Annotated in this window: 37 protein-coding genes (2 of these 37 cut by a window edge); 22 read left to right on the forward strand and 15 right to left on the reverse strand. The window is 60.4% G+C overall.

From position 1 onward, the window contains the following. Both ftrA and QQJ86_RS01925 read left to right on the forward strand, forming a co-directional pair. On the forward strand, window positions 1-378 hold the end of the coding sequence (gene ftrA / locus QQJ86_RS01920; RefSeq protein WP_284319206.1) for a transcriptional regulator FtrA. It extends 612 nt beyond the left edge of the window; the window shows 378 of its 990 coding nt (coding positions 613-990); its start codon lies beyond the left edge, outside the window; the stop codon is at window positions 376-378. An 85-nt stretch (window positions 379-463) separates the two neighbouring features. Beyond that, a complete protein-coding gene (locus QQJ86_RS01925; protein WP_284319207.1) occupies window positions 464-2,047 on the forward strand; it encodes a S10 family peptidase in 1,584 nt (527 codons plus the stop codon). 62 nt (window positions 2,048-2,109) lie between these two features. Here QQJ86_RS01925 and QQJ86_RS01930 read toward each other — a convergent pair whose 3' ends face one another. Then, window positions 2,110-2,631 carry a dihydrofolate reductase family protein gene (locus tag QQJ86_RS01930; RefSeq protein WP_284319208.1) on the reverse strand — a complete coding sequence of 174 codons (522 nt, stop codon included), beginning with the start codon at window positions 2,629-2,631 and terminating at the stop codon, window positions 2,110-2,112. A 100-nt stretch (window positions 2,632-2,731) separates the two neighbouring features. Between QQJ86_RS01930 and QQJ86_RS01935 the strand changes: the two genes are divergently transcribed. After that, window positions 2,732-3,103 carry a nuclear transport factor 2 family protein gene (locus tag QQJ86_RS01935; RefSeq protein ID WP_284319209.1) on the forward strand — a complete coding sequence of 124 codons (372 nt, stop codon included), beginning with the start codon at window positions 2,732-2,734 and terminating at the stop codon, window positions 3,101-3,103. Between the two features lie 156 nt (window positions 3,104-3,259). On the opposite strand, the gene QQJ86_RS01940 is transcribed toward QQJ86_RS01935, so the two are convergent. From QQJ86_RS01940 to QQJ86_RS01955, 4 genes are all read right to left on the reverse strand, one after another. Next, on the reverse strand, window positions 3,260-3,709 hold the full coding sequence (locus QQJ86_RS01940) for an RDD family protein (protein WP_284319210.1): 450 nt from the start codon (window positions 3,707-3,709) through the stop codon (window positions 3,260-3,262). A gap of 92 nt (window positions 3,710-3,801) precedes the next feature. Next, window positions 3,802-4,149, reverse strand: a complete 348-nt coding sequence (locus QQJ86_RS01945) for a terminase (RefSeq protein WP_284319211.1) — start codon at window positions 4,147-4,149, stop codon at window positions 3,802-3,804. A 57-nt stretch (window positions 4,150-4,206) separates the two neighbouring features. Then, a complete protein-coding gene (locus QQJ86_RS01950) occupies window positions 4,207-8,850 on the reverse strand; it encodes a DEAD/DEAH box helicase (protein WP_284319212.1) in 4,644 nt (1,547 codons plus the stop codon). Between the two features lie 147 nt (window positions 8,851-8,997). Next, window positions 8,998-9,810 (reverse strand): AraC family transcriptional regulator, encoded by an 813-nt coding sequence (locus QQJ86_RS01955; protein WP_284319213.1) that lies wholly within the window; start codon window positions 9,808-9,810, stop codon window positions 8,998-9,000. Between the two features lie 329 nt (window positions 9,811-10,139). Here QQJ86_RS01955 and QQJ86_RS01960 point away from each other — a divergent pair, with 329 nt between their 5' ends. The 5 genes from QQJ86_RS01960 (at window position 10,140) to QQJ86_RS01980 (ending at window position 15,472) form a co-directional block, all read left to right on the forward strand. Continuing rightward, complete coding sequence (locus tag QQJ86_RS01960) at window positions 10,140-10,394, forward strand: hypothetical protein (RefSeq protein WP_284319214.1); 255 nt, start codon at window positions 10,140-10,142, stop codon at window positions 10,392-10,394. A gap of 87 nt (window positions 10,395-10,481) precedes the next feature. Then, window positions 10,482-11,012 carry a MarR family winged helix-turn-helix transcriptional regulator gene (locus tag QQJ86_RS01965; protein ID WP_284319215.1) on the forward strand — a complete coding sequence of 177 codons (531 nt, stop codon included), beginning with the start codon at window positions 10,482-10,484 and terminating at the stop codon, window positions 11,010-11,012. A 99-nt stretch (window positions 11,013-11,111) separates the two neighbouring features. Next, window positions 11,112-12,551 carry an efflux transporter outer membrane subunit gene (locus QQJ86_RS01970; RefSeq protein ID WP_284319216.1) on the forward strand — a complete coding sequence of 480 codons (1,440 nt, stop codon included), beginning with the start codon at window positions 11,112-11,114 and terminating at the stop codon, window positions 12,549-12,551. Window positions 12,552-12,578: 27 nt separating this feature from the next. Further along, a complete protein-coding gene (locus tag QQJ86_RS01975) occupies window positions 12,579-13,769 on the forward strand; it encodes an HlyD/EmrA/EmrK family protein (protein ID WP_284319217.1) in 1,191 nt (396 codons plus the stop codon). 179 nt (window positions 13,770-13,948) lie between these two features. Beyond that, entirely contained in the window at window positions 13,949-15,472 is a 1,524-nt protein-coding gene (locus QQJ86_RS01980; protein ID WP_284319218.1) for a DHA2 family efflux MFS transporter permease subunit, read from the forward strand. A gap of 76 nt (window positions 15,473-15,548) precedes the next feature. Here QQJ86_RS01980 and QQJ86_RS01985 read toward each other — a convergent pair whose 3' ends face one another. Together QQJ86_RS01985 and QQJ86_RS01990 are read right to left on the reverse strand one after the other, a co-directional pair. Further along, window positions 15,549-16,070: an acyloxyacyl hydrolase gene (locus tag QQJ86_RS01985; protein ID WP_284319219.1), complete on the reverse strand. Its 522-nt coding sequence runs from the start codon at window positions 16,068-16,070 to the stop codon at window positions 15,549-15,551. Window positions 16,071-16,333: 263 nt separating this feature from the next. Beyond that, window positions 16,334-17,257, reverse strand: a complete 924-nt coding sequence (locus QQJ86_RS01990) for a LysR substrate-binding domain-containing protein (protein ID WP_284319220.1) — start codon at window positions 17,255-17,257, stop codon at window positions 16,334-16,336. A gap of 312 nt (window positions 17,258-17,569) precedes the next feature. Between QQJ86_RS01990 and QQJ86_RS01995 the strand changes: the two genes are divergently transcribed. The 4 genes from QQJ86_RS01995 (at window position 17,570) to QQJ86_RS02010 (ending at window position 23,731) form a co-directional block, all read left to right on the forward strand. Beyond that, window positions 17,570-20,767: an efflux RND transporter permease subunit gene (locus tag QQJ86_RS01995; RefSeq protein WP_284319221.1), complete on the forward strand. Its 3,198-nt coding sequence runs from the start codon at window positions 17,570-17,572 to the stop codon at window positions 20,765-20,767. Next, complete coding sequence (locus tag QQJ86_RS02000) at window positions 20,757-21,947, forward strand: efflux RND transporter periplasmic adaptor subunit (protein WP_284319222.1); 1,191 nt, start codon at window positions 20,757-20,759, stop codon at window positions 21,945-21,947. The genes QQJ86_RS01995 and QQJ86_RS02000 overlap by 11 nt, the downstream gene beginning before the upstream one ends. Beyond that, the gene (locus QQJ86_RS02005) at window positions 21,934-23,361 is read left to right on the forward strand and encodes an efflux transporter outer membrane subunit (RefSeq protein ID WP_284319223.1); all 1,428 of its coding nucleotides are present in this window, start codon (window positions 21,934-21,936) and stop codon (window positions 23,359-23,361) included. Before QQJ86_RS02000 ends, QQJ86_RS02005 begins: the two co-directional genes overlap by 14 nt. 190 nt (window positions 23,362-23,551) lie before the next feature. Continuing rightward, window positions 23,552-23,731: a hypothetical protein gene (locus QQJ86_RS02010; protein WP_284319224.1), complete on the forward strand. Its 180-nt coding sequence runs from the start codon at window positions 23,552-23,554 to the stop codon at window positions 23,729-23,731. On the opposite strand, the gene QQJ86_RS02015 is transcribed toward QQJ86_RS02010, so the two are convergent. The 3 genes from QQJ86_RS02015 to QQJ86_RS02025 form a co-directional block, all read right to left on the reverse strand. Next, on the reverse strand, window positions 23,732-24,502 hold the full coding sequence (locus QQJ86_RS02015; protein WP_284319225.1) for a polysaccharide deacetylase family protein: 771 nt from the start codon (window positions 24,500-24,502) through the stop codon (window positions 23,732-23,734). A 316-nt stretch (window positions 24,503-24,818) separates the two neighbouring features. Next, window positions 24,819-27,896 (reverse strand): TonB-dependent receptor, encoded by a 3,078-nt coding sequence (locus QQJ86_RS02020; protein WP_284319226.1) that lies wholly within the window; start codon window positions 27,894-27,896, stop codon window positions 24,819-24,821. 260 nt (window positions 27,897-28,156) lie between these two features. After that, on the reverse strand, window positions 28,157-30,643 hold the full coding sequence (locus QQJ86_RS02025; RefSeq protein ID WP_284319227.1) for a protease pro-enzyme activation domain-containing protein: 2,487 nt from the start codon (window positions 30,641-30,643) through the stop codon (window positions 28,157-28,159). Between the two features lie 971 nt (window positions 30,644-31,614). On the opposite strand from QQJ86_RS02025, the gene QQJ86_RS02030 reads away from it, so the two are divergent. Then, entirely contained in the window at window positions 31,615-32,679 is a 1,065-nt protein-coding gene (locus QQJ86_RS02030) for an IS30 family transposase (protein ID WP_284319228.1), read from the forward strand. 249 nt (window positions 32,680-32,928) lie between these two features. Here QQJ86_RS02030 and QQJ86_RS02035 read toward each other — a convergent pair whose 3' ends face one another. From QQJ86_RS02035 to QQJ86_RS02055, 5 genes are all read right to left on the reverse strand, one after another. Beyond that, window positions 32,929-33,930 carry a FecR family protein gene (locus QQJ86_RS02035; RefSeq protein ID WP_284319229.1) on the reverse strand — a complete coding sequence of 334 codons (1,002 nt, stop codon included), beginning with the start codon at window positions 33,928-33,930 and terminating at the stop codon, window positions 32,929-32,931. A 5-nt stretch (window positions 33,931-33,935) separates the two neighbouring features. Continuing rightward, window positions 33,936-34,517 carry an RNA polymerase sigma factor gene (locus QQJ86_RS02040; RefSeq protein ID WP_284319230.1) on the reverse strand — a complete coding sequence of 194 codons (582 nt, stop codon included), beginning with the start codon at window positions 34,515-34,517 and terminating at the stop codon, window positions 33,936-33,938. Between the two features lie 544 nt (window positions 34,518-35,061). Beyond that, on the reverse strand, window positions 35,062-36,054 hold the full coding sequence (locus tag QQJ86_RS02045) for a FecR family protein (RefSeq protein ID WP_284319231.1): 993 nt from the start codon (window positions 36,052-36,054) through the stop codon (window positions 35,062-35,064). A gap of 5 nt (window positions 36,055-36,059) precedes the next feature. Continuing rightward, window positions 36,060-36,605 (reverse strand): RNA polymerase sigma factor, encoded by a 546-nt coding sequence (locus QQJ86_RS02050; protein ID WP_284319232.1) that lies wholly within the window; start codon window positions 36,603-36,605, stop codon window positions 36,060-36,062. Window positions 36,606-36,615: 10 nt separating this feature from the next. Then, window positions 36,616-37,320 carry an STN domain-containing protein gene (locus tag QQJ86_RS02055; RefSeq protein ID WP_284319233.1) on the reverse strand — a complete coding sequence of 235 codons (705 nt, stop codon included), beginning with the start codon at window positions 37,318-37,320 and terminating at the stop codon, window positions 36,616-36,618. Window positions 37,321-38,044: 724 nt separating this feature from the next. Between QQJ86_RS02055 and QQJ86_RS02060 the strand changes: the two genes are divergently transcribed. The 9 genes from QQJ86_RS02060 to QQJ86_RS02100 all read left to right on the forward strand — a co-directional run. Beyond that, complete coding sequence (locus tag QQJ86_RS02060; protein ID WP_284319234.1) at window positions 38,045-39,664, forward strand: ShlB/FhaC/HecB family hemolysin secretion/activation protein; 1,620 nt, start codon at window positions 38,045-38,047, stop codon at window positions 39,662-39,664. Between the two features lie 103 nt (window positions 39,665-39,767). Next, complete coding sequence (locus QQJ86_RS02065) at window positions 39,768-41,525, forward strand: DUF2341 domain-containing protein (protein WP_284319235.1); 1,758 nt, start codon at window positions 39,768-39,770, stop codon at window positions 41,523-41,525. Window positions 41,526-41,535: 10 nt separating this feature from the next. Continuing rightward, the gene (locus QQJ86_RS02070) at window positions 41,536-41,940 is read left to right on the forward strand and encodes an ExbD/TolR family protein (protein ID WP_284319236.1); all 405 of its coding nucleotides are present in this window, start codon (window positions 41,536-41,538) and stop codon (window positions 41,938-41,940) included. A 10-nt stretch (window positions 41,941-41,950) separates the two neighbouring features. Further along, window positions 41,951-42,625: an energy transducer TonB family protein gene (locus QQJ86_RS02075; RefSeq protein ID WP_284319237.1), complete on the forward strand. Its 675-nt coding sequence runs from the start codon at window positions 41,951-41,953 to the stop codon at window positions 42,623-42,625. Window positions 42,626-42,857: 232 nt separating this feature from the next. Next, window positions 42,858-44,564, forward strand: a complete 1,707-nt coding sequence (locus QQJ86_RS02080) for a putative porin (RefSeq protein WP_284319238.1) — start codon at window positions 42,858-42,860, stop codon at window positions 44,562-44,564. An 8-nt stretch (window positions 44,565-44,572) separates the two neighbouring features. Next, complete coding sequence (locus tag QQJ86_RS02085) at window positions 44,573-45,193, forward strand: hypothetical protein (RefSeq protein ID WP_284319239.1); 621 nt, start codon at window positions 44,573-44,575, stop codon at window positions 45,191-45,193. A 233-nt stretch (window positions 45,194-45,426) separates the two neighbouring features. Beyond that, the gene (locus QQJ86_RS02090) at window positions 45,427-46,047 is read left to right on the forward strand and encodes an OmpH/Skp family outer membrane protein (RefSeq protein ID WP_284319240.1); all 621 of its coding nucleotides are present in this window, start codon (window positions 45,427-45,429) and stop codon (window positions 46,045-46,047) included. Window positions 46,048-46,062: 15 nt separating this feature from the next. Beyond that, window positions 46,063-46,431 (forward strand): hypothetical protein, encoded by a 369-nt coding sequence (locus tag QQJ86_RS02095; RefSeq protein ID WP_284319241.1) that lies wholly within the window; start codon window positions 46,063-46,065, stop codon window positions 46,429-46,431. Window positions 46,432-46,678: 247 nt separating this feature from the next. Continuing rightward, a protein-coding gene (locus QQJ86_RS02100) for a filamentous haemagglutinin family protein (protein WP_284319242.1) crosses the window boundary here: on the forward strand, window positions 46,679-57,671 show its 5' portion. The gene runs 1,562 nt beyond the window's last position; only the first 10,993 of its 12,555 coding nucleotides appear in the window; it begins with the start codon at window positions 46,679-46,681; its stop codon lies off the right edge, out of view.

Consider the following 57,671-nt stretch of genomic DNA (forward strand, 5'->3'; position numbering starts at 1 on the left):
CATCGCGATGGCGGGCAGGCGCAATTCATCCCGGCGCCGCTGCCGGAACAGGGTGCTGCGCTGGGCAAATTGCTGGAATGGATGCGTGGCCATCTGGATCAACCGCTGCAGTTGAACGAGCTGGCTGAGCGCGCACGCATGAGCGAGCGCACGTTTCTGCGGCGCTTCGAGGAAGCCACCGGTTGCTCGCCCAAGCAATGGTTGATCCAGGAGCGCCTGGGTCGCGCACGCGAATTGCTTGAAGGAAGCCAGTGGCCGGTCGAGCGGATCGCCGATGCCTGCGGTTTCGGCAGCGCCGATACCATGCGCCACCACTTTCGACGGACGTTGAAGGTGAGTCCCGCCCGCTACCGGGAACGCTTCGCGCATGCGGCATAGTGACTTCTGGCGTATGAAACTCGGCATGCGCAATGCCTAAGCTGGGAATCCCGGTGCATGAACGCGCCAGCCCCAAGGATTCCTCATGCGCAAGCTTCCGCTCGCTCTCGCCCTGACCGCGCTCCTGCTCGGCAGTGCCCATGCTGCCGATAAAAAGGACAAGACACCGTCGGACGAAGCGAAGCCCGAAGCTGCCTTGGTGCATCCGCAGGCATCGACCACCGAAGGCTCGGTGACCGTGGAAGGCAAGCACATTGCCTACAAGGCGGTTGCGGGCACCATCGTGCTGCACGGAAAGGGCGACAAGGAGAACGACCCGACCGTCAGCATGTTCTACGTGGCCTACATCAAGAAAGGCGAAGACGCTGCCAAGCGCCCGGTCACCTTTATTTACAACGGCGGACCGGGCTCCGCGACGGTGTGGTTGCATATGGGCGCATTCGGTCCGCGCCGTGTTGTGACCAGGGACGATAGCCACACGCCGGCTGCGCCGTATCAGCTGGTAAATAACGACTACAGCTTGCTCGATGCCTCCGACCTGGTCTTCATCGATGCTCCCGGTGCTGGTTTCAGTCGATTGATTGCCAACGATCCCGATGCGTCCAAGCGCGATGAGCAGATGAAGGATCGGCGCAAGGACATCTACAGCGTCGACGGCGACGGCCATGCCTTTGCACAGTTCATCACCCAGTTCCTGACGCGTTACGGCCGCTGGAATTCGCCGAAATATCTATTCGGCGAAAGCTACGGCACCACGCGTTCGGCGGTGCTGGCCAACGATCTGGAAAACGAAGAAAGCGTCGATCTCAACGGCGTGATCCTGCTCTCGCAGATTCTCAATTTCGACACCAGCATCGATGGCGCCGACCAGAATCCTGGCGTCGACCTGCCTTACGAACTGGCGTTGCCCACGTTTGCCGCCACTGCGTACTACCACCACAAGCTGCCGCAGCAGCCGGCGGCGCTGGAACCGTTCCTGCAGGACGCGGAGCAGTTTGCGATCGGTGACTATGCGCAGGCGCTGATGCAAGGTTCCAACCTGGACGATGCACGCAAACAGGCCGTTGCCGAAAAACTGCATCAGTACACCGGTCTTCCCGTGACCTACTTGCTCAAAGCCAATCTGCGCGTCACCGGCGGGATGTTCGAGCACGAACTCCTGGGCGACAGCGGCGATACCACTGGCCGTTTGGACTCGCGTTTCGCCGGACCGTCGCTCGATCCGCTGAGCAAAGAGGCCGAATACGACCCGCAGTCTTCCGCCATCAGCGCGGCCTATATCGCCGCCTTCAACGACTACGCGCGCAAAGATTTGAAGTACGGCGCAGATCAGGTCTATCACGAATTTGCTGACGTCAACGACTGGATCTTCAAGCACAACGGTCACGACGGTGCCGTCAACGTGATGCCGGATCTGGCCAAAGCGATGAAGACCAATCCTGATCTGAAAGTTTTCCTCAACGGTGGTTACTACGATCTGGCCACACCGTTCTACGCGGCCGACTACGAAATGCATCACGTGCCCATCCAGCCTGCGCTGATGAGCAATATCCGCTACGCGTGGTATCCATCCGGGCACATGGTCTACGCGCACGAGGAATCGCTGAAGCTGCTGCACGACAACGTGGCGCAGTTCATCACGCAGACCAATAACGTCAAAGCGCACTAGCATCGGCTCACCGCGTCGCGCTCCCTCCCCGGCATGCAGGGGAGGAAGCACATCGCCAACTATCATGCGAGAACTTCGTATTCGCTTTGCACCAACCCGCTTGCGTATTGGCGTGTTGCGATGTGCTTGAGCCGAATGTCCTGTGCGACCGCACCGAACAACGGAACGCCGTTGCCGATCAATACCGGCACACGTGTAATGATCAATCGTTGAATGAGTCCGGCGCGTAGAAATCCCTGAATCGTCAGGCCGCCATCCACATAGATATGGTTGATGCCGAGCTTGCCAAGTTTGGCAACGATTTCCTCGGGTTCACCGACCACGCGCTGCACGAGAGCGCCGGCAGGCGATGGTGCAAGTTCGCGAGTGCTCAATACGAAAACAGGCTTTTTGCCGTACGCCCATGAGCCGAAGCCGAGCACCGTCTCATAGGTTTTTCGCCCTATGACGAGTGCGTCCACGGTGCTCATGAATTCGTCGTAGCCGTGCGGCTCCCCACCGCCTTCCGGCAGAAAGTCGAGCTCGCCATCGGTCCTGGCCATAAAGCCGTCGACGCTGACGCCCACAAAGACAGAAGCTTTCATCGCAGTCCCTCCCGAGGATGACGACGATGCGTTATAGGCTCCACCTTGGCGGCAAACCACGCAAGTCCGGTATGCTGGTTTCACTCCAGGGAGAAACGCCATGCGTGCGCTCATCGACCGCTACCTCGACGCCTACAACCACATCGACGTCGATGCCATGCTTGCCACCATGCATAGCGAAGTAATTTTCGAGAACTACACGGCTGGCGTGCTCAGTGTGCGCACCGTGGGCGCGTATGAACTGCGTCATCTGGCGGAGAGTTCGCGCTACCTGTTCTCCGCGCGCCATCAGACCATCACCCGCTATAGCGAAGTCGACGGCGTAGCGCATGCGCAAATCCATTTCCAGGGCACCTTCGCCGTCGACCTGCCCAATGGCATACGGGCAGGCCAAAGCATTGCCCTGGATGGGCGCAGCGAATACCGCGAGCGTGATGGTCTGTTGATCTACATTGCTGACTACAGCGACTAATCAGTGGTCACAGCAGTGAATCGTAGGTTGGGGTGCAAACCCCAACGTCGCGATGTGTGAAGATGGCGATGTTGGGGCTTGCACCCCAACCTACGAACTGCTGCCGTCATGCGATGCATTTGCATTCGCCGCCCCGACACCTGCGGCAGGATCGGATCAGCGCTTCTGCACCATGACCACCTTGGTCTTTGGAATCGAGTCGTGCCAGCCTTCGCGCCCGAAGAACGAGAAGGGTTCGAAAGGAATGAAACGGCAAAGCGTGCGTCCAAGAATCTGCCCGAAACTCGGTTTTTCCCCTGTAGCGTTGACGACCACCGTGCCCAGGATGAATTTGCCCGGCGTGCGCTGCCAGACGCCTTCGAAGATCAGGTAGTAACCGATAAGCACCGTGAAACCTATCAGTTGCCAAGGCATTCCCGCCGCACCTTGGCCTCCACGCGTTATGCCGACAGCGAAGCCGATAACAAAGATGATGAGATAGAAGAACACGTAATCGATCAGCAGCGTGCCGAAACGGCGTCCCTTGCTTGCCAACTCATGCTGAATGTCATCGCGTTCCCCAACGACGCTGGTGGGCGGCGAATAAGGGTTGTATTCGGTGTTCATAGGTCTCCTCCTTGGTTGATACCTGCAAATCGAATGGCGTTAGCTGCATGCAGCCGATGGATGGGTACTGCTTGTCATTGCCTTGCGGTGGATCACGGATGGCGCATCGCTTTCAGCCAGCCGCCCGAAAGAACGAACCGCGGAAACGTAATCCACTGTTCGAGAAAGATGCGCGAGACGGCGTTGATCGGGCTGGTGAAGGGTTCGGGTAGTACAGCTTCTTGTCGGTGCCCGCGACCCTGCAATGCAACGGACAGCACCATCGCCGCCAACCCGGCAAACCCGATGATCCAGAAACCTTTGATAATCGCGACGACCAGCGCGACATTGCCGGCGAGGAATACCGGCACGACGAAAATGTGCAGCAGCAGATTGATTCGCGACTGGTGGTAGCGCGAATAGCCATTCCATTGCCAGCCTAGCAATTGTGCGATCCCCACAAGCGCCCCCTGATGTTCCGCGCGACAGGCTTAACTTAGCGGAGAAAGCATGCGATGTCAGCGATGCACGTACGTTACATCGCTGGTGCCATCCGGCTCCGGCCGCCGTAATAACGCGTTATACCAGCGGCGCTGCTGCACGAGATCGCCTTCGATTAGCCATTGCGGTTTGCTGGCGACCAAGGCGGCCACCGGTATGCCGTCTTCGTATAGCACGCGCGTACCGGCCAGCGCAGGCAGGCGGTCGCCGGCAAGGACGGTGCCGACCAAGTTGAGGGGATCGCTGCCGCTTAAGGTGACGCGTTGCTGTTCCAGCGGACGCAAGCGGATGCTGCGCAGATGCGCAATGGCTTCGGGCAGCGCGAACTGTTCGCCGACCAGACCTTCCACGAAGCGGCCACCACGAATTTCGCCGCGCGCTTCCAGTCGATGGTAGACACGAAGCAGTTCGCGCCAGGAAGGAAGCCACGCGGCTTCGCGTTCGAGCAGTTTCCAGAAGACGACGCCGTAGCGGCGCAGCAGCACGCGGGCGATGTGTTCGGTGGTTTCGTCTTGCGAAATTTCTCGCGAGGTTGGCCCCTCACCCCGGCCCTCTCCCCGGAGGGGAGAGGGAGATATACGGCGGACCACCGACCAGCGTCCTGCATCTTCGATTTCACTCAGCGTATGTCGCCGCACGCGGCGATGTCTGGGCGATTCGCGTTTGGCAGCAGGTGTGAGCAGCGCACGCAGGCCGGCGAAGCTGTCGGAAGTGACGCGGCCGGCGGAAACCAGTTCACCCAGCGCGTCTTCCAATTCGGTACGCAGCAGGTGCGCGGCATCGATCAGTTCGTCGAAGAACAGCGCGCCGTGGGCTGCCAGCGCATCGGCGACAGCTTGGGCACGGGAAGACAGCAATGTTTCCTGTTCCTGATTGCGATCGGCCAGCGACGTCCAGATCGGCAGCTGCCGACGCGGCAGCAGCACAATGGGCGTGGCACGTACGGGCCCGCCGCTGCCGCCGCCACTACGCAGGCGGTTCCAACCGATTCGACCGGCGCGGCACAACTCGTCCAGCCAGCGGCTGGAGTAATCCTCGATACGCGAGGCAAGCAATTCGCTTTCCCATGCACCTGCAGCAGCTTCGTAACCTTCCATTTGATGGAGCACGGCGCTAAGCGCATCGGGCCCGCTGAGTTTCGTGCCGGCGGTGGCGTGCTGCCATTCGAGCAGGAAGCGCATCAGGTCGCGGCGACTGACGGGTTCGATCTCCCGACGCAGGCGGCCGATGGTGTAGCGGTGGATGCGTGCGAGCAGATGGCGTTCGCACCATTCGGTCTCGGTCGCATCCGGCGTGAAGCGGCCCTGCATGACGTAGCCTTCGGATTGCAGGCGGATCAGGGCGAGTTCGATGTCGCCTGGATCGACTCGCATCGACATCGCGAGCGATGCAACGGTGCTGGGACCGAGACCGGTAAGACGGCCGCGTATGAGTTCGAGCAGTGCGTCTTCGCGGGTCCAGGTTTGTGCGGCGTATTCGGCGGGAGCAGTGATCGACGGATTCAGTGCGGCATGTCTATGTACTGCTCGCCACAGAGGAAGTTTTTCAGCGCAGATCCACATGCTCTTTCCCTTCTCCCCTCCGGGGAGAAGGTGGCCCGAAGGGTCGGATGAGGGGCCACGGCTTGCGTGATTGTTGGAAAGTGCGATCGCGCTGTTGGAAGTGTTTGGCGAGGTTTGCCCCTCACCCCCGCCCTCTCCCCGAAGGGGAGAGGGCGTAAGAAGTGTGGCGCGATGAACGTTGGCGAGCTTGTGCAACGAGTCAAGCCATCCATCATTCGTTCGAATATCTTCGTCAGTCACGAAACCCAGCACATTGAGCGCCTCGTGCATCTCATCCGCGCTGCGCACTTCCGGCCACGCCTCGCTGCGCACCGCGGCGATCGCCTCCGGATCAAGCTTGGCCAGATCGTCCGTATCTTCGATACCGTTCCAGTGACGTGTTTGCACGGCGCGCGTACGACGCTCTTCCAGCGGCGCATCGTCAAGGAATGCATAAGGTGCTGCGTTGAGCACTTCGCTGGCCAGTGGGCTGGGTGCGGTGAGGTCGCGCGCGACGACCGTGATCGCGCCGGATTCCATCTGCTTGAGAACATCCAGCAACCCGTCCACGTCCATCGCTTCGCGCAAGCAATCGTGCAACGTCTGGTTGACCAGCGGGTGATCGGGAATTTGCCGTTCACCTACGATGTTTTCCAGGCACGCCACTTGATCGGGAAAGACGCTGGCAAGCAAATCTTCGCTCTTCATGCGTTGCAGCGGAGCAGGTACTTTCTTGCCGCCGGCATAACGCGGCAAAGCAAGCGCTGTAACCGCATTCCAGCGCCAACGCACCGGAAACAGCGGTGCATCCAGCAGCGCCTGCACCAGCACGTGCTCAGCAGTGTTGCTGTGCAGATAGCGCGCGACTTCGATCAACGGAAAGCTGTGGCTGGTGGACAGCGACAGTACGATCGCGTTCTCGGTGGCGGCGGCCTGCAATTCGAAATTGAACTGGCGACAGAAACGTTTGCGCAGGGCCAAACCCCATGCTTTGTTGATGCGGCTGCCCCACGGTGTATGGATCACCAATTGCGTGCCGCCGGATTCGTCGAAGAAGCGCTCGAAAACCAGTGTCGACTTCGTGGGCATGACGCCGAGCGCTGCTTTGGCCTTGGCCAGGTATTCCACGATCTGCTGCGCGGCGGATTCGTTCAGACCCAGCGTTTCGCGCAGCCAGTCGAAGGCGACCTGCACACCATCGGCATCGATGCGCGTCGATAGTTCTTCGCGCAGGCGCGACACGCCTTCCGACAATTCATTGCTGCGGCCCGGCGCTTCACCCAGCCAGAACGGAAGGCTCGGCGGTGCGCCTTGCGCATCTTCCACCCGCACGCGATCGCGCTCCACGCGCTGGATGCGATAGCTGGTGTTGCCGAGCTGGAAGATGTCGCCGGCCATGCTCTCGATGGCGAAGTCTTCGTTGATGGTGCCGACGATAGTGGCTTGCGGCTCCAGCACGACCAGGTAATCGGCGGTGTCGGGAATGGTGCCGCCTGATGTAACCGCGGTGAGTCGCGCACCGCGCCGTGCGCGCAACTCGTGATGCACGGCGTCGCGATGGATGTAGGCAGCACGCGCACCGCGCCGTGTGCTGAAACCTTCGGCCAGCATGCGTACCACAGCGTTGAAGGTTTCGCGCGGCAGCGTGCGATACGGATACGCGCGGCGCACCAGATCGAACAGCGCGTCTTCATTCCATTCCGCACACGCGATTTCGGCCACGATTTGCTGGGCCAGCACGTCGATCGGTTGCGGCGGCTGTACCAGCGTATCGAGCTCGCCGCGGCGCACGCAGTCGAGCAAGGCGGCGCATTCGATCAAATCGTCGCGGCTGCTTGGGAACAAGCGTGCTTTCGGCGTGCCGTTCACGGCGTGGCCAGAACGGCCGGCGCGCTGCAAAAACGCGGCAATGGAGCGCGGCGAGGAAAGCTGACATACGAGATCGACGTCGCCGATGTCGATACCCAACTCCAGCGATGCGGTAGCTACCAGCACTTTCAGCTCGCCGCGCTTCAAGCGTTGCTCGGCATCCAGGCGATGCTCTTTGGCGAGGCTGCCATGATGGGCCGCAACGGCTTCATGTCCGATGCGCTCGGACAAATGTCGCGCCAGGCGTTCAGCCATGCGTCGCGTATTGACGAACACCAGCGTGGTGCGGTGCTGCTCGACCAGTTGCGCGAGCTGGTTGTAGACCAGCTCCCACATGTCGTTGGACATCACCGCTTCCAGCGGTACGGGCGGCACTTCGATAGCGAGATCGCGTGCGCGGGTGTGGCCGACGTCGATGATGGTGCAGTGGATGCTTTTCTCCCTCACCCCTCCGGGGAGAGGGTTGGGGTGAGGGGTCGCTCTTGCGAAGAGGTCTGTAATGATGGGTTGGGGCTTTTCTGGAGTTTCTCGCGAGGTTGACCCCTCACCCCAGCCCTCTCCCCGGAGGGGAGAGGGGGCAAGGCCGGTGCCCTGCCCTACCAAAAACTTCGCCACGTCCTCGATCGGCTTCTGCGTCGCCGACAAACCAATTCGTTGCAACGGCCGCTGGCACAACGCTTCCAATCGCTCCAGCGTCAGTGCCAGATGCGCACCGCGCTTGCTCGTCGCGACAGCATGGATTTCGTCCACGATCACGCTGCGCACACTCTTGAGCATCTCGCGACCGGACAGCGAACCCATCAGCACGTACAGCGATTCCGGTGTCGTCACCAGAATGTGCGGCGGTGCTTTGCGCATCAGGCTGCGTTCGGCTTGCGGCGTATCGCCGGTGCGCACAGCGGTGCGGATGGGTGCGCCGGGCAGGCCGAGTTTTTCCAGCTCGATGCCGATGCCTTCCAGCGGCGCTTCGAGGTTGATGTGGATGTCATTCGACAACGCTTTCAGCGGCGATACGTACACCACGCGCGTCTCGTCCGGCAGCGTGCCACCGCGCGCGACACCTTCTTGCACCAGTTGATCGATCGCGGCGAGAAACGCAGTGAGCGTTTTACCCGAACCGGTGGGCGCGGCCACCAGCGTGTGCTGCCCTGCCCGGATCGCCGGCCATGCCGCGGCCTGCGCAGAAGTTGGCGCAGGAAACGTGGCTTCGAACCACGCGGAAACGGCGGGATGGAAATTCTGCAAAGGCATGGTCGATAACCCGCGATCGCACGGCGCGCAGGTGGCCGTGGATCATGACATAGGGGTGATTCCGTCGCTTAAAACTCCCCTTGCTCCCTGGGCGCGCATTGGGAAATCCTTGCCGCTCGCCGTCGCAAGGAATGAGACAACGCCCCCTTACGCCACCGCCCGTTGGCCGAAGTATCGCGCCGGCGGATGCCCGAAGCAGCGGCGGAACATGGCAATGAATGCGCTGGGGCTCGCATAGCCGAGCCCGTCCGCTACGGCAGCCACTGGCAGACCCTCTGCCAACTGCTCCAGCCCCTTGGTTAGCCGTGCCTGCTGGCGCCATTGGGCAAAACTCAAGGCGGTTTCGGCGCGAAACAAGCGGCTGAGCGTGCGTGCGGAAAGGCCGGCCCATGCAGCCCATTCCTCCAGGCTGCGGTTGTCATGCGGCTGCTCCAGCACGGCATGGGCAATGCGCAGCAGGCGGCGATCCATTGGCATCGGCAGATGCAACGGTTCGCGCGGGGCGTGGCGGATCTCATCCAGCAGCACCGTCATCACCCGTTCCTGCCGTTCATTGAGTTCGGGATTCCAGGTCCAGGAGCTGGCGCGATGGACCAGTTCGCGCATCAGTGCATTCACGCCGATCACGCCGGGCTGGTCGGGCAGGCAATGGCTGAGGTTGGGATGGAGAAAGACGCCCCATCCGGTGAGCGGGCCGTTGATGCTTACCTTGTGCAGCTCGCCCGGTGGCATCCAGCCGGCGCGATGCGGCGGCAGCAGCCATGAGCCATGTGCGGTGTGCATGTGCACCAGACCGCTCTCCACGCAAAAGAACTGCCCACGCGCGTGGCTGTGCCAGTCGTATTGCTTGGTCTCCTGCTTGTACTCGCTGAAGGCTTCACCGTCGTCCCAATAGGCGATGAGGGCAGGGCCGTCCAGGCGTTCGATCAACTGGTAGAGCTCTTCCTTGGTCCGTTGCATGGCCGAATCTCGACATTTTTTGGCCAAATAACGTTATCAGCTTGTCATCCGCTTTGCCTAAGCTGTGCCAATCGACCGGTGCGACGCGCCGGTTCCTCTCTCACGCCGCTGCCGCCGCTCGCGGCTTTTCGATGAAATCCCCAGGGGATGCCGAGACTTGCGCAAACGCGCAGGCCCATGTGCTGGGCGCGCTTATGTCGGTCACGGCAGATCTCGTTCGTCCGTCTTATAGGAGAGCCTGTTCAACACCTCCACGCGGCCCGCATACCTCCTGAGTGGAGGTATCGAACAGGTTCTGAGCGATCCGCTGCACGAAGAAAGGAAAGGCCATGTCCCTGATCCAACTGGTTTCTGTGAAGTCCGAAATATCCAAATCCCCGCTGGAGACGTTTGTCGTCTGTGCCCATCAGATGCTCGACCCCGTTACGCCCGAAGCGGTGAGGCGGGCCATGGAACCACGCTTGCTGGCGCAGCTGCCGGCGTTGCGGGCGTTGGGGGTGTTCGAGCTGTTCGACCTGCGTGACCCGGCCCTCAAGGCTTGGCTCGACGACGAGTTGGCCGAGCTGGCAGCGGGGCGGCAATAGTTCACTTCTGTCCATTTGCTGAAACAATAGGTGCGTAACATATATTTGCCTTGACAAATATTTCGGGAGCAATAAAATGCTGCTCCCATGAACACCGGTCCGCTCATTACCCCCACCAGCCAGGAGAGCCTCGGCGTGCTGATCGGCCTCGTCCGCACCGAGCTGGTGCGCAGCATCGAGGCGGAAATCGCGGACAGAGGCCTGGGTCTTCGGTTCACCCAATTCCTGATCCTCAAGCGCTTGGCCGATCTGGGGGCGATGACGGCCACCGAGCTGGCCCGCGCGGTGGAATTGGACGGTGGCGCCATGACGCGCCAGCTCGACCAACTGGAAGGAAAGGGCTATTTGCGCCGTAGCCCGCACGAACAGGATCGGCGCGCCCTGCGCATCGAACTCACGGAAGAGGGGAATGCGCTATGGCGGCAACTCAGCGGTTGCAAAGAACACGTGCTGGAAGCGGCGCAGCGTTCGCTGAGCGAAGAGGAGCGACGGCGCTTGCACGATTACCTCAGCCGCCTGCTGCTCGCGCTGCGTGACAAAAACAATAGCGTTGAACAAGAACAAGCGGGTCTCGGACGACCTGCCGCGCAGCGGGCACGAAAGCACCCGCCGCGCTGACGCCAGCCGGCGCGTGCCGGTTTCGGCGAGCCGGGAAAGCGTCAGGAGAGGCTTCCCGGTGCACTGCTTCATTCACTTCAAACTTCGAGATTGAAAGCCATGCGTCTGCAAACACTTGCGGCTGCTGTCGGACTGACGTTCGCCCTGGCCGGCTGCGTAACCAGCGGCGGCCTGCACCCGAACGGCGCGCTGACCGATGCTTCCTCGCTGAAGGCCGAGCGCAGCCTGTCGAACGTGCAGGTTTCCGAAGCGGCTTGGCCGAAGGACGATTGGTGGACCGGCCTGGGCGATCCCCAGCTCACGGCGTTGATCACGGAAGCGTTGCGCGATAACCCGAGTTTGGCCGTCGCTGACGCACGCGCCCGCCAGGCGCAGGCGGCAGCCGGTGCGGCCGATGCCGCGCGCCAGCCAACGGCCGGCGTGGGTGGCAGCTTCGCCGAAGCGCGCATTCCCACTTCCATTCCCGTGCTCGGCACCGGCCACACCGGCGCGGCCAAGTACGTGTACGGCAGCTTCAAATGGGATCTTGATCTGTGGGGCGGCCAACGCGCCACGTGGGAAGCGGCACTGGGCCAACAGCGCGCAGCGGAAATCGACGCACAGGCCGCGCGCATCGAAGTGTCGACCAACGTTGCGCGTGCCTATGTGCAACTGGGCTATGCCTACACACAGCAAGACGTCGCTGCCGCCGAACTGAAACGCGCTGGCGATGCGCGCGATCTGACACGTCAGCGTGTCGCTGCAGGCATCGACAATCAGATGCAGCTCAAGCAGAGCGATTCGGAAGTCGCCAGCGCCGAAGGGCAGAAGGCGCAAGCCGATCGCTCAGTGGATGCGGCGCACACCGCGTTGTCGGTGCTGCTTGGCAAAGGTCCCGATCGTGGCCTCGACATCACGCGTCCGCAATTGCTGCCGCCGGCAGCGCTGAGCGTACCGGCGAATCTGCCGGTGGAATTGGTTGGTCATCGCGCCGATCTGGTCGCAGCACGTTGGCACGTGGAAGCGGCCAGCAAGGACATCAAATCCGCCAAGACCGAGTTCCTGCCGAACGTGAACATCGGCGCGATGGCGGGTCTGATCAATCTCGGCGGCGGCAATCTGTTCTCGATGCAGAACCGCTTCTATGAAGCAGCGCCGGCTATCAGCCTGCCGATCTTCGACGGCGGCCGTCGCCGCGCCAACTTGAACAGCAAGGATGCGCAGTACGACCTCGCCGTTGCGCAGTACAACAAGACACTGGTGTCTGCCGTCAACGAAGTCGCCGACGACTACGACGCCATCGCTTCGATGCAACAACAGATCGCCGCGCAACAGCGTGCGCTCGATGCAGCAAACGATGCATGGAAGCTCGCCGAGCAGCGTTACAAGGCTGGCATAGGCAGTTATCTGGAAGCACTCAGCGTGCGCCAGGAGCTGCTTGCCGCCGAACAACGCATGGCCGCACTCCATGCACAGCAGTCCGATCTCAACGTGCAACTGATCCAGGCGCTCGGCGGCGGCTTCCGTCCGCAGGCCGACGCTGAACTTTCCTCCAAATAATTTTCTTGCGTATCTGAGGCAGCCCCCATGTCCAGTCCCAATCCCAATACCGCCGACACGTCCGCCGTGCAGGCACCGCCGGCCAACAACCGGCGCGGCATCCTGCTGCGACTGCTGATGGCGCTGCTGGTGCTCGCCGCTATTGCATGGACGATCTGGTATTTCATCGTAGGACGCTGGTACGAAAGCACCGATGACGCCTACATCAACGGCAACATCGTACAGATCACGCCGCGCATCGCCGGCACCGTCACCAGCATCGGTGCGGACGATGGTGATCTCGTGAAACAAGGCCAGGTGCTGGTGACGCTCGACAAGTCCGATTCGGACGTTGGACTGCAGCGCGCCTCTGCGAACCTCGCCAACACTGTGCGCCGCGTGCGTGGTTTGTACAGCACCGTGTCCGGTGCACAGGCGCAGGTGGCGGTAGAGAAAGTGGCGTTGCAGAAGGCGCAGGCCGACTACGACCGCCGCCGTGATCTGGCCAAGACCGGTGCGATCTCTGCCGAAGAATTGGCTCATGCCCGCGATGCGCTTACCGCGGCGTTGAGTGCGTTGACCACGTCCCAGCAGCAGTTGGCGACCAACCAGGTGCTGGTGGATGACACCGTCGTCGCTTCGCATCCGGATGTGAAGGCCGCCGCTGCGCAATATCGCGCCGCGTATCTCGATGACGTGCGTACGGTGATGGTGGCGCCAGTGACCGGCTACGTCGCCAAGCGCACCGTGCAGGTCGGTCAGCGCGTGCAGCCGGGTGCGGCCTTGATGGCGGTGGTGCCGCTGCATGAAGTGTGGGTGGATGCGAACTTCAAGGAAACGCAGCTCACGCATATGCGCATCGGCCAGCCGGTGGAAATCACCTCCGACGTGTACGGCGGTTCGGTGAAGTACAAGGGCACGGTGGAAAGCCTCGGCGTGGGTACGGGCAGTGCGTTCTCGCTACTGCCGGCGCAGAACGCTACCGGCAACTGGATCAAGATCGTGCAGCGCATTCCGGTGCGCGTGGTGTTCGCCGATCCGTCGCAGCTCGACCAGCATCCGCTACGCATCGGCATGTCGCTGGACACCGAAGTGAACCTGCACGACCAGAACGGCCCGACGCTGGCGCAGAGCGCGCGCAGCGAACCGCGCTTCAGCACGGACGTGTACCAAAACCAGCTCGCTGCGGCGAATGCGCAGATCGAGCAGATCATTCACGCGAATATGGGCGGGCGTTGAGTTTACTTTTTGCTCCCCTCTCCCCTTGGGAGAGGGGCTGGGGGTGAGGGTACGGGCGAAGCGCGATGCTTACTTTTTCTGCACGTTTTGATGTGCGCGCGCTGATCGCACCCTCACCCCAAACCCCTCTCCCGAAGGGAGAGGGGCTTACAAGGCGCACCGCTAGCTAGGTGACATCGATGAACACCCACTTCCGTCCACCCAACCTGGTCCTCGCGACAATCGGTTTGTCGCTGGCCACGTTCATGCAGGTGCTGGACACCACCATCGCCAACGTGTCGCTGCCAACCATCGCCGGCAATCTCGGCGTGAGTTCGGACCAGAGCACTTGGGTGATCACATCCTTCGCGGTGAGCAATGCCATTGCGCTGCCACTCACCGGCTTCCTCACCCGCCGTTTCGGTGAAGTGAAGCTGTTCGTGTGGGCGACGCTGTTGTTCTCGCTCGCCTCGTTCCTGTGCGGCATTGCGCAGAGCATGGGCATGCTGATCGGGTTCCGCACCCTTCAAGGTGCGGTGGCCGGTCCGATGTATCCGATCACGCAGGCACTGCTCATTTCGATTTATCCACCCGCGAAACGAGGCATGGCGCTGGCGCTGCTGGCGATGGTGACGGTGGTAGCGCCGATCGCCGGCCCGATCCTGGGCGGCTGGATCACTGACAACTATTCCTGGCCGTGGATTTTCTTCATCAACGTGCCGATCGGCATTTTCGCCAGCAGCGTGGTGGCCAATCAGATGCGCCTGCGTGCCGTGGTCACGCAGCGGCCGAAGATCGACTACGTGGGTCTGATCACATTGGTGATCGGTGTGGGTGCGTTGCAGGTGGTGTTGGACAAGGGCAGCGACGAAGACTGGTTCAATTCCAACTTCATCGTGATCACCTCGATCATTTCGGCCATCGCCATCGTGGTGTTTCTGATCTGGGAATTGACCGACAAGGAACCCATTGTCGATCTCAAGCTTTTCCGTCACCGCAATTTCCGCATGGGCACGATCTCGCTGGTGCTGGCGTACGCGGCGTTCTTCGCGATCGGCCTGCTGGTACCGCAGTGGTTACAGATCAATCTGGGCTACACCGCCACGTGGGCGGGCTTCGCTACCGCACCGCTGGGTGTGTTGCCCGTGCTGCTCACCTTCATCGTGGGCAAATACGCCACGCGCTTCGACTTGCGGTTGCTCACCAGCGGCGCCTTCCTGGTGATGGGCATGACATGCTTTATGCGTTCGAACTTCTACATCGGTGTCGACTTCGAGCACGTGGCGCTGGTGCAGTTGTTTCAGGGCCTTGGCGTGGCGCTTTTCTTCATGCCGGTGACCACTATCCTGCTTTCGGATCTGCAGCCGCATGAAATCGCCTCGGGCGGTGGTCTCGCCACCTTCCTGCGCACGATGGGTGCCAGTTTCGCGGCGTCACTCACCACTTTTATGTGGCAACGGCGCGGAGTGTTGCATCACTCTCAGCTTGCCGAACAGATCACGCCATACAACCCGACCGTACAGCAGGCGGTGAGTCAGACCAGCGATACGCAAACGGCGGTGGCGGTGCTGAACCAGTCGATCACGCTGCAAGGGCTGCAGATTTCCTTCAACGAGATCTTCCACGTACTGGGTTGGATCTTCCTGTCACTGATCGTGGTGATCTGGATGGCCAGGCCGCCGTTTGCGGCGAAGGCTGGCGGAGCAAGTAGCGGCGGGCACTGAGCGTGTGGGGTTTGCGCTCCAACTACAAAAACGGCCCCGCGGAGGGGCCGTTTTTATGTGTGAAATGCGCGCGGAATTAGAACGCGATACCCACGAACGCAATCGTCTCGCCACGGTTCGGCTCATGGATGCCGGCGTTGGAGATATGGCGAACGCCCACGCTCCAATGATCGCCCTGATAACCCACCGTGGTCATAAATTCAAAAGCGCTGCTCAGCGCCAACGTGCGGCCGGTATGCACCGTGGGTTGTTCGCTGATGAACAAGCGCCGGTACCACGCATTGGCGGGACCGTAGTGAATACGCACGCCAGCGCCCACCAGCCCGATATCGTCACGGGTGGTGTAACGGCTGTTGTCGTAGCGCTTGAGGTCACGACCGCTGATCCAGCCGCCAGTGATGTCAGGTGACCAGCTGAAGTTGCTGCTGCCGAACTGGTGTTCGTCGAAGATCACTTCGCCGAACGCGGCGGGTGTGCTGTAGCTGTCCATGTAGCTGACGCCGCCTTGCAATTCGAAGCGGGCCGCCATCGCGGGCAGGGCTGGTAGAGCAAACATCAATACGGCAGCCAAGCCGCGAGTGAGGGGATGCATGCGCATGCGAATACCTATGTGGGGATAGGAATGTTGGTTTGTGTACTTAAAAGTTTACAAATTATTAAGCGCGCTTGCCAGCCATAAACGTTGCATTTTCGGCAACTCAGCGTTGCTTGCAAGCATCTGTGCGTGGAATTGACAGCGTGATGTAAGCGAACACTGGCGCAGGTAGCCTTGGATAGCATGTCCATGCCTCCAGATCTTGGATGATCCTGCCCGGACCAGGATGCGGATCCTGTATGGCTATGGCGTGCCGATGATGGTGGCTATACGCCGCCCTTCAAGCTCTTGGATGCCAGGCACTGCGCGATATCCAGGAACGCTCGCACCATCGGGTCCTGCGCGTCGTCGCGATAGATCGCCCATACCGCCGTGGCCGCTTCCATATGCTTCACCGGCCGGTAGACCACGTTCTCCACCATCATCCGTTGCACTGAGCCGGGCAGCACGGCCACGCCGAAACCGCCGGAAATCAGCCCGATGATGGTGGGCAGCTCGCGGACTTCGTAAAGAATGCGCGGACTGAAACCGGCACCCCTGCACAGTGCGATCACCTCATCGTAAAGGCGCACAGCGAGATGGCGCTGGTAAAAAATGAAATCGTCATGGGCTAGCTCGCCGACTTCGATCGGGCCTTCCTTGGCCGCGAGTGGATTGCTGGCGTGCATCACCACAACGAGTGAGTCCTTGAACAGCTCGATGGCCTTGATACCGTCCGGTAATGCTTCGGGGCGGATCACGCCGACGTCGATCAAGCCTTGTTCGAGCGCGTCGATTTGATGCACGGTGGCCATTTCGTGGATCAGCAACCGCACATCGGGCAGGCGTTCGCGAAAGCGAGCCAGCACACGTGGTACGACGAAGGTGAACGGGCCAGACGACATCAAGCCCAGGTGCAATTCGCCTAATTCTCCGCGTTGCGAGCGAGCAACGGATTCGGCTGCGCGCTCGGCCTGGATGAGGATGGCGCGTGCACGCGGGAGCAGGGCGCTGCCGGCGCCGCTCAGCACGATGCCACGCCCTTTGCGTTCGAACAACTTCGCCCCAAGACGCTGTTCCAGCGCATGAATCTGCTGGCTGAGCGGCGGCTGCGAAATGCCTAATCGTTCAGCTGCGCGGCCGAAATGCAGTTCGTCGGCCACCGTAACGAAGTACTTCAGATGCCGCAGCTCGAGGTAATCATTCGTCATGCATATCAAGCCATTCGCGGTCCTGTATCGATCTTAGCAAGCTCTACAACTAACCTTCACAAAGAACGGCAACCTCCCCCCAAGGTACGTCCCACTCCGTTTAGGCGTCATCGGTTCCTCGCCGTTATTTCCGCGAGGATCGAAATCCAGTTTCGATATGGCGCGAAGCATTCGAAACTGGTTTTGTGTTCTTCTGACGCGTATTCGAACTGAATTGACCAGCTTCGCTGTTGTAAAGCGTCTCGGCCTTCGCCGGGATGACGAGCAAGAAAAGCAGGGGGGCGTATCGGCTAATCCCTGGAGCCCATCCACATGCTGAGAATTGTACGGCTTGCGCTGGAGCGGCCTTATACCTTCGTCGTTCTCGCGCTGCTGATCCTGATCGTCGGACCGTTGGCGGCCTTGCGCACGCCCACGGATATTTTTCCGGACATCAAGATCCCGGTGATCGCGGTGGTGTGGCAGTACACCGGCCTGCCGCCGGATCAGATGGCAGGACGTATCGCTTCGCCGTTCGAACGCGTGCTCACTACGACGGTAAACGACGTAGAGCACATCGAGGCCAAGTCGATTGCCGGCTTCGGCATCATCAAGATCTTCTTTCAGCCCGGCGTGAACATCGCCACTGCCAACGCGCAGGTGGCCGCGGTGTCGCAGACGATGCTCAAGCAGCTGCCGCCAGGCATCACGCCGCCGTTGATCCTCAACTACAACGCATCGACCGTGCCGATCGTGCAGCTCGCACTGTCGGGTAAGGGCCTGAGCGAACAGAACCTCGGCGATCTCGGCCTGAATATCCTGCGTCCGCAGTTGGTGTCGGTGCCGGGCGCGGCGATTCCCTATCCCTACGGTGGCAAGACGCGCCAAGTGCAGATCGACGTGGATTCCGCGGCGCTGCAGGCGCGCGGACTTTCCGCGCAGGACGTGGCCAATGCGTTGGCGGCGCAAAACCTGATCATTCCAGTGGGTACGCAGAAGATCGGCACGTTCGAGTACACGCTGAATCTCAACAACGCGCCGTCCGACATCAACGAACTGGGCAACCTGCCGATCAAGCAGGTGAACGGCACCACCATCTATATCCGCGATGTGGCGCATGTGCGCGACGGCTCCCCTCCGCAGACCAACATCGTGCACGTGGACGGCAATCGCTCGGTGTTGCTCAGTGTGCTCAAAAATGGCTCAGCTTCCACATTGGCGATCGTTGCCGGCATCAAACAACGATTGGCCGACAGCAAGGGCCTATTGCCGGACAACCTCAAGGTGGCGCCGATCGGCGATCAATCCTTGTTTGTCCGCGCGGCGATCACCGGCGTGGCGCGCGAAGGCGTGATTGCCGCCGCGCTCACCAGCCTGATGATCCTGCTGTTCCTGGGCAGCTGGCGCTCCACCGTCATCATTGCGGTGTCGATTCCGCTGGCCATTCTCGGCGCGATTGCCATGCTTTCCGCATTCGGCGAAACGCTCAACATCATGACTCTGGGCGGTCTGGCGCTGGCGGTAGGCATCCTGGTGGACGATGCCACGGTGACCATCGAGAACATCAACTGGCATCTCGAGCACGGCAAGGATGTGGAGACGGCGATCATCGACGGTGCCAAGCAGATCGTGACGCCGGCCTTCGTGTCGCTGCTGTGCATCTGCATCGTGTTCGTGCCGATGTTCTTCCTCGACGGCGTGGCGCGTTTCCTGTTCGTGCCGATGGCCGAAGCGGTGATCTTCGCGATGGTGTGCTCGTTCATCCTTTCGCGCACGTTGGTGCCGACGATGGCGAAGTACTTGCTGAAGCCGCACGCGCCGCATGTCGGTGAGCATGGTCAACACGTGACGCCGCCACCGTCGCGCAATCCGCTGGTGCGTTTCCAGCGTGCGTTCGAGGCGCGCTTCGAGCGCATCCGTAGTGTGTACCACGGCATGCTGGAGCTGGCGTTAGCGCATCGCCGGCCGTTCGTCATGGGCTTCCTGGCGTTCGTGCTGGTGTCGTTTCTGTTGGTGCCGTTCCTGGGCCGCAACTTCTTCCCAGACGTGGACGGCGGCCAGATCCTGATGCATGTGCGTGCACAAGTCGGCACGCGCGTGGAAGAAACCTCGAACCTGTTCAACCAGATCGAGAGCACCATCCGCACGGTGATTCCGCCGGAGGAAGTGGGCACGGTGGTGGACAACATCGGCCTGTCCAACAGCGGCATCAACACCACGTACAACAACACCGGCCTGGTCGGCGAGCAGGATGGCGACATCCAGATCGCGCTTAACGAAGGCCATCGACCGACTGCCGAATACATACGCAAGTTGCGCGAACTTCTGCCGCGCAAGTATCCAGGTGTCACGTTCTCGTTCCCGCCCGCGGACATCGTGAGCCAGATCCTCAACTTTGGTTCGCCCGCGCCGATCGACCTGCAGATTCGCGGACCGAATCTGGCCGCCAATTTCGCTTATGCGAACAGTCTGCTTGGGCAGATCAAGCGCATTCCCGGTGTAGTGGATGCGCGTATCCAGGAATCGCAAGCCAATCCCGGCTTCGATATCAATGTGGATCGCACGCAGGCGCAATTGCTCGGCATCACCGAGCGCGACATCACCAACAGCCTGGTGGTGAACCTTGCAGGCTCCAGCCAGGTGGCGCCGACGTTCTGGTTGAATCCGGCGAACGGCGTGTCGTATCCGATTGTGATGCAGACACCGCAATACGCACTCGACAGCCTCGCGCAATTGCGCAACCTGCCGATCAACGGCAGCAACGGACAGGCACAGGTGCTGGGCGGCCTGGTCGCGCTCAAGCGCAACGACACCAACGCGGTGGTGGATCAATACGACATTCAATCCGTCGTGCAGATTTACGCTGCCACGCAAGGGCGCGATCTCGGCGCCGTGGCAGCTGACGTGCAGAAGCTGATCGCCGCTACCGCCAGCCAGCAACCCAAAGCCTCGCACGTGGTGTTGCTGGGTCAGGTGCAAACCATGAACAGCGCGTTCTCGGGTTTGTTGTTCGGCCTGCTGGGCGCGGTGGTGCTGATTTATCTGTTGATCGTGGTGAACTTCCAATCGTGGAGCGATCCGTTCGTAATCATCACAGCGTTGCCGGCGGCGTTGGCCGGCATCGTGTGGATATTGTTCGCCACGCACACACCGCTGTCGGTGCCTGCATTGACCGGCGCGATCATGTGCATGGGCGTGGCGACCGCCAACTCGATTCTGGTGGTGAGCTTCTGCCGCGAGCGCCTCGCCGAACACGGCAATGCCGCCGTGGCCGCGCTCGAAGCTGGCTTTACCCGTTTCCGCCCGGTCTGCATGACGGCGCTGGCGATGATCATCGGCATGGCACCGATGGCGCTGGGCCTGGGCGAGGGTGGCGAACAGAATGCACCGCTTGGCCGCGCCGTGATCGGCGGCCTGATTTTCGCCACCTGCGCGACGCTGCTGTTCGTGCCTGTGGTGTTCAGCATCATCCACGCGCGCCATGCGGAAAAAAGCGCAGACGCTTCCGGAGAACCAAGCTATGTCGTCTGAAGCAACGATCCATTCCTCGCAGAAGCTGTCCAAGAGCGGCTTGCGTCTTGCCGGCATCGTGGTGACGGTCATCCTCGTCGCTGTCGTGGTCATCGGCTTGATCACGCGCGCCACACAGGCAAGCAGCCTGAAAACCTGGACGCAGGAACAGGCCGTTCCCACTGTCAGCGTGGTCGTGCCAGAACCAGGCAAAACGGGTTCCGTGCTGGATCTTCCTGGTCAGCTGCAGGCCTATACGCGCGCGCCGATCTACGCGCAGGTCAGCGGTTACCTGAAAGAATGGAAGACTGACATCGGCGCACCGGTGAAGGCTGGCCAGTTGCTCGGTGAAATCTTTACACCGGAACTCGACCAACAGCTGCAGCAGGCACGCGCCGATCTCGCCAGCACCAAGGCGAATGCGGATCTCGCCGGCGTGACTGCAAAGCGCTGGCAGGCCATGCTGGGCAGTGATTCGGTCGCACAGCAGGACGTTGACCAGCGTACCGCCGATTACACCGCCAAATTGGCGCAGATGAAGGCCGCGCAAGCGAATGTCGATCGCCTGGAAGCGGCCAAGGCTTTTGCGCGCATCGTGGCGCCGTTCGATGGCGTGGTGACGGCACGTGATACCGACGTCGGCGCGCTGATTAATGCCGGTGGCGGCACGGGTCCGGAATTGTTCGTGGTGTCGGACATCCACAAGCTGCGCGTGTACGTGCAGGTGCCGCAGCGTTACGGGCCGTCGATCCGGCCTGGCAGCAATGCGGTGCTGATGGTGCCCGAATATCCTGGCCGCGAATTCCATGCGCAGGTTGCCGCGACATCGAACGCGGTTAACACCACGTCCGGCACGACGCTGGTGCAGTTGCAGGTCGACAACGCCGATAGCCAACTCATGCCGGGCGCCTTTGCACACGTACGCTTCAATCTGCCGGTGGATACCACCGCGTTGCGCGTGCCGGCCAGCTCGCTGATCTTCGACAACGCCGGCTTGCGTGTCGCCACCGTCGGCGAGGGCGACAAGGTTGCCTTCAAGAAGGTCAACATTCTTTTCGACTACGGTAAAACAGTCGAGATCGGTTCGGGCCTCAGCGCGGGCGATCGTGTGATCGACAGCCCACCCGACGGCATCAAGGACGGCGATGCCGTGAAGATCGCCACCGACGACGCAACGGCCAAGCCTCATGAAAAAGCTTGAGTCCCTGCTTCCTTTCGCGATCATGCTGGCGCTGAGCGGATGCTCGCTCGCACCGGCGTATCAGCCGCCGGCTACGCCGCCGGCGCAGGTGTATCGCGACATGGGTCCGTGGGTAGCCGCGCAACCGTCCGATCAAACGCCGCGCGATAACTGGTGGCATCTCTACAGCGATGCCGATCTGGACGCGCTGCAGACCAAGCTGCTCGCCAACAACGCGGATCTCGCTGCGGCCTTCGCGCATTACCAGCAAGCGCAGGCGTATGCGATGCAGGCGCATTCGGAGCTGTTTCCGCAGATCGGCCTGGGTGCGACGGGGGTGCGTGAGCGCCAATCCGATCATGCGCCGCCGCTGCGTAATCCGAGCGCGCCGGCGGACTACAACGTCTACACCATGGGTGCGCAAGCCAGCTACGAGGTCGATTTGTGGGGCCGCGTGCGCAACACCGTCGAAGCCGGCCGCGACAACGCGCTGGCTGCTGCTGCGGATCTGGCTTCCGCGCAATTGAGCTTGCAGGCGCAACTGGCCGACAACTACATGCAATTGCGCGGACTGGATCAGCAGATCGAACTGCTGCAGCAGACCATCCAGGCTTACGAGAAAGCGCTAAAGCTCACGCAGACCCTGCATGCCGGCGGTATCGTCTCTGGCCTCGACGTTTCGCGCGCGCAGACACAGCTTTCCGATGCGCGCTCGCAATGGTCGCAAGCACTCGCGCAACGCGCCTTGGTGCAGGATGCCATCGCCGTGCTGGTTGGCGAGAACGCGGCAAACTTCAGTCTGGCGGCACATGCCGACGCGATGGGGGTGCCGGTGGTTCCGCTTGATGTGCCATCCACCTTGCTGCAACGGCGCCCCGACGTAGCCGCAGCGGAGCGGCGTGTTGCAGCCGCGAATGCTGGCATCGGCGTTGCGCGCGCGGCATGGTTTCCATCGCTTACGCTCAACGCGCAGGCTGGTTTCCAAAGCACGGGTTGGGCAAATCTGCTGACCGCCGGCAATCGCATCTGGGCGCTCGGTCCGACGCTCGCCTTCGATCTGTTCGATGGCGGTTACCGCAAGGCCACCATCGCCGCGGCGAAAGCCAAGACTGATGAAGCGGGCGCCACGTACCGCGGAGTGGTTTTGACCGCCTTCCAGCAAGTGCAGGACAACCTGGCTTTGCTCGACCACCTTGGCACCGCCAGCGCCAATCAAAAAGATGCCGCGGATGCCGCGCAGCATGCGCTGGATTTGTCGATGAGCCAGTACAAGCACGGTGCCGTCAGCTATCTGGATGTCGTGCAGGCGCAAACCACGGCGTTGCAAGAAAAGCGCGGGCTGCTGCAGCTCGATACACAACGCCTGCGTGCGAGTGTGCAGCTGATCCGGGCCTTGGGTGGCGGTTGGTCAATAGAGCAGCTCGCTCAAAAGTGAGGCTTAAAAGCCCCTCTCCCTTCGGGAGAGGGGTTGGGGTGAGGGTACGACCAGCGCGCGATGGTAAAGACTTGCAGAAGCCGTCATCATCATCATGCCTCGCCTTAGCTCTTACTCAGCCCCCTCTCCCAGAGGGAGAAGGGGAATGGCGCGGGGCCATGAAACATCAAGCCATGAGAATGAGCCCGGCATGACCAAGCCCAGCACCGACACAACGATCAACAAAGACGGCAACACCGACGCCAGCGTACCGCCGGGCGCGATGCATGGCCCTCATCACAACGCGCTGGACATGGCTGAAATCGCGGCGCACGACGAGGTGCAGCACGAAGATGCGCTGCGTAATTCCTCGTTGCGAGTACCGCGTTGATTAATTGATGGCGCTGTTGTTGCCGGACAGCTGATCGGGCAACACAAACTGAAATCCACGCTGCTCCAACTGCGTAAGCAGCTCGTCCAACGCAGCGGCCGTGGCAGGTTTTTCGTGCAGCAACAGGATGGACTGATCTTCCGTCTGTTCTAGGCTCCAGTGAAGAATCTGCTCGGGCTGAGTCATCCAGCTGTCTTCACTGTTGGCATTCCACAGCATCTGCTTCATGCCTGCCGATTGCGCCATCTGGGCCACGAGCGGTGAAGTCGCGCCGTAGGGTGGACGGAAGTAGTAGGGGCGCCGACCGGTTAGTTCCGCAAGGCGCTGGCTGCATCCGTCGATCTGGTGTTCAAGCACGGGTTTTGAAGAAACGGTATCTAGCTTGAGGTGATCGTAGCTGTGATTGCCAATCAGGTGGCCCGCACCTTCAAGCTTACCGAGCACGTCCTGATTCGCATCGTTGATGTGGCTGCATACAAGAAAGAACATGGCGCGTGCATGATGCTTGCGCAGCGTGGCCATGATCTGCTCATCCACGCCGTAGCCATACGGACCATCGTCGAACGTCAGCACTGCGTATTTGCGTCCTGCCAGGAAATCGCTCACCTTGCGCAAGCTCAAGCCGCTGGCCTGCTTCACATTGCCGTCCGCCTGATCAAGCACGAAACGCGGCTGCGTCATCCCACGCCCGGTCAACAGCATGGCGTACAGGAAGAACGTCAGCAGTATTCCGAAGGTTGCTATATAGCGGCGGTAAACGTACAGCAGCATGGATGTTCGCTCGTCGAAAGGTTTTCGGGGATCGCTCCGCGTCTGAGTGAATAAGACGTAAGAGACCTGCCAAATCCCTACTGCGCCTTTCCGCTTCTCTTGCGCTGTGGGCACGGGGTCTGAAGCATGGGTCATGCCAAGCGCAGTCGGGCTATCCCAAGGGGGCCAAATCCCGGTCAAGATGGAATGGCTGAGCCAAGAGGAATGTGATCGGGTTCACCTGAGGGGGAGGAAGTTCTAGGCGGAGTGCCTAACTTGCCTGTGGCTTACAGCCGTTCTTCACTTCCATATGCGGGAAAGTGACCCACAGCGTCCGTTAGTGCCCCGCGCCATTCAGGCGCATATCCGCCAGCAGCAGAATCTCCCGCCCGTAGATGTTGTAGTTCTGGTTGTTGAAGTACGGGTAGGACACATACCCCATGTCACGCGGAGGCATCTTGTTGGCGATGTTGTTGATCAACAGCGAAAAACCAAGATTGCGCGTGGGCCGATAACTGGCGCTGGCATTGAAGGTGATCCACGGTGACACGTGACCCGCACCGATACCGTTGTTGGCCGCGGCGAAATTGGGTGACGGGCCGTAGCGATGCCCGTACAGCGTTCCCGTCCAGCGTCCGCCGGGGCTGGTCCAGGTGACGCTGCCGTTCAAGATGCTCTTGAACTCGGTGCTGTATTGCGCATTGGCGAGCTGGTTGATCGGCAGCTGGCCGGAAGCGATCTGAAAGTCGTGCTTGAGCACGTCGTTGTAATCAAACTGCACATCGAGCATGCCGAGGTGAAAGAGCGGAAAGTGATACCGCGCGCTGCCCATGATCGATTTCGTCACCTCGTTGGCGAGGTTTGCGTAATACGTCGTCACGCTGGTGATCGGCCCGTAGGTGTAGGCGCGGTGTATCTGGTTGAAAGCTGCCTGGCACGCAGCGGAGTGGGGATCGCGCTGGCCAAGCAAGCATTGCGCATCCGTCTGCAGCACGGGATCAAGAACCTGTTGCACAACTTCGTTCTGAATGGCGATGTGCAGGTAATCCACGCTCAAGTCCAGTCCATCCGCGGGCGACCAGACGGTTCCCAGTGTCCAGCTTTGTGCAGATGTTGGCTGCAATTTCGGATTCGCCAACGTCGTGCCCTGTACGCCGTACTGATACGCCGTGCCGCACGTAGCGCTGTTCGCGCGCGCGCATTGGTAATAGTCGGTGATGGTGGTGTAGTAGTCGGTGGGACCCAAGAAGATGGATGAAAGATCAGGCGCCTTGAACGACGTAGTGTAGTTGCCGCGGATCAACCAGCTAGCCAGCGGTCGATATTCCAGACCCGCCTTATACGTGAATTTGCGATTGTTGCTGCCATGATCGAGCGCGTAATAGTCGTAACGCCCCGACAGATCCATCGTCAGCACTTTCAGCAGCGGTAGATTCCATTCGAATGCAGTGGCTGCGTGAAAGCGCTTGCCGCCTCCGCCCGTCGCGGCATGATCGTAAATGGCACTTTGCGTAAACAGGGGATTGACCGGTTCGTACCATGCCTCGCTGCCGCCTTCCAGCAGTGCGGCGAATCCGGCGTCGCCGCCGGGCAGGGCAAACAGCGAGGCATTGCTGAGCGTGGCTCGCGTAGTGTTGATCCAGGTCCGGCTGGATTCGTCCACGCCTTGCGTGAAACTCGCATACTGCGCTGGCGTAAGCGCCTGAAAGAATGCGCGGTAATTGGGGTTGTATAGATTCAAGCCGGACTGGGGATCCACGCCAAGCACGGGCCCGAGCAGGGTGTTGAAGTACGCATCGATCTTCGTCTCGATCGCCAGCGGTTCGATCACCTCCGTGCGATCACCGCTGCGCAGGTAATAGACATCCCAATCCCAGCCCGAATCGCCCCAGCGGCCGTTGGCGCCGATATCGGCCTGGTAAAGCAGGTCATTCTGTCGATACATCTGGCCCGCTGCACCGCCGGGCATTTCTTCGGGTGCGAAGAATCGTTCCAGAGTCAGGTAATGACCGGTGCTGGCATCCTCGATCCCGCTATGCGGAAGGTCATCGGAAAACCAGGCGGAAGGGCCGGGGAACCAGCGTTGCTGCTGCGAGTTCACCATGGCGTCGCCATAGAACCTCACGTGATCGTTGAGCTGATAGGCAAGTTTCAGCATGCCGTCCACGTTGCGCAGCTGATTGCTGTAGGTGGTGTAGCCGTTGAGCTTGCTTGCGCCGCAATAGTCACCCGGCGGATTTGGCGCTTTGCTCGTTACCAACACCGTGCTTCCACCAAAAAGCTGCTGTGCACAGCCGTTTGGCGGAGGGATGTAACCCAACTGATTGCCGTTGAACGTAGCGGCTGTGCCGAAGTCGAGCACAGCAGCCTGAGTGCTGGGCGTACCTCCGTCACTGGCTGTCAATGGACGTTGATAGCCCCAGATCGCGGACTGGTTGTCGAACTCGATGGCCGCCAGCACGCGCCACTTTCCGAAGTCATGGCCGTAGGCCCCGCTGAGGCGCTGGCTGGCGCCGCCGCCATCCGAATAACCGCCCGCCTGCACGGTGATTTCGCCGCCCTCCATGTGCGATCGCGTGACGATGTTGATCACGCCACCGATCGCCTGCGAGCCGTAGATCGACGATGCGCCGCCGGGCATCACGTCGATATGGTCGATCAGGGCGACAGGCAGATTGGATACGCTGTTGAAATTGATGGTGCCGTTGTAGAGCCGACCAAAATTGGCGACCGGCTTGCCGTCGAGCAGGATCAGCGTGAACTGTGGGCCCAGCCCGAAGAAGCTCACCGTCTGGGCGCCCTGCGTGAACGAACCTGCCGCTTGCGGCCCCTGCGTCGAACCTGTCGCCAGTACGGAGTTCTGCAGCACCTCGGCCAGGCTATTGAAGCCGCGCGCGCGGATCTCCGCAGCGGTGATGGTGTAGGTTGGCGTGGCGGTCTGGATGTTTGCGTTGCTGATCAGCGAACCGCTGACGGTCACGGCGTTGAGCGTTTGAGGCTTTTCTTCGATGACCGGTGCGGCGATCGTGGTTGATGACGGGTGAAAAATCGCCGGCGGTTCCAGCACAAACGTGAATGCGTTGACGATTTTCCAGCTCACGCCCGTGCCGGCGAGCAGCCGCTGCAAGGCTTCGATCGGTGTGAAGCGTCCGGCCACGCCGCGCGTGGTCTTGCCGTTTACCAGCGCGGGATCGTAGACGATCTGGATATCGCCTTGCGCCGCCAACGCATCCAGTGCACTGCGCAGTTCACCGGCAGCCACCGAATAATGGCGTGTCTTGTTCGCCGCTTCGTCCGCCACGACGGGCGGGGATGTGAGCACTGCAGCAACGCACAACACCAGCGGTTGTGCGCACGCAAGCATGCAGCGAAGCAGGGAGCCCGGCTTTCCGGCATTACCCAGGATGTGCGGCATGCGAATCCGCAGCATCCGTCCCCCACAGCTTCGGCGCATCCCCGTCTTTTGCCTCCCAGTCCCATCCCCACAAAGGGACATGTCCACAACCCGCTCTGCGGCAGGCGGTTTGATGATAGGACAAGGCAGACCGCTCGTGCGGTCGAATATTCATAAAGCGCGCTCGATACGGAACGCAGGGCACGTGCAGGTTGAGGTTTACCCCCAACCTGCATGAGCATCCCAACTTCGGCGCGCGTCCCTGCGCACCGAAAACCCCATCAGAACGACAGGCTCCAGCTGTTGAGCGTGCCGTAATCGCCGTAGTACTGCGGATCGTTGTCGATGACCTTCAGCTTCCACGTGCCATTGGCCGGCACCGACGAGGCATTCACCGTCCAGGTGGTGTTGATGTTGCCGTCGTCGCCGTAGTCCGGGTTCTGCAACACGGCGTACGCACCGTTCGGGGCAACCAGCTCGATGGTCAGGTCGCCCGACCAGTTGTGCGTGATGTTGGCGCTTACCTTCAACGTGGATGACGCATTACCCGTCCGGCCGGTCACCGCGATGCTGCTGGTGATGGTGGCGTTGTCATTGATCACCACTTGCTTGTTGTTGCTGAACACGCCGCCCGTACCGCCACCGCTGCTGCTGGTCACCGTTACCGAAGCGGACTTGGTGTTGGTGGCGCCCGTGCTGTCCTTAACGGTCAGCGTGACGGTATAGGTGCCGGCCGCCGCATAGGTGTGGCTGGGGCTGGCCGAGGTGGACGTGCTGTTGTCGCCGAAGTTCCAGGCGTACGAGCTGATCGTGCCACCCGTATCGGTGGAGCTGTTGGTGAAGCTCACCGCAAGGCCATTCACCGTATCAGTGAAGTTGGCCACCGGGTTGCCGGTGGTGGTGCCACCGCCACTGCTGGAGCCGCCCCAATACTTCGTGACGTAAGCATTGAACTTGGCGACGTCGAGACTGCCCCAGCCGGTGGTGTTGTCGTAACCCGCGGCAGCGTTGTAGCCGTAGCCGTTGTAACCGTTGTTGCCCGAGGTCACGTCATGCAGCGGCGTGGCGTCCTTGGGGAAGTAGGTGTACATGTTCTGCGTCGGCAGACCGAGCGAGTTGTTGTTGGCCGACTGGATGCGTGCCCACATGCCCACGAACAGCGGCGATGCCAGGCTGGTGCCGCCCACCTGCTGATTGGCCTGGCCATTGATCACGATCAGGGCGCCGGAACCGGAGGCTGCATCGAATGCCACGTCCGGCACCTGGCGCTTGGTCACCGACGAACCCAGTGCGGATGTCTGCCATGCAGGCGCGTTCTCGAACAAGCTGACGCCACCGCCCGTGGCCCAAAGGCGCTCGTTGTTGTCGCCATTGCTCGGATTGACCGCGGCAAGGCCTTCGTTCCAAACCGTCTCGCCCGCCCAGGTGGTGTTGCCGTTGGTGCTGAGCGTGGTGCCGCCCACTGCCACGACGTTCGGCGAGGAAGCCGGTTCGCTCACGCTGTAATGGCTCAGGTCGATCTGCACCGTGCCGCTGGAATTGGCGACATAGCCCGGTGCGCCTGCGGTGGGATCGCTCGACCACTGATACACGCCGGCATCGCCCGACGAGACGGAGAACGTCTGGCCCTGCGCAACAGCCTGCGCGAACACCTTGTCGTCGGCTGCCTGCGTGCCGGAATTGTTTGCCGCCGTCTCATCTTCGCCCAACGATACGTTGATCACCTTGGCGACGTTATCCGTCACGGCTTGGTTGTAGGCGGCGGTGATGGCTGCGTCGGTCAACTGGCTGTCATTGGCATCGCCGTTGATCGCCGCGTAGAAGATGAGCTGCTTCACACCGCCGGACATCGCCACGATGTCCTGGCTGTCCAGATCCCATTCCGACGGATCGCCGTCGTTGGCGAGCGTGCCGGTGCCCGCGGCGACCGTCTTCGTGTTCACCGTGGCCAAGCCGGCGCTGCTGGTGAAGGAGTTGAGATCGCTGATCGTCTGGGTCATGTCACCCCAGGTAATGATGCCGACCACGGTGTTGGAAGCGGTAGGCGTGCTGCCCACATCGTAGATCTGCGGAAAATCGGTGGGATTGTGGCCAGTCACACCCGCGGTCGCTTGCGTTTTGATCGCGTCGCTGCTGATGCGATGTGACATCACATGCGGCTTGGCGTAATCCTGCAAGCCCAGCACGCCATCCACGATGCTACCGAGCGATTGCGGCACCGTCACATCCGTGGCGTTGGCGTAGTGCGCCTTGCCCTTGAAGCTGAAGGTCTTCATGTTGGCGTTGAACGCTGCGTTGGCATTTGCCGCGCTACCGTCCGCCGAGACCAGCATATTGTTCGGCGACACCTTGATGTTGCGGAAGCCGGACGTTTGCAGATGCGCGACCACCGCCTGCACCTGTGCATTGGTTGGCGCGTACTGCGCCTTGAACTGTGCGGGCGTCAGGAAGTGATGGTAATTCGCACTGCCGGGCTGATTCACGGAAGCGAGAAAACTCTGCAGCTGATCAACATTGCGCAGATTAAGACTCACTTCCACGTGCAGCGGCTTGCTTTCTTCCAGCGGCGCGATCTGTGTGGCATCGATCGACGGATGCCCGGTCATCACCAGCTTGGAAACCTTGGTGCCTGTATTTTCAATACCTGCATGCGTGCGCGTCCCCACGCGCGTATCGGCACCGTGCGCCGAGACCGACAACAGCGCCAGCGACAACGCCGCCGGCAACAACAATGGACGAACCCCCAAAACCCCGTAATGCTTCGACATGTATGAACTCCCAAATTTTTCAGGGCAAACGAAGCCGATGCGGCTCGCAAGCCTCATGCGTTAGTTATGGCCGCACATGCGGCACGTCGATTCACAGCGATGCCGGCGCGCTGGATTGAACTCTCTGAACGGCTGCGTCCCCTAAGGGATGCCCCGACTCATTCCACGCAGGCGTCACCGCCCCTGTGTGTCCGCAACTCTTCGGTCCATCGTCTCGACAGACATCCAGTCTGCCTTCGCCGATGGCCCTGTGATCTGCGAACACACAGGGGCGGTGACACCTACGCGGAACGAATCAGAGCATCCCAAGATCCCTCACGCAGTCCGCATTGCAGCGTCGCCGATCAATAAGACGGGGTCGTTGAAGACATCCCTACCTGATAGACGTTAGGAAGCATTGTTGATTGCAATGTGCGTAACGTCATATGTGAATTGGAACGAGATAAATTTTGTTTCGTCATGTTCGTGCAAGCAGGGGGCCTTTTTTGCTCTTGGCGGTGCTGCTGCATTTTGTGTTGTTGTGGCATTGCCTGCGGCGCTTTCGGACGCCGTCGGCGCCCGAGTCACTTTTCTTTGCGGGCCCAAAGAAAAGTAACCCAAAGAAATGGCCTAACAGGCTCACAGCATGGGGAGGCTCACAGCATGGGGAGGCTAAAAGCCTGAACGTGTATGGCTAGATAGGTGGTTGGTCGCCCAAGGTTCTACGCCCCCGCTATACCGCGAGGCGTCGAAGCGCTGAGGACTTAAGGCAGATCTCAGCCAAGCTCAACCTATCGGCAAGCGCGCTTTAAGCCCTCAATGCTTCGACGCCTCGCGGTATAGCGGCGCCGTGGAAGCTTGGCCCGCCAACGATCAAAGCAAGGCGTCATCCTTCAGGCTTGTAACCCATGCAATGCCATGAGCTCTTCAGGCCATTTCTTTGGGTTGGCGGTCTCTAAACTCAAGTGCAACACCCCCGATTGAGGTGCTGTATGGGACAGAGTTACCACCATCTGAGCGCGGAAGAACGTGGCGCCATCATGGTCGGCAAGGCGCGCGGTGAGAGCGCCCGGCAAATGGCGGCATGGTTGAACCGTTCTGCCAGCACGATCTGGCGAGAATTGGCGCGCAATGGCCATCGTGAATCTTCCGAAGGCCCCGTTATGGGGCGACCGCGCTTGACCTATGACGCACAACGGGCCGGGCGACGGGCGGCCAAGTTACGTCACAAGCCGCGCCGCCCACGCAAATTGACGCCCGATTCGCCCCTGTGGCATCAGGTGCGACAACGGCTAGCTCAGCGCTGGTCACCTCAGCAGATCAGTCGCACACTGCGACGACAGCACCCTCATCAAGCGGATTGGCACGTGTCGCACGAGAGCATCTACACCGCTATCTATGCGGCGCCACGCGGGCAGTTGCGCCGAGAGCTGGTGGCGCTATTGAGGCAGCACAAATGCGCGCGTCGTCCTCGCGCACGAGGTACGGATCGACGTGGCCAGATGCCGGATTTGCCCAGCATCCATGATCGGCCAACGGAGGCGAACGAACGACTTTTACCCGGTCACTGGGAAGGTGACTTGATCATGGGGGCCCGCAGCACGCCGCCCGTAGGCGTACTCGTGGATCGTCAGACCTTGTTCCTAAAGTTGGTCAAGTTGCGGGGTAGCTCGGCACAGGAAGCCCTGGAAGGATTCAGCCGCGCCTTCGCCCCCTTGCCGGCATCGCTGCGCAAGACACTGACCTACGATCAGGGCAAGGAGATGGCTTTGCATAAGACCTTGTCCCGTCGTACGGGATTGGCCATTTATTTCGCCGATCCGCACAGTCCTTGGCAACGTGGGATCTGCGAAAACACCAACGGTTTGCTACGCCAGTATTTGCCTAAAGGAGAAGACCTCTCCATGTACACCCAACGTCAGTTGGATGCGATCGCACGCCAACTCAATCTGCGCCCACGGGCCACCTTGGATTTTCATTGTCCGGCTGAAATGTTCATGCGTGCGCTGGGACGTCACGATCTGGCTCAGCAGATTGATGATGCACTTCTAGATTGACTCCGCCGTTACTTTTCCTTGGGCCAGCAAAGAAAAGTGACTCGGGCCCTTTAGGGGTCGAAAGCTCCGAAAGCGCCGCAGGCAATCCCCCAACAACACAACATGCAGCAGCATCGCCAAGAACAAACAAGGACTCCTGCTTTCGCAGAAATGACGGCTATGTGAGTTCGTAGGCTGGGATGCAATCCCAGCACTATGTTGTCGACATGCATGGTGATGCTGGGATTGCATCCCGGCCTACGCGTTTCGTTAGCGAGACAATACGATCTGCTTGTCGCCAACACGCTTGGCGCGAATCGACCAGCCTTGCTGCAACATTTGCAGCAACGTCTGCTGATCGCCAGTGCGGAAAACGCCGCTGATGTGGATGTTCTGCAAGGACGGATCAGCGATCTCGACCTTGGTGTAGCTATAGCGATTCATCTCGGACAGTAGCTGCGGCAGGCGCCAGTCGTGCACGAACAGCTTGCCCTGCGTCCAGGCTTGCGCTTGCTGCATGTCGATCGCACGCACGGGAGTAATGTTTCCGCTTTGGTCAAAGCTCAGGCCTTGACCGCCGATCAGCGATGCACTTTGTTCGCTGCTGTTCGCCGATTGTGTGGCGATGGCCAGCTTGCCCTTCAGCAGCGCCACATCGGTAGCGCCGTCATCGAGGCGTACCTGAAACTGCGTACCGACCGCCGTGACCGTGCCGCTGCCGGCATGCACCACGAACGGCCACGCATGATTACCCTGTACTGAAAATTGCGCCCGGCCACGCAAAAGGTCCACGCGACGTGTACGCGAGCTGTAGCGAACAACTACTTCGCTATCCGTATCCAGCAACACCGACGAACCATCCGCGAGCTGCTGGGTGCGTTGCTGGCCGGCCGTCGTCATGTACGCGGTACCGACGGGATCGCTGGATGTCGACAACCAGCGGGGCAGGGCGACGGCGGCAACGAGTATCGCCAGGCCCGCCGCCAGCGCGGGAAACAACCAGCGGCGCGGTGCATGTGTCTCAGGTTCGCGGCGCAGGGCGCGGTTCGCCGCGGCGAGAATGGCCGGGTCTTTCACCGCCTCTGCGCTGCGCTTCCAGAGTATCTCCAGTTCGCGGTAGGCCACGGCATGCTTCGGGTCGGCATGTCGCCAGCGCTCGAATGCGGCGCGTTCCTCCGGCGGGCAATCCGCGTCGAGCAGGCGCGCAAACCAATGCGCGGCCTCGTCTTGCGAGCCGGCATGCACGCCCTGGTTCGTATTTTCCCTGTCCATGCCCATTACAACGTTTCCGTAGACGAATCACCTACCTTACGCCGCAACTGTGTAAGCGCGGTGGCAAGGTGCTTTTCCACCATCTTCATCGAGATGCCGCAGCGCTCGGCGATTTGCGCATGGCTTAAGCCGTGCACGCGCTTGAGCAGGTAGACCCGCTGGCACTTGGGCGGCAGTTCCATAATGGCCCGGGTCAGGCGGGCCACCTGTTGGTCGTAAAGGGCGCGCTGTTCCGGGTTGTGCTCGCCGGCGGCTATTTCCAGGCTGTCCAGCGCCACGTGATCTTTGCTGTGATGGCTGAGTGCCACGCGGTACTGGTCATGCGCCACGTTCACGGCGATCCGATAGAGCAGTTGCTTCCAGGCCGAAGGAGGCTCCGACTCCCGGTAGCGCAGCAGCTTGGCCATGCTTTCCTGGGCTGCATCCTCGGCATCCTGCTCGGAGGCCGTCCGCGCGCGCAGAAATTGCAGCAAGCCGCGAAACTGGCTGCGCAGAAACACCTCGAACCCATGCGCATTGGCGCGTACATCGATGGCCGGGACGTCCGGCAAAGGTCCCATCGATGCACTCTCCCGCTTGTCTTTCATCCCCAGTTCCGCACCCAACCCAAAGAGCGTGGTCGAATGTGACGCAAAACGGGGTGGCATGCAAATCGGCGTCTGGTCGCCCCGTTTTTCTCAAGACTCCCCTCCCTCTAAGAGCCAAGGGCTTGAATCGTGCTAAATAAGTATCGGCCGTGACGAGCCGCGCTCGTCCATGATGAAAGGCGCCATCGCAATAGCCGGCGAGCGTAGAGCCCCGATCACCCAAGTGAACAACGCAAGACGGGACGCATATCCCATCACAAGCCTGGCAGGCATTTGTCACACAGGCTGAGGCAAGCTTGATAGAGATCCAAACATCTGGAGCATGTCGTCGTGAATGTATCGGTGCAGCTTGAAAGGAACGAAGTCTCGGGCCTGGAAAATGTCGCAGAAGGGCGAGTTGCCGCTGTACCGGAGGACATCGTTTCACGCCTGCTGGCGATGGGGATGGTACAGAAGTCCCACGATGGTGCAGGGCGTGGCGTAACGCTGCAGCTCACCTCCAAGGGTCTTTCTTTCATTCGGTCAAGCGATCAGTGAGATCCGCTCAACTCAATATCACGATGCCGCCGGGCAAGCTGGTGACCTTGGCGCCGTACGCATCCTTGATCAGTGCAGCGACATCCGCGAGCTGATTCAACGAAAACCGCGCCTGCACCTTCCGTGTGGCCAGTCCGTCATTGGCAAGAATAATTCTGCCCGGGCGATAGCGATTGATTTCACGCACCACCTCGGTCAGCGTCTGGCCGTCGAAAATCAGCACGCGCCGCCGCCATGCCATCGTCGCTTCGACATCTGCGGGCACTACCTGGCCGACGCTTCCGTTGTTGTAATCCGCGCGCTGCGCGGCTTTGAGAACGGCGATCTGCCCCTGATAGTGGAGCGTGGTCGCGCCATCGAGGCCGGTCACCTGTACGCCGCTGTCGTCGCAACGCACATTGCATTTGCCCATCATGCCGACGTCGATGCGTCCACCACCGGCGTATACGCTGATTGGACCATCCGCGACGCCTGTGGCTTTGACCTGAATTTCGCCACTCAGCAGATCGATGCCGCTCATCCGGCCTTCCGACTTGCGCAGGTTGATGGTGGTCTGCGTGTTCATCTGCACCACGATGCCTTGCCCCAGGTCCACTTCGCGTTGCTCGCCCGTGGCGGTGCGATAGTCCGCCGCCATGTCCGACAGCGACGGCCACATTTGCAGCGGCGGATGCATGACCACGAGTGCAGCGGAAGCGGTGACGGCTGCGCCGAGAAAAGCTCGGCGGCTCATGCGTGGCCATGTGGCGGTGCGGTTGGATTGCGCGGCGGCGCGCGTCCGTTCGCCCGCCATCCATGCATGGGCGGCTGGCCCGAGGTTTTCCCACATGCGCCGGGTTTCCGCGAACGCCTCCATGTGCGCAGGGCTTTGCCCGCACCAGTGCTCGAAGGCACGCGCGTCATGGGCGTTAGCCGTGCCTGATGTCAGGCGCAGCAGCCAATGCTGCGCTTCTTTGTGCAGCGCGGCACGGCGGTGGGCCATGTGATCGAGTATCGGCATACCCCTTAAGACTCTTTTCCCGCGCCTGGACCGAACCGCTGAATGACTTTGCGATTGAGACGCTTGCCACAATGTTCGAGCGCCTTCTTCAGTTCCTTGCCCACCATGCGCACAGAGATGCCAAACCGGCGGGCGATCTCCTCCTGCGCCACATCGTCAACACGGGCGGCAATCAGGATGGCACGCTGTCGTTCGGTCAACTCACCAAGCGCCTGTTCCAATACATGTACTTCCTGCTTGGCATGTACCACCCTGGCCGGATCAAGCGTATCCGCGCCGACGTTGAGCAGATCTTCCACCTCGCTGCCAGTGAGGTAGCGCGCATCGGCGTGGCGCTGGTCCGACGCGACATTGATCGCCATGCGGAACAGGTAGCCCGCCGGATTGCTCGACACACAGGAGCTGTCGCCCATGCGCTCGATGCGCAGATAGGTTTCCTGCAAGGCGTCGTTGGCCAGCTCGTCGGAACCCAGGCGGTTTTTCAGGCGTCGCCGCAATTCATGGCGGCGTTCCATGAACAGCCGAAGCAACGGCAATGACGCGGGCTCCATCGCCGGGACCTCAGTGCACGTACGGCAAAGCCGTAGCGCATACCGAAACGTCGCCCGCATGTCCGGGCAGCAACAGCATGGTGATCGGCTGCGGCATGCCGGGGGGGGGCGGCTCAAGCACGAGCTTGTTCAGGGCGTGTCGTACTTCGTAGTCGCGCTGGCCGCTGATGGGCGTTAGCAGCTTGGCTTTTTCGACGTGGCCTGATGAAGCAATCCATATCTGCACGGCGAGCCGATACGTGCCTGGGCGCGTATCGTCCAATTGGCACAGTGCGGCTTCAATGGGTTTCTGGATCTGTCCGGCATAGTGTTCGATCACGGCTTCGCTTTCCTCCACCCCAACGCTTTCTGGTCGCTCACGCACCGTTTTGCCGGCGCTTGCATCTGACTCCGCGAGCTTCAACGTGAACGCCTGGTCGCTGGAATAGCTCGCGACCAGCCCGGTTCCTGCGAGCAACTTTTGTAACGCTTCGGTCTTGTCGAAATTCCCGTGTACGCCGGGGGACCTTCTGCCCTCTGCCAGCGCGTTGTCGACGAGCACCGCTTGCCCGGTGAGTTCGCTATAGGTTTGCAACGCCGTCAGCAGCGATTGCGCAGGTATGTCGAACGCGATGCTGTCATCGATGCGGAGTAGACCGGTCCGCCCAACCGTGGGCGAAGCCGTCTGAGACGGAGTGGAAGCTGTTTCCGCGGGAGATGCCAAAGGCAGCGTCAAACACAAAACCACGCATGCAAACCATGGGAATACGCGATCAAGACCCTTTGTTACGAAAGCGCTGCACGTTGTATGGCCTCCTTGGACAAGTCACAAAGACTATGCCCGCAATGTGACAGTGAATCGCGCGAAAACGTTTTTATCCGCCTCTCCTCCACGTTTGTGAAGAAGCCTTCACGCTCATTATTTCGGTGAAAAAATTTTTCACGACTTCTTCCATGACAGAAAAAGCACGCGCCATATCTCCGTTGTGTGTCCAGACACATGACACACGCATGTCGAAAACCCTTGTCTACGCTCGATCCATGAATTTTTCGTGACAAGGTTCAGTCCCGAACTGAGAAGCCGGTCTATTCGAGCAGGGATGTTGTGGACAGGCAGGGATGCCTTTTCAATTTTTTGCGTCACGCGCAGCGCTAGGCGCTCGCGTGCGGGAATTTTTCGACTCTTGCAAATGGACGGCCAAAAGCCGCCGCGATCAGGATGCGCATTGCGTGATCAGGCAAAAGAGACATCGTCTGCAAGGACTGCGAGTGCCACATGGACGTGGCAGGGGGACGTGCTTGCCGTGTGTTGCGGAGCCGACACGCCACTGTCGTGATTCGGTTACCCGCGGCGCGTTAGCTTCGTGGCATCGATGGGGAGTGCATCAACGGCCCCATGCCGATCAACCCCATGCCAATCAATCGACGGCCGATCAAACGACGCAGGCACGAGGCGGCGAATGAACATGCGACATGGAGGGGATATTCCGGCGCGTTTGGTGTGTCCTTTGGCGGTACTGATCAGCTTGGCGATGGCGTTTCCGCTTGCGGCGCAAACGCAAAATTCGACAGCGCCGGCACCTTCGTCCGCGCCGGCCAACTTTCAGATCAACGAATACCTCGTGCGCGGCAACACCAAGCTGCAGCCGGTAGACATCGAAGGCTCCATGGAGCCTTATCTGGGGCCTGGGCGCAGCATGAACGATGTGCACGCTGCGCGCGATGCCCTGCAAAAGTTGTATCAGTCCAAGGGCTATCAATCCGTGGTGGTGGAAATTCCGCCACAGCAGGTGAAGAACGGCGTGATCCTGCTGCAGGTCACCGAAAACAGCATCGGCCGTCTGCGCGTGGAAGGGGCGAAGTATCACTCGCCGCAGGAAATCCGCGATGCGGTGCCTTCGCTCGCGCAAGGTACCGTGCCCGACTTCAACCAGGTGCAGAAAGAACTCACCGATCTCAATAAACAACCGGGGCGGCAGGTCGTTCCGCTGCTGAGTCCGGGCAGCATGCCGCAGACAATGGACGTTACGCTCAAGGTCGACGACACCTATCCGTTGCACGGCAGCGTGGAGGTCAACAACGACCACAGTGCCTATACGCCGGATCTGCGCACCATCGCCTCTGTTCGCTATGACAACCTGTGGCAGTTGGGACACACGATTTCCGCCACGTATATCGTGGCACCGCAGGATCGGCACGCCACCGAAGTTTATGCGCTGTCGTATCTGGCACCTTTGAATACGGATTGGAGCCTGCTCGGCTCAGCCTACAAATCCAACAGCAATGCCAACACACTGGGCGGTACGACCGTGCTGGGCAAGGGCAATGCGGTAAGCCTGCAAGCGACGAAGCAATTGCCCGTGCTGGGTGGCGACTACACGCAGATGGTGTCGTTTGGCATCAGTCGCAAACACTTCGAGCAAAACATCCAGCTCGGTGGGCAGACGCTGCAGGCGCCGCTTACGTATTACCCGCTTTCGGCGTCTTACACCGGGCAGCGCACCGGCGAAAAATCCACCCTTGGGTTCACGTTTACCGGCAATTTTGGCTGGCGCGGTGTCGGCAGCAGCAACCAGGCGTTCGACAACCAGCGCTACAACGCGCGCGACAACTTTGCCGACCTGCGTCTAGACCTCAACTACGCCCACAGCTTCGCCGGCGACTTCGCCGTTGCAACGCGCGCCAGCGCGCAGGCCAGCACGCAACCACTGATTTCCAGCGAACAGTTCGCGGCTGGCGGCATGAGCAGCGTACGCGGCTATCTGTCGGCGGAAGAAACAGCGGACAACGGTGCGATCGCTTCGGTGGAGCTGCGCACGCCTTCGATTCATTCATGGGTTGGATCGTTCGCCAACGACTGGCGCTTCCACATTTTCGTCGACAGCGCGCGCCTGATGTTGATCGATCCGCTCGCCGAACAGCGCGGGCGCTTCACCTTGCTCAGCACCGGCGTCGGCACGTCGTTTACGGTTTTCCATTACGTGAATGGCGATCTCGAGTACGCCTATCCGTTGCGGGATGGCGTGCAGACCAGGGCGCACGACGGACATCTGCTTTTCAGCGTGAAAGCGGGACTTTAGGGCCCTAAACAGGCTCCAGATCACTTCGGATAGAGGCTCAACGACCATGCGGTACTTCATTCTTCTCTGCACATTGTGTCTGTTGCTGGCGCCAAGATTGAGCATGGCCGGCGAAGCCTCGTGGTGGAACGACGACTGGTCGTATCGCAAACCCATCACGTTGGATACCACGCCCAAGGGTGGCAACCTGACGCAGCCAGTGGGGCGCATGCCGCTGCTGATCCGCTTGCATCCGGGCAACTTCCAGTTCGACGGCGTCGCCAAGACGGGATCCGATCTGCGCTTCGTCGGTCCGGATGGCAAAACGCCGCTGAATTACCAGATCGAAAACTTCGATCCGGTGATGGGCGTAGCGCAGATCTGGCTCGACGTAACGGATCTGCCGAGCAACGGCCAGCAGACGATCTGGATGTATTACGGCAACAGCAAGGCGCCCGCGCTGAGCAGCGGCGCAGCCACGTTCGATGCGGATTACACCTTGGTGTATCACTTCGACGAACAGAGTGGCCAGCCGCCGAAGGATGCGACGGCCTACGGCAACAACGCGGCGAGCGGTGCGCTGCGCATCGTGGATGGCGGCATTGCCGGCAACGCGGCGCGCTTCGACGGTTCCACCGTAATCACGCTGCCGGTGAGTTCTTCGCTCGATATCAAGGAAGGCGGCAGCTTCACCTTCAGCGCGTGGATCAAGCTGGATGCGCTGCCAACTACTGCGACATTGCTTTACGGCCATCGCCAGGACGGCAAGGCACTCTTGATCGGTATCGACAGTGGTGCGCCATTCGCGGAAGTGGATGGTGGCAGTGCACCGCAGCGCACGAGCGCGGGCACGCCACTGAAAGCGGGTCAATGGACACATCTGGCGGTGACGGCCGGCAATGGTCAGATCGTGCTGTACGTCAATGGTCAGCCCTACGCGAATCTCGCCGCTGCATTACCTGCATTGAGCGGCACCGCAACGGTGGGTGGCGACGCAGCGAGCGCGGGTGCCACGCCGGTACCGTTCGCCGCCTTCGTGGGACAGATGGACGAGCTGCGCCTGTCGCGCGTGGCGCGTCCCGCCGCTGCGATCACGGCCGACTTGTTGACGCAAGGTGCGGAATCCAAACTCACGGCCTACGGCGAAGACGAAAAGAAATCGGGCTTCGGCTTCGGCTATTTCGGCATCATCGTCAAATCGGTCACGGTGGATGCATGGGTGGTGATCGCATTGCTGGCGATCATGGCGATCATCTCGTGGCTGGTGATGTGGCAGCGTGGCAGCTACGTGTCGCAAGTGACGAATGCGAACGAGCGCTTCCTGCATCGCTATCGCGAGCTCGGCAGCAATCTGTTGGGCCTTTCCGGCAACCATGTCGCGCCGGCCATGAAGCAGGAGTTGTCCGGTTCGTCGCTGTACCGGCTGTACGAAACCGGGGCCAAGGAAGTGTGGCGCCGCCGCGATGAAGACGGTCGACTGGTGATCGCCAGCGAGTCCATTGAAGCGATCCGCGCCGTGATGGATTCCACCCTGGTGCGCGAGAACCAGGCGCTGTCGCGTTCGATGGTGATGCTTACCATCGCAATTTCGGGTGGCCCGTTCCTCGGCCTGCTCGGCACCGTCGTCGGCGTGATGATTACCTTCGCCGCCATCGCCGCCGCAGGCGACGTGAACATCAATGCGATTGCGCCGGGCATTTCCGCCGCGTTGCTTGCCACCGTGGCTGGCCTGGCCGTCGCGATCCCCGCACTGTTTGGTTACAACTACCTGTTGACGCGCAACAAGGCTGTTACCGCGAACATGCAGGTGTTCGTCGACGAATTCGTCACGCGTCTGGCCGAGCTGCATCGCGCTGCCGATCTTTCCACAGTAGAGAGCTGAGGAGAGCGCCATGCGAGCCCATGACGAAGACAAACCGTACGACGACATCAACATCACGCCGATGCTCGATCTGGCGTACGTGCTGCTGGTGATCTTCATCATCATGACCACCGCGGCGGTGCAGGGCATCAAGGTGAATCTGCCCAAGGCCAGCGCGTCGGTGAGTCTGGCCAAGCCGCAAACGAAGGCGATTACGGTTTCCGATACGGGGCAGGTTTTCCTCGACGCCTTTCCAGTGACCATGGGCGAACTGGAGCAACGGTTGCGCGAACAGAAAGCGCTCACGCCCGACTTTCCGGTGATCGTGAAGGGCGACTCCAACGTGCAGTATCAGAAGGTTGTCGACGTACTCGACCTGCTGCGCCGTCTCGAACTTACGCAGGTCGGTCTCGTGACCGGCAAGCAAGCGAGCTGAGAACTTGGCGATGTCAGAGTCCGGTTACCCAGAGCAGACAGCATGGCGTCGATGGCGCGGACGCATCGTCGCCCTTGTGCTGTTGCTTGCCGCGGCATGGCTGGTATGGATGCTGGCGAGCCATGAAGTAGGCGTGCGCCGCTCGGCGCCGCGCATCGCCACCATCACACCATTGCCCCCTCCGCCTCCGCCACCGAAGGAAAAGCCGCCGGAGCCGAAGAAGGTGGAGGAAACCAAGCAGGACGTACCAAAACCGGCGGAACCGCTGAAACCCGTGCAAGCACCAAAAGCACCGGATGTCGCCAAGCAAATCACCATCAATGGTCCCGCACAGGCCGGCAACGACGCTTTCAACATCGGCGCGGGCGAAGGCGGCGGCATGGTGGGCAGCGGTGGCGGCACAGGCGTCGGCGGTTCCTCTTATGAGCAATACCTGAGCTACGCGCTGCAGGAAGCGATTCAGCGCGACGACCGCACGCGCCGCCTGGTGTTCGAGGTACGCGTGAATTTGTGGCTGTCGCCTGATGGTGGCGTAACGCGCGTACAGCTGATCAAACCCAGCGGTGTCGACAAGACCGACAGCGCATTGCTCGAAGTATTGCGTGGCGTGCGCATCGATACGCCACCACCGCCGACGTTGAGCATGCCGGTGCGCGTTGCGATGCGCGGCTATCGACCTGGATGAAGTTTCAAGAAACTTTTTTATGGAGAACGCAATGAAGTCCCCAGCAAGCCCGCACGGTGCGATGGACACGTCCCCTCTCCCCTCCGGAGAGCACATTCTCTCCTTTCCCTTTCCCCAAGGGGAAAGGGGTAGGGGCCGCACTTGCGAAAGTGTGAGGCCAGTGCGTCCCTTCACCCCAACCCTCTCCCCGGAGGGGAGAGGGAGCCGCGCTGGGTGGCGTGCTCGCAAGAGCATGTTGTGCATCGCCATCGGCCTTTTGCTAGGTGTACCTGCTGTTGGCGCGTATGCGCAAGACACAGCACCTTCGACCAACGCCACCATCAACCTGATTCGCCTGATGGTGAAGAAAGGATTGATCACGCAAGGCGAAGCCGACGGCTTGATCAAGCAAGCCAACGATGAAGCCGTACAGGCGCGCCAAGCAACTGCCGCCACCGCTGCACCAACAGATGGCGCACAACCGGGCGACGTACGCGCGGTGTACGTTCCACAAAGTGTGCGCAACGAGATTCGCGAGCAGGTGAAGCAGGAAGTGATTGCGCAGGCCAAGTCCGAACACTGGGCCGAACCGAACGCGTTGCCGGAATGGTTGGATCGCATCAGTTGGTACGGCGACGTGCGTGTACGCGACGAATCCTGGTACTACAGCCGCAAAAACTCGCCCGACTTCATCAACTACGCCGCGCTCAACCAGACCGGTCCGTATGACCTCAACACCATCACCCAGGGCGTGAACCCGCCGATCCTCAACTCCACCCAGAATCGCCTGAACATGCTGCGTTTGCAGGCGCATATCGGTATCAAGGTGAAGCTGGGCGATACCGTTACCGCGGGCGTGCGCATTGGCTCCGGTAACGACAACAATCCGGTATCCACCACGCAGACGCTGGGCGGTGGCCTGGTCAAGAAGAACCTGTGGCTGGATCAGGCCTGGGTGCGCTGGCAGCCCAATCAGTATTACTCGGTTACGGCCGGCCGCATGCCTACGCCGTTCCTGCAGACCGATCTTATTTTCTCGCCCGAACTCAATTTCGATGGCGTGGTTGGCCATGGCGAGTTCCCGTTCACCGATGACGTAAAAGGCTTCGTTACCGCAGGCGCGATTCCGATCCAGTACACCAGCAACAACGCGCCTACGCAGGCTTTTGGTGATGCGAAATACGGTGTCGGCGACAAGTGGATGTGGGCCACGCAGTTGGGCTTCACATGGAAGTTGGCTGAGGATGTGCAATGGAAAGCCGGGTTGGCCTACTACTTCTTCAACCGCATGCAAGGCCAGCTTTCCGCGCCATGCCAGGTCAATAACGGCCTTACCAACTACTGCAGCACGGATAACACCGCTCCCGATTACATGCAGTGGGGTAACACGGTATTCCTGCTACGCGACATCCTTCCTTATCCGGGCTCGCCGAACAACTATGCGCAGCCGCAGTTCGTGGGCTTGGCGTACAACTATCACATCGCCGACATGGTCAATAAGCTTGACTTCAAGGTGGGTGAAACGCCGATCGAGATTCAGGCGGAGTACGAGCGCAACATGGCCTACCACATGCGCAGTGCATTCGATCGCTATCCGAATGGCCTGGGCGTGCCGGTGAACAACTACCAAGGTAGCAGCAACGGATCGAATGGTCCGTACAAGAGCGGCCCGGTGGGTTGGCTGTTGCGCGGCATCATCGGCACGCCGCAACCGATGGCATTGAACGAATGGAACATTGCCCTGGGCTACAAGTATCTTCAGCCCGACGCGATGCTCGATGGTCTCACCGACCAGAACTTCCACCTCGGCGGCACCAATGCCAAGGGTTTCATCCTTACTGCCGACTACGGGATCGCGCCACGCACATGGTTGTCCGCGCGTTACTACGGCGCCAAGGTGGTGTACGGCCCGCCGTTCAACATCGACGTGGTGCAGTTCGAAATAAGCACGAAATTCTGAGGTGAACGATGAAACGCGCAGCGATCGCCATCTTGCTCTATCTCGCGTTGATCACGAGTCTGCATGCACAAACGTTGGAGCAGCAACTGCGCTCGCAGCTCGCCGATGCGCGCAGCCAGTTGCAGGACCTTCAAGGTCAGCAGGCGCAATGGCAGGCGGAGAAAACCAAGCTTGAACAGGAGCGCGACGCGGCGCGCAAGGAGGCGGATGCTGCCAAGGCCGAATTAGGCAAGCATCGCTCTGCTTCAACGCAGGACACGGCGGCCCTGGCTTCCGAACGCGCTGCCCGCGAACAGGCCGAGTCAGAAGTACAGCGCCTGCAAAAAACGGTGGCTGACGCCAACGCCAACGAGCACACGCAGGAACAACATGGCAATGATCTTGCCGGGCAGCTGCACGAAGCACAGACGCAGGTCGCCACCTGCACCGCCAAGAATCAGCAGCTCTATCAGATCGGCAACGAGATACTGGATGCATATAGTCATATGAGCATTGGCCGCGTGATCGCCAGCCGTCAGCCGTTCGCAGCCTCGGAGCGGGCGAAGCTGGAAAATGCGGCGCAGGCGTATGGCGATCGTCTGTATGAGCAGCGGTACGATCCGCGCGCCACACCGTCCAAGAAGCCATAACTTTTATTCCCTCTCCCCTTTGGGGAGAGGGTTAGGGTGAGGGGGCAAGGCTTGCCGGAAACTTCTATCGAAGCGGCCTGAGATTTTTGTGGTCTGGCATGAACGGGCATGAGGCAAGATTGGCCCCTCACCCCGGCCCTCTACCCGAAGGGGGAGGGAGTGTTGCCAACTTGCTGCAATCAATGCGCAATTGGCGTAGCTTGAAGTCTTTTCCACCACTGAAGGACTCCATTATGCGCATTGATCGCACGCCGTTAGCTCTAGCCGCCCTTGTTCTGGCCATCGTTCCGGGTACCGCCGCGTTGGCCCAGTCCAGCGATACCAACCCGCCGCTCGGCGGTCCCGTGGTATCCGGCGTCTGCCTGCTGTCGCGTGAAGCGATCTTCGCCAACGCCAAGGTCGGCAAGGCCGCGTCCGCGCGCCTGAAGCAACTTGCCGATCAGGCACAGAGCGAGATCGATACGGAGCGCAAGCCGATCGACGCCGACGTCCAGGCTTACCGCGCGCAGGCGGCTTCGCTTTCTGCCGATCAACGCCAAACGCGCGAACAAGCGCTTTCTCAGCGCATGCAGAAAGTGCAGACGGACCAGAATCAGCGTGCCCGGCAGTTGGAAGCCACGCGCGTCAAGGCGATGGGGCAGATTGCGCAGTATGCGCAGCCGGTGATTACCGACACCTATCGCAGCAAGAGCTGCGGCCTGCTGCTGGACCGCAACGCGGTGCTGGGCGGCAACATGGGTAACGATCTCACGCCACTGGTCGTGCAAGGGCTGGATGCCAAGATCTCGACTATTTCATTCAATCTGGAACCGGTTCCTGCCGGCGGCGGCGCATCGGGCGGCACGCAGCAGTGATTAGGCAATGAAGTCATGCGCGCGATGCAATCGCCAATAGTGTTGCTGGGTACGTGGTGCCTGGCATCTGCAGCCGTGATGGTGCAGGCGATGGCGTGCGCGCAAACGACTTCGCCTTCTTGCGTCGACGTCAGCGTCAATGATCGGCCGGCATTGTCATATGCCTGCTTGAATCAGCGTCTGGCGTCGACCACTCATTTGGCATCAGAACCACAGGTTCAGCTCGACGCTGTGGCGCACGCGCCCAGCAATCAGCAAGTCGGGCAATTCAACTTTTCGGCATTCAGTCATCAAATGGGCAACAGTCTGGGCAAGTCGGTGATACCGCAGCGCCCAGCGCCGCCAGCTGCGCCACCATTGCTGGGTGTGCCCATCCACCCGTAGTCCGTAAGTTGGGGTGCACACCCCAACATCACCATGCCCGATACATAAGGATGTTGGGGTTTGCACCCCAGCCTACGGAAAACATTTCCTTCGCGTGAAGACCCCGCGACATTCCCCATGAAATTTTGATGACACGGTTCAGTCCGTCATCCACGCAGCGGTCTACTTAACCGAAGGCCAGGCGAAAAACGTTCAGGGGAAGAGCTTCGTGATCACACCGGTCGGTTCAGGCAAACGTTCCCGTTCCATGCGTGCAACTGCGGCCAGACATCCCCTGGCCTATGCCATTGCCTCTGTACTGGCGATGGCCGCTATGCCGACGCATGCCGGCGGCCCGCAGGCACTAAGTTCAGCGTGGCTGTCGCAGCAGGCAGCGAATCGTCCCGCTACACAGGCCACCGGTGGAAATTCATCGGCGCTTACCGGTGTTGCCGCTCAGACGCCGCAGCAGTTATTGCAGCAACAACAAGTACAGCAGTCGCTCGCCAACTTAAATCGCGCGGCACAAGCTGTTGCTGCGCAGATCGCCGCACAGCAATCGGCACAGCAAGCTGCGCAACAACAGACATCGCCAGTACCGAATGGCCTTACATCGGGTGGCCTGGTTGTCGCGTCGGGTGTCTCCAGCAATCCATCGCTATGGCAGAACGCAAACCTGCCTACGCAAACCACGTCGAACGGACAGACCACCGTCCAAGTGAAGCAGACCGCACAAAAAGCCATCCTCACTTGGAACAGTTTCAACGTCGGTCGCAACACCACGCTGTACTTCAATCAAAGCGGCGGCAATCAGACCAACGGCAGCAACAACAATTGGATCGCGCTCAATCGCGTCATTGATCCAAGCGGCGTGCCCAGTCAGATCTTCGGCCAAATCAAGGCCGAAGGCACGGTGTATCTGCTCAATCACAACGGCATCTTGTTCGGCGCGGGTAGCCAAGTGAATACGCAGTCGCTGATGGCCAGTTCGCTGGATCTTTTCAGTAGCGATGTGAATGCAAGCAATAGCGCGTTCCTTAGCGGCGGCATTGCCTCCGGCAGCGCCAATTTGCCGGTCTTAGTCAACGGCGCGTTTACCGATGGCAAGAATCACGATGTGGTGGTGCAGAGCGGTGCCTCCATCGTTGGCGGCACGCAAGGCTTCGTGCTGCTGGCCGCACCCAATGTCGCCAACGCCGGCAGAATCGTGGATGACCAGGGGCAGGTGATCCTGGCGGCGAGCACGCAAATCGACAACGCAAGTGCAGGCTCTGCCACGCAGCCGTTGTCGGTGGTGAATGCGGGAGTCGGCGGCACCGCCGCCAATACGGGCTTGCTGCAATCGCGCCGGGGCGAAGTGGAGATGGATGGCTACAACGTCACACAAGATGGCGTGGCCCTGGCCTCAACCAGCATCAGTTATCCGGGCAGCATCGTTCTGAATGCGCAGGATGGATGGATCGGCGGCACAAACTATGGACGCGGTGGCATTCTGGTGCTCGGCCCCGATTCCGTTACCACCGTGCTGCCGGAAGAGGATGGTGCGACCACCACATCCACCGCCGCAGCTACTGCAGCTTTCGAGACCAGTAGCCTCATTCTCAGTGGCGAAACCGTCAACTTCCAGTTCGGCTCGTTGCTGGAAGCGCCCAACGCCAATCTCAGCATCAATGCTTATTTCAGTAATTACAGCACTAATGTCTACACCAATCCGCTGGCCGGCCGCCTTTACGTCGACAACGGCGCAGTGATCGATGTTTCGGGCCTGGCCGACGTTGGGCTTCCCATATCAGTCTTACTGGTGACGATTCCGCGCATCGGCCAGAACGAACTGGCGAATTCGCCGCTGTTGCGCAACAGCTTTCTGTATAGGCAGAAGAATGTAGTGGTCGACAGCACCCAAAGCGGTGTTATGGCCAATGGCCTCGCATGGGTGGGTAGCCCCATCCTCAATGTTTCCGGTTATGTAGATGATGTGCCGCGCACCATCGATCAGATGATGACCAACGGCGGCAGCATCAATCTCAACGGCAATCAGGTCATCGTGCGTAGCGGTGCGCAACTGAATCTGGGTGGTGGCTATATCGCCTACCAACCTGGCTGGATCACCACACCCAACTTGATGGCTTCCAACGGCCGTATCTACAACATCGCCGATGCCGACCCCAACGTTACTTATGTCGGCTTTGCAGGCGATTACGAGGTGGTCGACAACCGCTGGGGCGTCACCACCAATTACAGCAATCCGTTGCTAGCCGGCACTACGCGTTGGGACAGTGGTTTTGCCGTTGGCGGCAATGCCGGCACGCTCAACATCGCCACAGGCCAGGCCCTGGTGCTGGATGGTCAGATCAACGCGCAAGCGTTTGCCGGTCGCAACCAGGTGACGCAGGGCACTCAACCTAATGGCGGCACGCTGGATATCAGCGTGAGCGGTGCGGCGAACGCGGCGGGCATGTCGCTTGCACCCAGCATCTTGTTGCAACAATCGGTATCGCCACTCGAACAGCTTGACCCCAGTTTCCAGGCCGATACGACTTGGTCTAGCGTGCTCAATGCCAACGATCCCACCGGCACCAGCCCATATGATCTGTCGCGCTGGGTGCCGGTTTCGACCAACCTGGTGCAGCAAGGTGGGTTCAGTGCGGTCAACATGAGTTCCACTCTGCCGAATGGTGGCGAGATTCTAGAGCAAGCCGGCGCTGTGCTCGGTGTGAAGCCCGGCGGTTCGATCCAGCTTACGGCAAACGCCATCAATATCTTCGGTGAACTCAGCGCGCCGTCCGGTGCGATTACCTTGACGGCATCAGGCGATGGTGATTTTCCCGACCCGACCAGTCTGACGGGGGCTGTGCAGCACGAAAACATCACCATCCATAGCGGCGCGGTGTTGAGCACGCGCGGATTGTGGGTAAACGACGCTGGTGCTTCCGCAGACAATTACATCGGCGATCGCTACATCAATGGCGGAACCATTAGCTTGATTGCAAATCAGGCTAGCGTTCAGGGTTACAGCGGTGCGACGACTGATGAAACGGGTTCGATCGTATTGCAATCCGGCAGCTTGCTGGATGCATCGAGCGGCGGCTACGTCAACAGCAACGGGCAGTTGCAATTGAGTAATGGGATACCGAATGGCAGCGGAGGCAGCATAAGCCTGATCGACTATGCGAATCAGGGCTTGTTTACATTCAGTAACCGAAATCAGATCGCGCCTTCTGCCCTCGGACAGGGCAAGCTTGTGCTGGATGGTAGCTTGCGTGCGTACGGCTTCAGTGGTGGCGGTACGCTTACCTTGCAGGCGATCGACATCCAGATTGGCGGCAGCGCAAGTGATCTGGCGTTGAACAATGGCTTGTACTTGTCGCCCTCTTTCTTCGCGGGCCAAGGTTTTGACAATTACGCGCTTACTTCATTCACGGACGCCAATATTGCGCCAGGCGCGGTCGTGCAGATCAGCCGTGACAATTTGCTTCCGAATGTCACTGCACTCTTGGATGCACCTACAGGCACAGACATCTATGGTGAGAGTCCGCTAACCAGTAGCGCCTATGCAAGCGTGGGACAGCTGGCGCCTTACCTGCGTTATATCTCCCGTGGTGCGAATGGTCCCGGCTTCTCATTGAGTGCTGGCCTGTACCTGGGGTGGCCCGCAAACCCGTTAGCTCCTGCAGTGGGTCCGACAACGTATCCCGGCGTCACGGGCTCCTTGACGTTGGGCACGGGAGCGGCGATTACTGCCGACGCAGGCGCCAACATCACGCTGGCAGGCACGCAGTCCACCATCGTAGACGGCACGATTGATGCGCCTGGCGGGACCATCAGTGTCACCACTACGCCTGTGAATGCCGTCGCCATCCCCAGCGTGCCGGAGGTGTGGCTTGGTTCTCAGGCGGTTCTGAATGCCGCCGGTGTGTCCCTGGTCAATCCTTTGGCGGCGGCGGTGCCTGGCGAGAGCCTGAGCCAAGGCCTGACTACGCGCTATAACCCGCGCACCGGCGTGGTGTTGAACGGCGGCAGCGTGAGCCTGACTTCTGCCGAAGGCTATGTGCTTACCGAGCAGGGCAGCATGATCGATGTATCGGGCAGCTCCGATGTGTACGACTTGCCTAAGACAAATGGCGTGCTCGACGGTACCGAAACTGGCTATACGCTTACCCCGGTATGGAGCGACGCTGGCTCCATCGTGCTGGGCGCAGCAGCAGGCCTGTACGCGGACGGCAGTCTGTTGGCGCAGGCGGGTAGCTCACAGGGTGAAGGCGGTAGTTTGCAAATCACGGGCATGAGTCCGGCCAACAATGTTTATGCCCCCAAGTCCACCGCCATCGTATTGCAGCAATCCGGCCTGCTGCTGCCGAGCTCCAGCCTGCAGCCGGGAAGTAACTCGGCGGCAAACAGTGCTACGGGCGTACTGTATTTCGCGCTGGATCGACTGAATGGCTCGGGCATCACTAGCCTTGTCCTTGGTCCCGATGTTTCGATCAGCAGTGCTATCAATACCAACAACAACTACAACCCTTTACCGATCGGCTTTGCCGGCAATATCAATCTTTCATTAGGCAAGCGCTTCGCGGCGTATGCAAACACGTTTACGGCTTTGCCCGCCGGCAGCAAAGACCTGTCCAACGTCAGCACTATCGCCTACAACATGGGTGATGGCACGGTGCAGATAAGCGCACCCTATGTGGAGATCACTGGGGGCGTGGGTTATGCGACGGGGCAAGGGAGCCCGGTAGCTGGTAGCGGCGCGCTGAATATCAACGCTGATTTCATGGACCTTGGCGGCTTGATCAATCTGCAGGGTTGGGCCAGCACCAGCTTCACCGCCAGCAACGCCATCCGTTTCTACGAACCAACAGACCTCGAGTATGGCAGCAGCGGCAGCATGACCCCTGGGCTGCTGTTCAGCACCGGCAATATCACGCTGCAGGCGACCGAGCTCTACCCAGTCACCAACTATTACTTCGCGATCGATGCCAATCCTTCGGGTCTGAAGAACGCCCAAGGCCAGGCGCTCAGCACCACGCTCACAATCCTGGGCAATGGCAACGCCAGCGCGCCGTTGTCGGCGGGCGGGGGCCTGTTGCTGGATGCCGACAATATCGTGCAGGACGGCTCGGTGTGGGTGCCTTCCGGCGATCTCATCATCGGTGTGCAGAACCCCAGCGCCACGGCGAGCGCTTTCGGCCTCAGCGGTGTGGGTGCCGCTTTGAATTTGGTCACTACGCAAAGCGCCACGCTCGGCACCGGCAGTCTTACCTCAGTTTCGCTAGACGGCGAAACGGTTCCCTATGGCAGCACGACTGATGGCCTGGAATGGAACTATGCCGGCGCTCCTTATTCGAGCTTTGCCGTTTCGCCTCTGACCGCGCCACCGTCCAAGTCCATCACCATAGCTGGAAATAACGTGTCGCTGGACAGCGGCGCCACTATCGATATCCGCGGCGGCGGCACCTTGCAGGCATCGGAATGGGTGCCTGGCACGGGTGGCACTGTCAACGTGCTTACTCAATACGAAACCAGTTACGCCAACAGCACCACGGGCACGCAGGTACCGCAGTACACCGATGGCCGTGCTATTTACGCCATCCTGCCCGGTTATACCGCGCCGGTCAGCGCGCAGGATGCGGCTATGACCAGCGCTGCGGGCGCCGGGGCTGGCCCGGGCCTGGGTCAATCGATCTATCTATCCGGCGTCGCCGGCCTGCCTGCTGGTTACTACACCTTGCTGCCGGCTGGCTACGCGACTCTGCCAGGTGCCTATCGCGTGGTGCAGGACACCAGCTCGCAGAACATCGCACTTGGGCAAAACGCTGTGCTGCCCGATGGCACGCTCAGCATCACGGGTTATTTTGCCAACGCCCTCGATGGTGCGCACCAATCCACCACCACCACCTTCCTGGTGCAGTCGGCCCCGGTCTGGCAGCAGTATTCGCAGGACCGGTTCACCAACGCGGACAGCTATTTCACGGCCCAGGCCACCAGCAATGGTACGGTCGCGCCCTTGTTGCCTGCCGATGGCGGCCATCTGGTGCTGAGTGCCACTCAGCAATTGCAATTAGGCGCCAGTTTGGACAACGCGCCTGCCACCGGTGGACGCCCTGGTCTGGTGGATATCGCGGCGCAAGCGATCCAGGTAGTGGGTGCCGATTCCACTCCGCTGGTGGGTTATCTGCAGATCTCTGCCGATCAGCTCACCGCACTGGGCGCGGGCAGCTTGCTGCTAGGCGGCAGTCGCCAGCTCACCAGCAACGGCTACCAGATCACCAGCATCGCCGACAGCGTTGTGCTCTCCAACGACAGCGCCGATCCTCTGCAAGGGCAGGAGATCCTGCTGGTTGCCAACGGCAACGGCGATCCTGGTGCGCAAGGCGTCGTGCTGCAGTCGGGCAGCTATCTGGCCGCTACCGGCACAGGCACGCCCAACAGCACATCACTGTTGTTCGGCAGCAATGCAGTCAGTGGTGGCAATGCCGCGATCAGCGGCAACGGCGCGCTGCTGCGCGTTTCGCAGAATGGCCTTGCCCCGATCACTCGCTACGATGTGTCCGGCACCACGCTCGGCAATCTCATTATCGATGCCGGTGCCACTGTGCAGGGTGGTAGTTCGCTGACCATGGATACCACCGGCGCCACCAGCGTCGATCCGAACGCGGTATTCACCGCGCAAAACATCCAGGCCACCGCCAACCAGATCAGTTTCGTAGGTAGCGGTGCATTGGCCGGCGCCAGCACCGGCGGTCTGGTGATCGGCTCCGGTACGTTGAGCTTGTTCAACAATGCCAGCCAGGTCACGCTGAATAGCCGCGGCGCCATCAACTTCCTTGGCAGTGTCAGCATCGACTTGCCGCAGACTCTGGACCTCAACGCCAATGCCTATGTCAGCGATGGCGGCACGGTCAGCATCAAGGCGGGCAGCTTAGGCCTGGGTAACGCGGTCGGTACCAGCGGTGACACGGCAACGGCAGGCACGGGCCAGTTGATACTCAACGCGAACGAGCTGGATTTCACCGCCGGCAGCAGCGTCACACAGGGTTTTGCCAGCGTCACTGCCAATGTCAGCCAGGGCATCACCGGCCAGGGTACCGGTGGCGTGAATTTCGGCGCGGCCAACATCAACTTCAATACGCCGATCCTGCTGGCAGGTAGCGGTGCCGATACTGCACTGACCACCACCGGTAGCTTCGCCGTCAACCACGCCAGTGGCACCGCGCTGACCGACAACAGTCTCGGCGGCACGCTGATGCTCAGCGGCGGTACGCTCAGTATCGGCACGCAAGTGGATGCATTGGCCGGTCAGCTCAAGCTCACCGCCACCAGCGGCGATCTCACTCTTGCCGGAGGCGCCAACGTCGATGCCGCCGGCGTCAACAAAACCTTCTATGACGTTACCACCTATGCAGCCGGTGGCGACCTGGCGCTCATATCCAATCAGGGCTCAGTGATCGTGGATACCGGCGCGGTGGTGAATTTTGCCGGCGCGCCACTAGGCGGTACGGCGGGCAGCCTCACTATCGCCGCGAACAATCTCGCCACCCTTGAGGGCAGTTTCGAAGGTGGCGCTGTCAGCGGCTACAAGGGCGGCTATTTCAGCGTGAGCAGCGGTGGCGCGCTGAATCTGGATCAACTGGCGTCTGTGACCCGCAATGCGGGCACCACCGGCGGTATCTTCATCACCAGCGGTGCCGGCAACCTATTGCTCTCCGCCGGGCAAAGCCTGGTGGCACAGGATGTGTACCTCACCGCCGATGGTGGCAGCGCCGCCGTCAACGGCAACGCTGGCGTGGTGGATATCGAAGGCACGGTGAATGTTTCCGGTAACGCCGCCGGCGAAATCCAGCTTTACGGTCGCAACGGCGTCACCATCAATGGCAGTTTGTTGGCGACAAGCAGTATGCCGGGACAGTTTGGCGGCATCGTGAACATCGGTACCGTTGGTACGCCGGATGGCTCGCTCAACAGTACATACGGCTATGAGAACGTGCAGCCCGGTAGCGCCGGCAGCATTGTGTTTGGGCCCAATGCCATCATCAATGTCGCTGGCGGCTCTGCTGGTGTGGGTGGTGTAGTCAGCCTGCGCGCGCCGCTGCTGGTCCATGGTGACGTACCAATTACCTTTGCCAACAGCACATCGATCACTGGCGCCAACAAAATTACCATCGTGCCGTATGCGGTGTGGAGCACAGACGACTCCAGCACTAACCTCGCGCAACATTTCGATGGCCTGATCGATCCTGCCGGCTGGTATACGTCCGGCCCTGGCGGTGCGCCGCAACTGGTTTCAGGCACCTGGTACAACGAGGCAGGCATCGCGCTGGCCGCGCCGACCACGGCCGCCATGCTGCAGGCCTATCTGAGCAATGATTACTTCATTCCGGATGCGGCCAATGCCGCGCATCAGGATTTCTACGGCTACGTGGGTGGCAATGCTGGCAATCCCGGTACCTTGATGGGCTATGTGGAGCAGCCGGGCTACAGCTTCGGCAATCGCTATGCCGGCATTGCCAATCTAGTGATTAGCCCCGGCATAGAACTGGTTAATCCGGATGCCAACATCAATGGCGGCGATATCTCGGTACTTACCAACTGGAATCTGGGCGCTGGCGTTACCGCGGCCGACGGTACGATCCAATTGGCGTATCGCTATGGGGCCAATCCTTCCGTCTCCGCCTCGGGCATCGCGCCCACGCTTAGTGTGCTGGCTCTGCATAACGTAAATGTCGATGCCAGTGTTACGGATGGCTTCTATCAGCAGAACGTTGGAGCGACGCTTACGGCGCCCGTTTATCAGCCGTCGGGGGGAGGTAGCTCGCTGTATGCGACGGAATACAACTTGTATCTCGCCACGATCAATTTTCTGCAAAACGACAGTCTGAGTCTTCAATCTGGATTCTATTTCACGCCAACAGGTGGTGCTGCGTACTACTTGTGGAACGGCGGGTACGCTAATTTCTGGGATCCAAGCCAGCTAGTCGTAGATCCTTTAGGTGTCAGCTCTTACATAAACGGCTTCCAGTTCTATCAGCCGGTGACGGCGCCGCTGCCGGGTCAATCCACGACGTACTACACCAACTACCAGTCGTACATCGACGCAGTGGGAGCGGGTCAGCAGGGAACCTGGTCGTATACCTACAACGAGGGCGACGCCTCGGGTTTCCTCCCTTACAACTTGACCAACATACCCGCGCCGCAGATCGGCGCCAGCTACGCTGCTTATCAGCAAGCCTATCAACAATGGTTGACGAGCAATTTCAACAGCAGCAATGACGATGAGAACCTCAACCTTCTGGTTTCACAGATCCAGACACCATCGCCTCTTCTGCCGCCTCTGCAATCGGAGGCGACTAGCAATTACAAACAGTATTCGCAGGATTACAGCACTTACATCACTGGATTCAACACCTACTACAACTACGTCGCCAACAATCTAGGCACCGTTATCGGTCAGAATCTGGATTACATTCCTGCTTCGGGCATCACCACTGCCACGGCCTACGGCTCGCAGTTCTTCTATGCGCCCACCCCGCCCGTACCCGGAGCTTTGCTGATATCTCAGGCAGCGAATAATTCGCCGTCCAACATGCCGAGCCTGGGCAATCCGGTGTCGCTGCCGTCAGCCACGTTGCTGGGCGGATCAAGCAGCAGCTACCAACTTGTAGCCGGTGCCAATTTCGCAAGCGCCAACCCGCTTTCCGTGGTGGCCAATACCAGCGCGGGTAATATCAATCTCAACGGCCATTTCGCCGTGCAGTACACCGCTAACGGCGGCGACGGCAAAACGCTGGAATTCCCCACCGTGGTGCGTACCGGCACTGGTTCCATCGATATCGTGGCGGCAGGCGATATCGATTGGCAGGATTCGACCGCGCCGACTGCGGTCTATACCGCAGGCGCACCAGCGGCGGGCACTACGGCAGGTACCGGTGTCGCGGTAGCAACCCCCGTAACCGGTGAGGGCGCCGTACCTGATCTGCTGGTCAACGGTGTGGTGAATCCCACTAACGCAGGCAACGTTCTGCTCAGCGCTGGTGGCAATATCAACGGGATCGAACAGATCTACGACACCACTGGCAACATTACTGGAACGCAAGGCGCGTTTATCGGCCAGTTCTGGTGGCCATGGATGGAAACCGGCAACAGCGCTACCAGTTCATCGATCAATTTCGCCAATTTCGACCAGGGAGTGATGAGCGTAGGCGGCAATGTCGCCGTCACGGCGGGCGGCAATATCAACGATCTTTCGGTATCACTGCCCACTACGTGGTACGCCAATGTGGCGGGTAGTGCCATCACGACCGTCGGCGGTGGCAATCTTGCCGTGAGCGCGGGTGGCGACATTCTTAGCGGCAGTTACTTCGTCGCGAAAGGAACGGGCAGTCTTTTAGCCGATGGCACGATCGGTTCCAATTTCAGTTATGTGCTGCCGAACGGAAGTTATGCCGCAAACGGTGCTGCGATCGGCGGTTTCACTACGCCTGTTTCCACCTTGCTTGCCCTGCAGGATGCGCAATGGAACGTTCGTGCGCATGATGGCGTGAATATCGCAGACATCCTTGACCCATCTTATGCGGCCCCCAGTGGGCTCAGTGCCGACGAACAAAGCTACAGCAGCAGTTCGGCGGTCAACGCGACCACTGCTGCGGGCAACTTGACGTTGGGCAGTCTCGCCTGGGAAACGCAGGTGCTGGGAGACGCTCTGGGAGGCAGTTACGATCTTGGTGTATTGCCTTCGACGCTCAGTTTCAGCGCGTTGAACGGCAACATCAATATCCTTACCGGAGGGGGGCTGTATCCCTCGGCTACGGGCAATCTGAGCATGCTTGCCGGCGATTCGATTCAATTCGCGCAGCAGAACTACGATTTGGCAAATACGACTAATACCAATAGTGGTGCTGCGAGTGGTTTTGGCCTGATCGATGCGGAAGCCACGGTATTACCCTCGCCTTTGCATCCGCAAGGTTCCGATCCTGTTGACTACGGCATTTCCCTGTCTCCGAGTCAGTACCTGGATACCAGCATCACCGGTGGCTTCATCGATAAAGTATTGCATCAGGCCGGACTGCATAATGCCGACAATACGCCGGTACGCATCTATGCACTGAACGGAAGCATCATCGACGGCACGGCGGCACCTAACGGTACCCAGATGGATGAAATGCTGATCGAGCCGGACAAGCCGGCGCTGATCCAAGCGAGCCAAGATATCGTCAATCTGTCGTTTGTCGGCCAGCAAACCCATGACGCGGACTTCACCCGGATCG

The organism is Dyella acidisoli (genome assembly GCF_030160295.1).
In the GTDB taxonomy this organism is placed as follows: Bacteria; Pseudomonadota; Gammaproteobacteria; order Xanthomonadales; family Rhodanobacteraceae; genus Dyella_B; species Dyella_B acidisoli.

Excerpts from the sequence above, each read along its gene's own strand:
- QQJ86_RS01925 (WP_284319207.1), top strand. The coding sequence starts at position 464 with ATGCGCAAGCTTCCGCTCGCTCTCGCCCTGACCGCGCTCCTGCTCGGC.
- QQJ86_RS01930 (WP_284319208.1), bottom strand. The coding sequence starts at position 2,631 with ATGAAAGCTTCTGTCTTTGTGGGCGTCAGCGTCGACGGCTTTATGGCC.
- QQJ86_RS01935 (WP_284319209.1), top strand. The coding sequence starts at position 2,732 with ATGCGTGCGCTCATCGACCGCTACCTCGACGCCTACAACCACATCGAC.
- QQJ86_RS01940 (WP_284319210.1), bottom strand. The coding sequence starts at position 3,709 with ATGAACACCGAATACAACCCTTATTCGCCGCCCACCAGCGTCGTTGGG.
- QQJ86_RS01950 (WP_284319212.1), bottom strand. The coding sequence starts at position 8,850 with ATGCCTTTGCAGAATTTCCATCCCGCCGTTTCCGCGTGGTTCGAAGCC.
- QQJ86_RS01955 (WP_284319213.1), bottom strand. The coding sequence starts at position 9,810 with ATGCAACGGACCAAGGAAGAGCTCTACCAGTTGATCGAACGCCTGGAC.
- QQJ86_RS01960 (WP_284319214.1), top strand. The coding sequence starts at position 10,140 with ATGTCCCTGATCCAACTGGTTTCTGTGAAGTCCGAAATATCCAAATCC.
- QQJ86_RS01965 (WP_284319215.1), top strand. The coding sequence starts at position 10,482 with ATGAACACCGGTCCGCTCATTACCCCCACCAGCCAGGAGAGCCTCGGC.
- QQJ86_RS01970 (WP_284319216.1), top strand. The coding sequence starts at position 11,112 with ATGCGTCTGCAAACACTTGCGGCTGCTGTCGGACTGACGTTCGCCCTG.
- QQJ86_RS01975 (WP_284319217.1), top strand. The coding sequence starts at position 12,579 with ATGTCCAGTCCCAATCCCAATACCGCCGACACGTCCGCCGTGCAGGCA.
- QQJ86_RS01980 (WP_284319218.1), top strand. The coding sequence starts at position 13,949 with ATGAACACCCACTTCCGTCCACCCAACCTGGTCCTCGCGACAATCGGT.
- QQJ86_RS01985 (WP_284319219.1), bottom strand. The coding sequence starts at position 16,070 with ATGCGCATGCATCCCCTCACTCGCGGCTTGGCTGCCGTATTGATGTTT.
- QQJ86_RS01990 (WP_284319220.1), bottom strand. The coding sequence starts at position 17,257 with ATGACGAATGATTACCTCGAGCTGCGGCATCTGAAGTACTTCGTTACG.
- QQJ86_RS01995 (WP_284319221.1), top strand. The coding sequence starts at position 17,570 with ATGCTGAGAATTGTACGGCTTGCGCTGGAGCGGCCTTATACCTTCGTC.
- QQJ86_RS02000 (WP_284319222.1), top strand. The coding sequence starts at position 20,757 with ATGTCGTCTGAAGCAACGATCCATTCCTCGCAGAAGCTGTCCAAGAGC.
- QQJ86_RS02005 (WP_284319223.1), top strand. The coding sequence starts at position 21,934 with ATGAAAAAGCTTGAGTCCCTGCTTCCTTTCGCGATCATGCTGGCGCTG.
- QQJ86_RS02010 (WP_284319224.1), top strand. The coding sequence starts at position 23,552 with ATGACCAAGCCCAGCACCGACACAACGATCAACAAAGACGGCAACACC.
- QQJ86_RS02015 (WP_284319225.1), bottom strand. The coding sequence starts at position 24,502 with ATGCTGCTGTACGTTTACCGCCGCTATATAGCAACCTTCGGAATACTG.
- QQJ86_RS02020 (WP_284319226.1), bottom strand. The coding sequence starts at position 27,896 with ATGCCGCACATCCTGGGTAATGCCGGAAAGCCGGGCTCCCTGCTTCGC.
- QQJ86_RS02025 (WP_284319227.1), bottom strand. The coding sequence starts at position 30,643 with ATGTCGAAGCATTACGGGGTTTTGGGGGTTCGTCCATTGTTGTTGCCG.
- QQJ86_RS02030 (WP_284319228.1), top strand. The coding sequence starts at position 31,615 with ATGGGACAGAGTTACCACCATCTGAGCGCGGAAGAACGTGGCGCCATC.
- QQJ86_RS02035 (WP_284319229.1), bottom strand. The coding sequence starts at position 33,930 with ATGGACAGGGAAAATACGAACCAGGGCGTGCATGCCGGCTCGCAAGAC.
- QQJ86_RS02040 (WP_284319230.1), bottom strand. The coding sequence starts at position 34,517 with ATGAAAGACAAGCGGGAGAGTGCATCGATGGGACCTTTGCCGGACGTC.
- QQJ86_RS02045 (WP_284319231.1), bottom strand. The coding sequence starts at position 36,054 with ATGCCGATACTCGATCACATGGCCCACCGCCGTGCCGCGCTGCACAAA.
- QQJ86_RS02050 (WP_284319232.1), bottom strand. The coding sequence starts at position 36,605 with ATGGAGCCCGCGTCATTGCCGTTGCTTCGGCTGTTCATGGAACGCCGC.
- QQJ86_RS02060 (WP_284319234.1), top strand. The coding sequence starts at position 38,045 with ATGAACATGCGACATGGAGGGGATATTCCGGCGCGTTTGGTGTGTCCT.
- QQJ86_RS02065 (WP_284319235.1), top strand. The coding sequence starts at position 39,768 with ATGGCCGGCGAAGCCTCGTGGTGGAACGACGACTGGTCGTATCGCAAA.
- QQJ86_RS02070 (WP_284319236.1), top strand. The coding sequence starts at position 41,536 with ATGCGAGCCCATGACGAAGACAAACCGTACGACGACATCAACATCACG.
- QQJ86_RS02075 (WP_284319237.1), top strand. The coding sequence starts at position 41,951 with ATGTCAGAGTCCGGTTACCCAGAGCAGACAGCATGGCGTCGATGGCGC.
- QQJ86_RS02080 (WP_284319238.1), top strand. The coding sequence starts at position 42,858 with ATGTTGTGCATCGCCATCGGCCTTTTGCTAGGTGTACCTGCTGTTGGC.
- QQJ86_RS02085 (WP_284319239.1), top strand. The coding sequence starts at position 44,573 with ATGAAACGCGCAGCGATCGCCATCTTGCTCTATCTCGCGTTGATCACG.
- QQJ86_RS02090 (WP_284319240.1), top strand. The coding sequence starts at position 45,427 with ATGCGCATTGATCGCACGCCGTTAGCTCTAGCCGCCCTTGTTCTGGCC.
- QQJ86_RS02095 (WP_284319241.1), top strand. The coding sequence starts at position 46,063 with ATGCGCGCGATGCAATCGCCAATAGTGTTGCTGGGTACGTGGTGCCTG.